The organism is Rhizobium sp. P1_B8, assembly GCF_056406515.1.
This window is the reverse complement of record NZ_JBFTZZ010000003.1, coordinates 111109-165811: the sequence shown is the minus strand read 5'-3', so window position 1 is coordinate 165811 and position 54703 is coordinate 111109. Positions and strand designations below refer to the sequence as shown.

57 protein-coding genes, 1 pseudogene and 1 other annotated feature (1 of these 59 cut by a window edge) are annotated in these 54703 nt (G+C 61.6%); of the genes and pseudogenes, 37 read left to right on the top strand and 21 right to left on the bottom strand.

Annotated features, from left to right (window positions below):
- The first annotated feature begins 211 nt into the window (after window positions 1–211).
- Entirely contained in the window at window positions 212–2428 is a 2217-nt protein-coding gene (locus tag AC1D2N_RS06455; RefSeq protein ID WP_130729118.1) for an adenylate/guanylate cyclase domain-containing protein, read from the top strand.
- 19 nt (window positions 2429–2447) lie between these two features.
- On the opposite strand, the gene AC1D2N_RS06450 is transcribed toward AC1D2N_RS06455, so the two are convergent.
- Window positions 2448–2954: a YHS domain-containing (seleno)protein gene (locus AC1D2N_RS06450; protein WP_130729117.1), complete on the bottom strand. Its 507-nt coding sequence runs from the start codon at window positions 2952–2954 to the stop codon at window positions 2448–2450.
- A gap of 95 nt (window positions 2955–3049) precedes the next feature.
- A complete protein-coding gene (locus AC1D2N_RS06445; RefSeq protein WP_197729031.1) occupies window positions 3050–3694 on the bottom strand; it encodes an ankyrin repeat domain-containing protein in 645 nt (214 codons plus the stop codon).
- Between the two features lie 206 nt (window positions 3695–3900).
- On the opposite strand from AC1D2N_RS06445, the gene AC1D2N_RS06440 reads away from it, so the two are divergent.
- The 5 genes from AC1D2N_RS06440 (at window position 3901) to AC1D2N_RS06420 (ending at window position 7757) form a co-directional block, all read left to right on the top strand.
- On the top strand, window positions 3901–4689 hold the full coding sequence (locus AC1D2N_RS06440) for a DUF899 domain-containing protein (RefSeq protein ID WP_130729116.1): 789 nt from the start codon (window positions 3901–3903) through the stop codon (window positions 4687–4689).
- Window positions 4690–4819: 130 nt separating this feature from the next.
- Window positions 4820–5185 (top strand): DUF4087 domain-containing protein, encoded by a 366-nt coding sequence (locus AC1D2N_RS06435; RefSeq protein WP_477980949.1) that lies wholly within the window; start codon window positions 4820–4822, stop codon window positions 5183–5185.
- A gap of 132 nt (window positions 5186–5317) precedes the next feature.
- A complete protein-coding gene (locus AC1D2N_RS06430; RefSeq protein WP_018074478.1) occupies window positions 5318–5695 on the top strand; it encodes a response regulator in 378 nt (125 codons plus the stop codon).
- Window positions 5696–5774: 79 nt separating this feature from the next.
- Window positions 5775–6026 (top strand): hypothetical protein, encoded by a 252-nt coding sequence (locus AC1D2N_RS06425; RefSeq protein WP_130729114.1) that lies wholly within the window; start codon window positions 5775–5777, stop codon window positions 6024–6026.
- A gap of 138 nt (window positions 6027–6164) precedes the next feature.
- Window positions 6165–6220: a sequence feature (sul1 is cis-regulatory element that is thought to sense ions involved in sulfur or methionine metabolism; They are found in Alphaproteobacteria), on the top strand.
- Between the two features lie 70 nt (window positions 6221–6290).
- On the top strand, window positions 6291–7757 hold the full coding sequence (locus AC1D2N_RS06420; RefSeq protein ID WP_130729113.1) for a SulP family inorganic anion transporter: 1467 nt from the start codon (window positions 6291–6293) through the stop codon (window positions 7755–7757).
- A 73-nt stretch (window positions 7758–7830) separates the two neighbouring features.
- Here AC1D2N_RS06420 and AC1D2N_RS06415 read toward each other — a convergent pair whose 3' ends face one another.
- Window positions 7831–8754, bottom strand: coding sequence for a LysR family transcriptional regulator (locus AC1D2N_RS06415; protein ID WP_130729112.1), 924 nt, complete (start codon window positions 8752–8754; stop codon window positions 7831–7833).
- A 100-nt stretch (window positions 8755–8854) separates the two neighbouring features.
- Here AC1D2N_RS06415 and AC1D2N_RS06410 point away from each other — a divergent pair, with 100 nt between their 5' ends.
- Window positions 8855–9736 carry an NmrA/HSCARG family protein gene (locus tag AC1D2N_RS06410; protein WP_065277814.1) on the top strand — a complete coding sequence of 294 codons (882 nt, stop codon included), beginning with the start codon at window positions 8855–8857 and terminating at the stop codon, window positions 9734–9736.
- A 292-nt stretch (window positions 9737–10028) separates the two neighbouring features.
- On the opposite strand, the gene AC1D2N_RS06405 is transcribed toward AC1D2N_RS06410, so the two are convergent.
- A complete protein-coding gene (locus tag AC1D2N_RS06405; protein ID WP_130729111.1) occupies window positions 10029–10766 on the bottom strand; it encodes an SDR family oxidoreductase in 738 nt (245 codons plus the stop codon).
- Between the two features lie 93 nt (window positions 10767–10859).
- Here AC1D2N_RS06405 and AC1D2N_RS06400 point away from each other — a divergent pair, with 93 nt between their 5' ends.
- From AC1D2N_RS06400 to AC1D2N_RS06390, 3 genes are all read left to right on the top strand, one after another.
- Window positions 10860–11771 (top strand): AraC family transcriptional regulator, encoded by a 912-nt coding sequence (locus tag AC1D2N_RS06400; protein WP_130729110.1) that lies wholly within the window; start codon window positions 10860–10862, stop codon window positions 11769–11771.
- A gap of 80 nt (window positions 11772–11851) precedes the next feature.
- On the top strand, window positions 11852–12661 hold the full coding sequence (locus AC1D2N_RS06395) for a class I SAM-dependent methyltransferase (RefSeq protein WP_130716863.1): 810 nt from the start codon (window positions 11852–11854) through the stop codon (window positions 12659–12661).
- A 508-nt stretch (window positions 12662–13169) separates the two neighbouring features.
- Complete coding sequence (locus AC1D2N_RS06390) at window positions 13170–14420, top strand: MFS transporter (RefSeq protein WP_130729109.1); 1251 nt, start codon at window positions 13170–13172, stop codon at window positions 14418–14420.
- Between the two features lie 79 nt (window positions 14421–14499).
- Here the strand turns inward: AC1D2N_RS06390 and AC1D2N_RS06385 are convergent, their stop codons facing one another.
- On the bottom strand, window positions 14500–15336 hold the full coding sequence (locus tag AC1D2N_RS06385) for an RDD family protein (RefSeq protein ID WP_003560332.1): 837 nt from the start codon (window positions 15334–15336) through the stop codon (window positions 14500–14502).
- 363 nt (window positions 15337–15699) lie between these two features.
- Between AC1D2N_RS06385 and AC1D2N_RS06380 the strand changes: the two genes are divergently transcribed.
- The 3 genes from AC1D2N_RS06380 to AC1D2N_RS06370 all read left to right on the top strand — a co-directional run bounded on the left by AC1D2N_RS06380 (window position 15700) and on the right by AC1D2N_RS06370 (window position 19069).
- Window positions 15700–16047, top strand: coding sequence for a DMT family protein (locus tag AC1D2N_RS06380; protein ID WP_003560330.1), 348 nt, complete (start codon window positions 15700–15702; stop codon window positions 16045–16047).
- 210 nt (window positions 16048–16257) lie between these two features.
- The gene (locus tag AC1D2N_RS06375) at window positions 16258–17769 is read left to right on the top strand and encodes a DUF1800 domain-containing protein (protein ID WP_130729108.1); all 1512 of its coding nucleotides are present in this window, start codon (window positions 16258–16260) and stop codon (window positions 17767–17769) included.
- A gap of 115 nt (window positions 17770–17884) precedes the next feature.
- Window positions 17885–19069: a DUF1501 domain-containing protein gene (locus AC1D2N_RS06370; RefSeq protein ID WP_130729107.1), complete on the top strand. Its 1185-nt coding sequence runs from the start codon at window positions 17885–17887 to the stop codon at window positions 19067–19069.
- Between the two features lie 101 nt (window positions 19070–19170).
- On the opposite strand, the gene AC1D2N_RS06365 is transcribed toward AC1D2N_RS06370, so the two are convergent.
- Entirely contained in the window at window positions 19171–20160 is a 990-nt protein-coding gene (locus tag AC1D2N_RS06365; protein ID WP_130729106.1) for an aldo/keto reductase, read from the bottom strand.
- A gap of 159 nt (window positions 20161–20319) precedes the next feature.
- On the opposite strand from AC1D2N_RS06365, the gene AC1D2N_RS06360 reads away from it, so the two are divergent.
- The 5 genes from AC1D2N_RS06360 (at window position 20320) to AC1D2N_RS06340 (ending at window position 24177) form a co-directional block, all read left to right on the top strand.
- On the top strand, window positions 20320–21219 hold the full coding sequence (locus AC1D2N_RS06360; RefSeq protein ID WP_018242487.1) for a LysR family transcriptional regulator: 900 nt from the start codon (window positions 20320–20322) through the stop codon (window positions 21217–21219).
- Between the two features lie 141 nt (window positions 21220–21360).
- A complete protein-coding gene (locus tag AC1D2N_RS06355) occupies window positions 21361–22449 on the top strand; it encodes an alpha/beta hydrolase (RefSeq protein WP_130729105.1) in 1089 nt (362 codons plus the stop codon).
- Between the two features lie 25 nt (window positions 22450–22474).
- Window positions 22475–22891, top strand: coding sequence for a carboxymuconolactone decarboxylase family protein (locus tag AC1D2N_RS06350; protein WP_197729030.1), 417 nt, complete (start codon window positions 22475–22477; stop codon window positions 22889–22891).
- A gap of 71 nt (window positions 22892–22962) precedes the next feature.
- Window positions 22963–23445, top strand: coding sequence for a cytochrome P460 family protein (locus AC1D2N_RS06345; RefSeq protein ID WP_130729103.1), 483 nt, complete (start codon window positions 22963–22965; stop codon window positions 23443–23445).
- Between the two features lie 33 nt (window positions 23446–23478).
- A complete protein-coding gene (locus AC1D2N_RS06340; protein WP_130729102.1) occupies window positions 23479–24177 on the top strand; it encodes a DUF4405 domain-containing protein in 699 nt (232 codons plus the stop codon).
- Window positions 24178–24299: 122 nt separating this feature from the next.
- On the opposite strand, the pseudogene AC1D2N_RS06335 reads toward AC1D2N_RS06340, so the two are convergent.
- Both AC1D2N_RS06335 and AC1D2N_RS06330 read right to left on the bottom strand, forming a co-directional pair.
- A pseudogene (locus tag AC1D2N_RS06335) lies at window positions 24300–24887 on the bottom strand (hypothetical protein).
- Between the two features lie 19 nt (window positions 24888–24906).
- Window positions 24907–25293 (bottom strand): acyl-CoA thioesterase, encoded by a 387-nt coding sequence (locus AC1D2N_RS06330; RefSeq protein WP_003560314.1) that lies wholly within the window; start codon window positions 25291–25293, stop codon window positions 24907–24909.
- Window positions 25294–25583: 290 nt separating this feature from the next.
- Between AC1D2N_RS06330 and AC1D2N_RS06325 the strand changes: the two genes are divergently transcribed.
- The 4 genes from AC1D2N_RS06325 (at window position 25584) to AC1D2N_RS06310 (ending at window position 30097) form a co-directional block, all read left to right on the top strand.
- On the top strand, window positions 25584–27401 hold the full coding sequence (locus AC1D2N_RS06325) for a methyl-accepting chemotaxis protein (protein ID WP_026230800.1): 1818 nt from the start codon (window positions 25584–25586) through the stop codon (window positions 27399–27401).
- A gap of 151 nt (window positions 27402–27552) precedes the next feature.
- The gene (locus tag AC1D2N_RS06320) at window positions 27553–28869 is read left to right on the top strand and encodes an extensin-like domain-containing protein (protein WP_026230801.1); all 1317 of its coding nucleotides are present in this window, start codon (window positions 27553–27555) and stop codon (window positions 28867–28869) included.
- 136 nt (window positions 28870–29005) lie between these two features.
- Window positions 29006–29353 (top strand): CAP-Gly domain-containing protein, encoded by a 348-nt coding sequence (locus tag AC1D2N_RS06315; RefSeq protein WP_003560309.1) that lies wholly within the window; start codon window positions 29006–29008, stop codon window positions 29351–29353.
- A gap of 123 nt (window positions 29354–29476) precedes the next feature.
- Entirely contained in the window at window positions 29477–30097 is a 621-nt protein-coding gene (locus AC1D2N_RS06310; protein ID WP_130716849.1) for a hypothetical protein, read from the top strand.
- Between the two features lie 25 nt (window positions 30098–30122).
- Here AC1D2N_RS06310 and AC1D2N_RS06305 read toward each other — a convergent pair whose 3' ends face one another.
- Window positions 30123–30920, bottom strand: a complete 798-nt coding sequence (locus AC1D2N_RS06305) for a class I SAM-dependent methyltransferase (protein WP_018447227.1) — start codon at window positions 30918–30920, stop codon at window positions 30123–30125.
- A 267-nt stretch (window positions 30921–31187) separates the two neighbouring features.
- Between AC1D2N_RS06305 and AC1D2N_RS06300 the strand changes: the two genes are divergently transcribed.
- Together AC1D2N_RS06300 and AC1D2N_RS06295 are read left to right on the top strand one after the other, a co-directional pair.
- Window positions 31188–31583, top strand: coding sequence for an Ohr family peroxiredoxin (locus AC1D2N_RS06300; protein WP_018447228.1), 396 nt, complete (start codon window positions 31188–31190; stop codon window positions 31581–31583).
- A 117-nt stretch (window positions 31584–31700) separates the two neighbouring features.
- Window positions 31701–32744 (top strand): DUF3095 family protein, encoded by a 1044-nt coding sequence (locus AC1D2N_RS06295; RefSeq protein WP_018447229.1) that lies wholly within the window; start codon window positions 31701–31703, stop codon window positions 32742–32744.
- Between the two features lie 41 nt (window positions 32745–32785).
- Here AC1D2N_RS06295 and AC1D2N_RS06290 read toward each other — a convergent pair whose 3' ends face one another.
- Window positions 32786–33202 (bottom strand): NUDIX hydrolase, encoded by a 417-nt coding sequence (locus AC1D2N_RS06290; RefSeq protein WP_130716847.1) that lies wholly within the window; start codon window positions 33200–33202, stop codon window positions 32786–32788.
- Between the two features lie 231 nt (window positions 33203–33433).
- Here AC1D2N_RS06290 and AC1D2N_RS06285 point away from each other — a divergent pair, with 231 nt between their 5' ends.
- Window positions 33434–34735 carry an epoxide hydrolase family protein gene (locus AC1D2N_RS06285; RefSeq protein WP_018447231.1) on the top strand — a complete coding sequence of 434 codons (1302 nt, stop codon included), beginning with the start codon at window positions 33434–33436 and terminating at the stop codon, window positions 34733–34735.
- 33 nt (window positions 34736–34768) lie between these two features.
- On the opposite strand, the gene AC1D2N_RS06280 is transcribed toward AC1D2N_RS06285, so the two are convergent.
- Together AC1D2N_RS06280 and AC1D2N_RS06275 are read right to left on the bottom strand one after the other, a co-directional pair.
- The gene (locus AC1D2N_RS06280) at window positions 34769–35242 is read right to left on the bottom strand and encodes a MarR family winged helix-turn-helix transcriptional regulator (RefSeq protein WP_018447232.1); all 474 of its coding nucleotides are present in this window, start codon (window positions 35240–35242) and stop codon (window positions 34769–34771) included.
- Window positions 35243–35387: 145 nt separating this feature from the next.
- Window positions 35388–36443 carry a GlxA family transcriptional regulator gene (locus tag AC1D2N_RS06275; protein WP_130729485.1) on the bottom strand — a complete coding sequence of 352 codons (1056 nt, stop codon included), beginning with the start codon at window positions 36441–36443 and terminating at the stop codon, window positions 35388–35390.
- 150 nt (window positions 36444–36593) lie between these two features.
- Here AC1D2N_RS06275 and AC1D2N_RS06270 point away from each other — a divergent pair, with 150 nt between their 5' ends.
- The 6 genes from AC1D2N_RS06270 to AC1D2N_RS06245 all read left to right on the top strand — a co-directional run bounded on the left by AC1D2N_RS06270 (window position 36594) and on the right by AC1D2N_RS06245 (window position 42198).
- The gene (locus AC1D2N_RS06270; protein ID WP_130729101.1) at window positions 36594–37472 is read left to right on the top strand and encodes an ABC transporter substrate-binding protein; all 879 of its coding nucleotides are present in this window, start codon (window positions 36594–36596) and stop codon (window positions 37470–37472) included.
- A 181-nt stretch (window positions 37473–37653) separates the two neighbouring features.
- On the top strand, window positions 37654–38406 hold the full coding sequence (locus AC1D2N_RS06265; RefSeq protein WP_018242470.1) for an amino acid ABC transporter ATP-binding protein: 753 nt from the start codon (window positions 37654–37656) through the stop codon (window positions 38404–38406).
- A 7-nt stretch (window positions 38407–38413) separates the two neighbouring features.
- On the top strand, window positions 38414–39073 hold the full coding sequence (locus AC1D2N_RS06260; protein ID WP_018447236.1) for an amino acid ABC transporter permease: 660 nt from the start codon (window positions 38414–38416) through the stop codon (window positions 39071–39073).
- Window positions 39070–39732, top strand: a complete 663-nt coding sequence (locus tag AC1D2N_RS06255; protein ID WP_018447237.1) for an amino acid ABC transporter permease — start codon at window positions 39070–39072, stop codon at window positions 39730–39732. The genes AC1D2N_RS06260 and AC1D2N_RS06255 overlap by 4 nt, the downstream gene beginning before the upstream one ends.
- Before the next feature lie 23 nt (window positions 39733–39755).
- Window positions 39756–40985 carry an Atu1372/SO_1960 family protein gene (locus tag AC1D2N_RS06250; RefSeq protein WP_113541980.1) on the top strand — a complete coding sequence of 410 codons (1230 nt, stop codon included), beginning with the start codon at window positions 39756–39758 and terminating at the stop codon, window positions 40983–40985.
- Window position 40986: 1 nt separating this feature from the next.
- The gene (locus tag AC1D2N_RS06245) at window positions 40987–42198 is read left to right on the top strand and encodes an FAD-dependent oxidoreductase (protein ID WP_130652599.1); all 1212 of its coding nucleotides are present in this window, start codon (window positions 40987–40989) and stop codon (window positions 42196–42198) included.
- 174 nt (window positions 42199–42372) lie between these two features.
- Here the strand turns inward: AC1D2N_RS06245 and AC1D2N_RS06240 are convergent, their stop codons facing one another.
- On the bottom strand, window positions 42373–43143 hold the full coding sequence (locus AC1D2N_RS06240) for a siderophore-interacting protein (RefSeq protein WP_028733143.1): 771 nt from the start codon (window positions 43141–43143) through the stop codon (window positions 42373–42375).
- Between the two features lie 283 nt (window positions 43144–43426).
- Here AC1D2N_RS06240 and AC1D2N_RS06235 point away from each other — a divergent pair, with 283 nt between their 5' ends.
- Together AC1D2N_RS06235 and AC1D2N_RS06230 are read left to right on the top strand one after the other, a co-directional pair.
- Window positions 43427–44038, top strand: a complete 612-nt coding sequence (locus AC1D2N_RS06235) for an O-methyltransferase (protein WP_130652598.1) — start codon at window positions 43427–43429, stop codon at window positions 44036–44038.
- Window positions 44039–44161: 123 nt separating this feature from the next.
- Window positions 44162–44557 (top strand): hypothetical protein, encoded by a 396-nt coding sequence (locus AC1D2N_RS06230; RefSeq protein ID WP_018242463.1) that lies wholly within the window; start codon window positions 44162–44164, stop codon window positions 44555–44557.
- A gap of 6 nt (window positions 44558–44563) precedes the next feature.
- Here the strand turns inward: AC1D2N_RS06230 and AC1D2N_RS06225 are convergent, their stop codons facing one another.
- Window positions 44564–45250: a GntR family transcriptional regulator gene (locus AC1D2N_RS06225; protein ID WP_115157390.1), complete on the bottom strand. Its 687-nt coding sequence runs from the start codon at window positions 45248–45250 to the stop codon at window positions 44564–44566.
- 367 nt (window positions 45251–45617) lie between these two features.
- Here AC1D2N_RS06225 and AC1D2N_RS06220 point away from each other — a divergent pair, with 367 nt between their 5' ends.
- Window positions 45618–46400, top strand: coding sequence for an alpha/beta fold hydrolase (locus AC1D2N_RS06220; RefSeq protein WP_113541985.1), 783 nt, complete (start codon window positions 45618–45620; stop codon window positions 46398–46400).
- Window positions 46401–46466: 66 nt separating this feature from the next.
- Here the strand turns inward: AC1D2N_RS06220 and AC1D2N_RS06215 are convergent, their stop codons facing one another.
- Both AC1D2N_RS06215 and AC1D2N_RS06210 read right to left on the bottom strand, forming a co-directional pair.
- Window positions 46467–47984, bottom strand: coding sequence for an epoxide hydrolase family protein (locus tag AC1D2N_RS06215; RefSeq protein WP_113541986.1), 1518 nt, complete (start codon window positions 47982–47984; stop codon window positions 46467–46469).
- A 42-nt stretch (window positions 47985–48026) separates the two neighbouring features.
- On the bottom strand, window positions 48027–48698 hold the full coding sequence (locus AC1D2N_RS06210; RefSeq protein WP_113541987.1) for a TetR/AcrR family transcriptional regulator: 672 nt from the start codon (window positions 48696–48698) through the stop codon (window positions 48027–48029).
- A 93-nt stretch (window positions 48699–48791) separates the two neighbouring features.
- On the opposite strand from AC1D2N_RS06210, the gene AC1D2N_RS06205 reads away from it, so the two are divergent.
- From AC1D2N_RS06205 to AC1D2N_RS06195, 3 genes are all read left to right on the top strand, one after another.
- Window positions 48792–49430 (top strand): NAD(P)H-dependent oxidoreductase, encoded by a 639-nt coding sequence (locus tag AC1D2N_RS06205; protein ID WP_113541988.1) that lies wholly within the window; start codon window positions 48792–48794, stop codon window positions 49428–49430.
- A 62-nt stretch (window positions 49431–49492) separates the two neighbouring features.
- Complete coding sequence (locus AC1D2N_RS06200) at window positions 49493–50452, top strand: acetylxylan esterase (protein ID WP_130729100.1); 960 nt, start codon at window positions 49493–49495, stop codon at window positions 50450–50452.
- Window positions 50453–50611: 159 nt separating this feature from the next.
- Complete coding sequence (locus tag AC1D2N_RS06195; RefSeq protein ID WP_130729099.1) at window positions 50612–51280, top strand: esterase family protein; 669 nt, start codon at window positions 50612–50614, stop codon at window positions 51278–51280.
- Window positions 51281–51296: 16 nt separating this feature from the next.
- Here AC1D2N_RS06195 and AC1D2N_RS06190 read toward each other — a convergent pair whose 3' ends face one another.
- The 5 genes in view from AC1D2N_RS06190 to dhaM are tightly spaced (at most 51 nt apart) and all read right to left on the bottom strand, a layout consistent with a single transcriptional unit that may run on beyond the window.
- The gene (locus AC1D2N_RS06190; protein WP_130729098.1) at window positions 51297–52289 is read right to left on the bottom strand and encodes a dihydroxyacetone kinase subunit DhaK; all 993 of its coding nucleotides are present in this window, start codon (window positions 52287–52289) and stop codon (window positions 51297–51299) included.
- Between the two features lie 51 nt (window positions 52290–52340).
- Window positions 52341–52748 (bottom strand): hypothetical protein, encoded by a 408-nt coding sequence (locus AC1D2N_RS06185; protein ID WP_028733135.1) that lies wholly within the window; start codon window positions 52746–52748, stop codon window positions 52341–52343.
- Window position 52749: 1 nt separating this feature from the next.
- Window positions 52750–54321 (bottom strand): putative PEP-binding protein, encoded by a 1572-nt coding sequence (locus AC1D2N_RS06180; RefSeq protein WP_028733134.1) that lies wholly within the window; start codon window positions 54319–54321, stop codon window positions 52750–52752.
- Window positions 54305–54649 (bottom strand): HPr family phosphocarrier protein, encoded by a 345-nt coding sequence (locus AC1D2N_RS06175; RefSeq protein WP_026230806.1) that lies wholly within the window; start codon window positions 54647–54649, stop codon window positions 54305–54307. The genes AC1D2N_RS06180 and AC1D2N_RS06175 overlap by 17 nt, the downstream gene beginning before the upstream one ends.
- Window positions 54649–54703 carry the final stretch of a dihydroxyacetone kinase phosphoryl donor subunit DhaM gene (gene dhaM, locus AC1D2N_RS06170; protein WP_028733133.1) on the bottom strand. Its footprint extends 344 nt past the window's final position, so the window shows 55 of its 399 coding nt (coding positions 345–399); its start codon lies beyond the right edge, outside the window — the gene reads right to left on this strand; the stop codon is at window positions 54649–54651. Before dhaM ends, AC1D2N_RS06175 begins: the two co-directional genes overlap by 1 nt.

Here is a 54703-nt window from a genome sequence, read left to right as displayed (position 1 = left end):
GAGCCAAAAAAAGAAGCTTCCAATACTCGGTTGCTTTTTGCAACTCTCCCAATCATCGGAGACAACGATCGCTTGAAGTATTTCGTCCGGCGCTTCCTCATCAGACACATCACCGCCAAATTGAATATCGTTCGGCCCGACGATAGCATCGCGATGGAACCTCCTGTAGGATATTGTTAACAATACATTCGCTCTCCAGGAAAGACCGGGGATGGAGCGCCGTCTTGCAGCAATCCTGATCGCTGATGTCGTCGGTTACAGTCGATTGAGCCAGATCGACGAAGAGGGCACCCGTGTGCGTTTTCAGGCGGACCAGAATGATGTCTTCGAGCCGGCGATCGAGCGTCATCACGGCCGGCTGGTGAAAACTATGGGCGATGGTCTGCTGGTCGAATTCCAGAGTGTCGTCGATGCCTTGCGCTGCGCAGTGGAGGTTCAGCAACTGAAAACCACGCAGAATGCCGCGGCGCTGCCTGAGCACAGGCTCGAGTTCCGGATCGGCATCAATCTCGGTGATATCATTGTCGAGGGCGAAGATATCCAGGGTGACGGCGTCAATATCGCCGATCGAATACAGGCGCTGGCGGAACCGGGCGGCATCGCGATATCAGGCACGACATACGACCAGGTGAAATCGAAAATCCCGGTCGGTTTCGCTTCGCTCGGCGAGCAGCGGTTGAAGAGCATCACCGAACCGATCCGGGTCTACCGCGTCCTGCTTGACCCGACCGCCGCCGGCAAAACCCTCACAAACCGGAGGCGCCTGCCGAGACGCCGGCTCTTTGCAGGCATCGCAGCGGCCGTCGTCCTTGCTGTTGCCGGCGCAGCACTCTGGTGGCAGCCATGGATGCCGGAAAAACCGCCGGGGCCTGGCGAACGTTTCGCCTATCCGCTGCCGGATAGGCCCTCGGTCGCGGTTCTGCCTTTCATCAATGTCAGCGGCGACACCGAGCACGACCATCTCGCAGAGGGTCTGACGGACGACCTGATCACCGAGCTGTCCAAAGTGTCGGGTCTCTTCGTCATCGCTCGCCACTCGGTCTTCGCGATCCAGGACTCCGTCGGCAAGATCCAGGATGTGGCTGCCGAACTCGGCGTTCAGTACGTGCTCGAAGGGACCTTACAGCGCGCCGGGCCACGACTGCGGATCAATGTCAAACTGATCGACGCGGTCACCGGCCTGTCGCTCTGGGCCGAGCGCTACGACCGCCAGTATGCCGACCTCTTCGCCGTTCAGGACGATGTGATCGGCAAGATCATCTCGGCCCTGTCGGTCAAGCTCAGCGCCCGCGAGCGCGATCAACTGGCCCGGATCCCGACCGAAAATCTCGAAGCCTATGATTATTATATGCGGGCCGAGCAGGAGGGCTTCATCTTCAGGGATGTCGATACCTATCGCCGGACCCTCTCCTTCTACCAGAAGGCGATCGACCTTGATCCGGGCTTTGCCAATGCCCATGCGGGAATCGCCCGCGTGGCCGTCGATGTCTGGCGCAACGACTATAATTACCTCTGGTCGGCCGCCGTCGCCCGCAAGATTGCCTATGACGCCGCCGGACAGGCTCTCAAGCTGGATCCCAACAATGCCAGGGCGCACACCGTGCTTGCCCTGCTGCAATGGGTGGACGGGCGCGAGACGGAGGCAGCGAATTCCGCCAAAATGGCTGTCGCGATGCAGCCGAACGATGCGGAGGCTGCCGCCAACCTCGCTCTCATCCTGGTCCACACCGGAAGCAGCGGGCAGGCGGTTGCTGAGATGGAAAAGGCTTTGCGGCTCGACCCTTCGCCGGCGTCGAGCTTTCAACTGCTGGCAGGGATCGTCTTTTATACCGCGGGCGACGATCGGCGGGCAATCTCGCTGATAGAGCCGACACTCGCCGGCCTGCCGAAGGTTGAGCCGGCGCGCGAATATTTGGCGGCGGCCTATGCGGATCAAGGCAATGAAACCAAGGCAGCGGCGGAGACGGCAAAGCTGCTGGAACTCTTCCCGGAAAGCAATCTCACCTATTACGGTTATCTCTATGATTACTGGCGGGACGGCGATCTGAAGCGCCATCTGGCCGCATTGCGCAAGGCCGGCATTCCCGAATGGCCCTTCGGTTTTACAGGCAATCAAGCCGACAGGCTCGGCGAGGCAGAGCTGCGCAATCTCGTCGACGGCAAGAGCTGGGCCGGCAAACACAAGAACGGCACAGATTTCATCCAGTATTTCGACAAGGCCGGAAATACAGCCTATCGCAGCGCGAATACCAACATCACCGGCATTGTCGAGGTGCGGGGCGACAGAATCTGCGAAAAATTCGACGGCTATTTCCTCGACCGGATGGTGTGCGGATATGTTTACTGCAACACGTCGGGCGAGCAGGGCGACAGGCAGTACATACATGTGACGCCGCGCGCCCTGACGTTCTTTTCACCCGCACCCTGAGGGGCCAGGCATGGCGGCTTCATTTCGTAGCCGGTTGCTGCCAGACGGTATGCATCTTCTCCGAAATCAGTGTCTGCTGAACCTCGAACCAATGTTTCTTCGAGTCGGTCACCTTGGTCGGGTTCTTCTCCATGCCTTCCGCAGCCCCGGGATCATAGCTCAGATACAGTTTGCCATCGATGATCCGCCAGGCCTTGGGATCGATATTGGTGGTCACTGTCCCGAAAGACACACCGTCGGCGCAATAGCCGCCATATTGCGGCGCATATCTGGACGGATCGCCCTTGAAGAGATCGCGATTTCTAGCGCTGGCGAAATACCAGGTCGCGCCAAGCCAGTGGTAGGAATATGTCTCGGATCCTTCGATGGCCTGGTTTTCAGTGAAATAGGCGACCGGGTCATAGCCCTTGATCGCGACATCGCCGAAATAGCCGGTATTGACGAGATCTTCCGCCGCCATAACCTGAGTGAAGGGGGGCTGAAGGAAGGAAAGCAGCATCACCGCAGCGCCAACAGCCACGCCCATCCGCTTTCCGTATTTTTGCACATGGCCGCATTTTTGCACATGATAGGACATAACAAGCTCCGTTCCCGGACGCGGTCTGTTACTCAAGCGAAATGCTATTGCCGTTTGGTGCATTCCTTGTAGAGCGGTTCGCCCACTAGCTCGGCTTTCTGGCAAACAGCACCGGCTGCCATGAGTAATTTGGCCGTATCCCAATGCGCCCGCCACCCGGCTTGAGTGAGAGGCGTGTACCCGTTTCTTTCCGTCACTTCGACATCCGCATTATTGGTCAAGAGAAAAGCCACTATCTCGGTACGTCCTTCCTCGGCGGCACCGTGCAGCGGCGACATCTGATAGAAATTCTTCCTGTCGTTGACATCAGCTCCCTCTGCGACAAGCAGTTTCACCACCTCCAGATTTCCTCCATAGGCTGCCGCATGCAGTGCCGTCAGCCCACCCTTGTTGCGAACTTCGATGTCGGCGCCGCGATCCAGCAAAAGAGCGACGACATCGGCATGGCCCGCCAATGACGCGATAATCAGCGCCGGCTCGCCCGCTTCATCGAGCTCCGAAAGATCGGAGCCTTTGTCCAGCAACTGTGTGACGCGGGCGATATCGCCGTCCTTGGCCGCGTCGTGCAAAGGACCTGCCCATGAGGGCATAACGCCAATGATAAGCGCAGCAACAGTCGCGATAAAAACATTCACGGGCACGATCTCGGTTTGATCAGGGTTCGTATGCGCCGTGTCGCGTTCTAGCACGCGGCCCATTCGTAAACAAGATTGCGCTAATGGACGCGCTCTCGGCCAACACCACGCACGCGCCACGGCTGCGACCGGGGCTCCAGGGAATACGGTCACACTTGTTACTCTCCCTGTTCGATTTCCGATGCGAAACTATCTCATACCAATGCGCGATGAACCGGCTTCCAAGCCGGGAAATCGCCCTAATGAGGAGATTGAAAGCCATGACTGTTTCAGCCGAGAATGGAAAAGGCGGACAAGCCATGCATAAACCACCGGTCGTGTCGCGGCAGGCTTGGGAGGCGGCGCGCGAGCAGCTGCTCGTGAAGGAAAAGGCTGAGACCCGCGCCCGCGACGCGCTGGCCGCCGAGCGCCGACGCATGCCGTGGATGGCTGTCGAGAAGGCCTATGCGTTTGAGGGACCTCAGGGCAAGGTCAGCCTGCTCGACCTGTTCGACAACAGACACCAGCTCATCCTCTATCGCGCCTTCTACGAGCCCGGCGTGTTCGGCTGGCCCGAACATGCCTGCCGCGGCTGCTCGATGGTAGCCGATCAGGTCGCCCATGTCGCCCATCTCAACGCCCGCGACACGACGCTGGTCTTCGCCTCGCGCGCGCCGCAGGCCGATATTGCACGGCTGAAGGCGCGGATGGGCTGGACGATGCCGTGGGTCACGATCACCGACAGCTTCGACAAGGACTTCGGCGTCGACGAGTGGCACGGCACCAACGTGTTCTACCGCGACGGCGAGCGCATCTTCCGCACCTATTTCATCAACAACCGCGGCGACGAGCAGATGGGTGGCACCTGGAACTACCTCGACATCACGCCGCTCGGCCGCCAGGAAGTATGGGAGGATTCGCCCGAGGGCTATCCGCAGACCCCGACCTACAAGTGGTGGAACTGGCACGACAGCTATATGCCGGACGCCGAGCCCGATAAGAAATGGGTCGAAGTGTCAGATGCAGGAGAGGCGGCGTTTCGGGCCGAGAGCGCAAACGAGAAACCGTGAGCGCGGCGGATTGCGGCCGGGGAGCTCCGATCCGTCGTGCCGCGCCGTCGAATCTTCGCGTCGCCCGCCATACAGCCGTTGCCTTGCCGCTCACGGCCCATGCATAGTGGCCGGCGACGCGGAGGCGCCGATGAGAAGATTGCATGTGCTTGTTCTGATGATCAGTCTGACGCCCGCCGCAGCGCAAGCCGAGCAGCGCTGCGGCTGGCTGGACAATCCCGCCACGCGGACCTGGGCGCTGAACGATGCCGATGGCGGCTGGAGCATCATGGACAATACAGGCGGTCCCACGGCTGAGGGAATGGATGAGATTCCCGACCTGACGAACGGCGAATATGTCTACACGAATGCCGGTCACGGCTATGACTGCGCCTGCATGAATGTCGATACGGATGACGAAGGAGCGATCACCCGGATTCATTCCGTGCGGCAATTGCCGCTTTCCCGATGCCGGAGCGACCGCGCTATCGGCTGGTTCCTCCACAAGGACCAATAGCAGAACCGGTAACGCGGCGCTGACCGCCGATCGCCAAATTTTTCTTCTCAAAGTGGAAACATTCCGGGGACGGTTGCGTTGTACCCGCTACCGGTAGTGCGCCTAACAGCCCGTCTATGAGGAGGCTTATTCATGAAAGTCATGATTGTTGAAGACGAGAATTTTATCGCTCTGGAACTCGAACGCATTGCGCAAGAGGCTGGACACCAGACCATCGGCCCGGTTTCGACGGTGGAGCAGGCTCTCGCCCACGCTCAAAGAAGTGACGTCGCGCTCGTCGATCTCAGTCTCTCCGACGGGCTGAGCGGCGCTCAGCTCGCGCGCCGGTTGATCGACCGACATCGGGTTGACGTCATCTTCGTGACCGGTAGTCCCGAGAATGTCGGTCACGGTATCGAAGGCGCGCTTGATGTGATCTCCAAGCCCTTCACCGATGAGAGGATCGCCAGCGCACTCTCGCGGGCGGAGGAGCGACGCAAAAACTTCGACAGCAGCAAGGCTGCTTTGTGAACAGCAGCAAGCTGCGTTGTGATAAGAAGGAGATCGACGTCGTTCAGGCCGCTACTGCCTGCCCGAGGAGATAGTCCGGATGAAATACGCGCTCATTGGCGTTCTTTTCGCCCTCTCGGCCTGCGCCAGCGCAGGGGATCCGCAGCCGCTTCCGGGCAGCCTCACCTATGGCGGAAAGGTCCTCCATTTGCCCTATCGTCCAGGAACGGTTGTCAAGAATACCTTTCTTGGCGATTTCGGTTACCGTGTGTTCGAGACCTATGTCGTTCAGCCGGACGGGACACTCAAGCTGACGTCGCAGAGCACCGGGCCGGACTTCCTCTGGCAGTGAGGGTTCCGCAATCCAGAGAGGCGCAGGCAGCGCGCGCTTCGGGTGTCTGAGGCTGCCCGTCGACTTCTGCGTTTCACATTTCAGCGCAATTGAATGTTGCGCTGCGATAAATATCTCGTCTATACAACACGCATTCACCACGGACCCGGTGAGACCCCGGGTGGCTCTTCTGGCCGCCGATCCGCCAGACAACGCAAAACCTGCATGCCATCACGCGACCGCTCGACAGAGTGGGGCCGGCCATGCTTTGCGAGAATCCGTCCAATGCTGCTTTCCTCCATCCGTCGTGATTGGTCCGCCAATCCCATGCGCGAAATGCTTGCCGGAGCGGTGGCGACCTTCGCCCTGATCCCCGAGGTGATCGCCTTCTCCTTCGTGGCAGGAGTGGACCCGGAGGTCGGGCTGTTCGCCTCTTTCGTGATCGGTATCGTCATCGCCTTTACCGGCGGACGCCCGGCGATGATCTCGGCCGCCGCCGGATCGGTGGCGCTGGTCGCGGCACCGCTGGTGCATGCCCACGGCTTACCCTATCTCTTTGCGGCCGGGCTGCTGGCGGGGCTGCTGCAGATCACTTTCGGCCTGCTGCGGCTTGGCGTGCTGATGCGTTTCGTGTCGAAATCCGTCCGCACCGGCTTCGTCAATGCGCTGGCTATTCTGATCTTTGCCGCGCAGATGCCGCATATTGTCGGTGCCGGCTGGATGGAATATGCCGTGCTGATTGCCGGGCTTGTCATCATTTACCTGACGCCGCGGATCACCACCGCGATCCCGTCGCCGCTGATCTGCATCCTGATCCTGACCGTCGCTTCGATGGCGCTCGGACTTCCCGTTCTCACCGTCGCCGACCTCGGCAAGCTGCCGGATTCGCTGCCTGTTTTCGGCTGGCCGGCGGTGCCGCTGACGGTTGAAACGCTTCGGATCATCGCCGGACCTGCATTTGCCATCGCCATGGTCGGGTTGCTGGAATCGATGATGACGGCGAGCGTCGTCGACGATCTTACGGATACGCCGAGCTCGAAGAACCGTGAATGCACTGGTCTCGGCCTTGCCAACGCGGCCGCGAGCCTGTTCGGCGGCATCGCCGGCTGCGGCATGATCGGCCAGACGGTGAGCAACGTGAAATATGGCGGCCGCGGCCGGCTCTCGACGCTGTTTGCCGGCGCGTTCCTGCTGATCCTGATGGTGCTCCTGAAGCCGTGGGTCTCCGAGGTTCCCGTCGCCGCGCTGGTGGCGATCATGGTCATGGTGTCGATCGATACGTTCGACTGGTCGTCGCTTAGATCCGTTGTGGTTCATCCCAGGATGTCGAGCGCCGTCATGGTGGCAACCGTTGTCGTCACCGTCTTCACCGCCAATCTGGCGCTCGGGGTGACGGTCGGCGTGCTGCTCAGCGGCGTGTTCTTCACCTTCAAGGTTGCCGGCCTGCTGCGCGTTGACGTGGCGCCCGACCAAGCTGCCGGGCGGTTGACCTATCGCGTGTCCGGCCAAGTGTTCTTTGCCTCCGCCGACGTCTTCGTCGAAGCCTTCGACGTTCAGGACGCGATCGGCAAGTCTGTGCTGATCGACGTGTCCGAGGCACATTTCTGGGACATCACCGCCGTTGCCGCACTCGACAAGGGCGTTCAACGGTTCAGGGTGCACGGCATCGCCGTGGAGGTCGTGGGCCTCAACCAGGCGAGCGCGACCTTGATCGGAAGCCTCGACAGCAAGGTGGTGCTGAAAGAGGTGTGACGGCGCGAGAGCGGGCGGATTTCCTAGAGCATGATGCCGAAAAGTGTGAGCGGTTTTCGGACGACATCCTGTTCTAGCGCGAGACGATCGCGAAATCATCGCCGCCGCCGATTCCCGTGGCGTTCAGCCGTCTGACGGCCAGTTCGATGAATGCCTTGACCAAAGGCGGCAGGTGTCGGCTGCTGGGATAGACGACATGCAAGCCGCCGGCCGGGGTCGTATAGCCGTCGAGAACGCGGCGCAGCCGCCCGTCCTTGATGCAGGCTTCGGCGAATCGGTGCGGCAATTGGGCGATGCCATGGCCGGCGATCGCGGCGGCCATCACCGCCTGCATCTCGTTGGCGGCGAAGCGGCCCGAAACCGCGACCGTTTCCTGACCGTGCGGCCCTTCCAGCAACCATTGCGCATGTGTGGCCTGGCCGGCGATGACGCAGTCGTGGCGGGCGAGATCTTCAGGCACACCAGGTGGGCCGCAGCGGGCGAGATAATCCGGGTTTGCGCAGAGAAGGCGGTGCATCGAACCGAGTTTGCGGGCCACCAAGGTAGAATCTTCGAGGACGCCGGTGCGGAAGGCGAGGTCTATACCGCTTTCGACGAGGTTCAGCCTGTCGTCGGTCAGGCGCAGCTCGACGCTCGTCTTCGGGTAGGTCGAAAGAAATTCGAAGATCGCATCCTGGAGGAAGTGGCCACCGAAGCCGACCGGCGCCGATATACGGATCGTGCCAGCAGGCTCCGAACGCGCTTCGGCAAGCCGCTGGTTGGCGCCCTCGATCGTGCGCAGCGCCTGGCTGCTTTCTTCGTAGTAGAGACGCCCTGAAGCCGTCAGGTTGAGGCTGCGGGTCGTGCGCTGCAGAAGCCGGATGCCGAGTTCGCGCTCGAGTGCGGCGATACGGCGGCTGACCGTCGTCTTCGGCATGCCGAGCAAGCGAGCGGCGGCGGTGAAGCTGCCCGATTCGACGACGCGGGCGAAAATCATGATATCGTTGAGATCGAGCATTGTATCCTGGGATGGTACGATGTTTTCCAATTATAGGCCATTATGGTTCAATACGACAGGCCTTACCTCTGCTGCATCAGTCACAACAAGGAGAAGACAGATGAGCAATACACGAAGCGTACTGGTCACAGGCGCCACCGGCCAGCAAGGCGGCGCGGTCGTGCGTGCACTGATCGCGCGAGGCCACCGCGTCAAGGCAATCAGCCGCCGGCCGGAGAGCGATGGCGCAAAGCGGCTGGCTGCTGCAGGGGTCGAGGTCGTCGCCGGCAATCTCGATGACGGGGCATCCGTGGTGAAGGCCGCAGAGGGCGTCGACACCATATTCCTGATGGGCAACAGCTACGAGGCCGGAACGGACGCGGAAACCCGTCAGGGCATTGCCGCCGCCGATGCGGCAAAGGCCGCCGGCATCAGCCACCTGATCTATTCCTCCGTCGCCGATGCGCACAAGAAGACCGGCATTCCGCATTTCGACAGCAAGTATCTCGTCGAGAAGCACATTGCAGGCCTCGGCATCCCTTACACGATCAGCGCGCCCGTCGCCTTCATGGAGAACACCGTGGCGCCGTGGGCGATCGACGGGCTGCGCCAAGGCGTCTATGCCGCAGCGCTGCCGCCCGCCCGCGTGCTGCAACAGGTCACCATCGATGACATCGGCGCTTTCGTCGCGACCTTGGCCGAGAGGCGCGAGCAGGTGTTCGGCAAGCGTTTCGATATTGCCGGCGACGAATTGTCCGGCGCGCAGCAGGCGAAGATCCTGTCCGAGGTGCTCGGCCGCCCAATCACTTACCGGGAATTGCCGATCGCGGCGATACGGCAGCAGAGCGAGGATACGGCGCTGATGTTCGAATGGTTCGACCGTACCGGCTACGACGCCGATATCGCCGCCCTGCGCCGCGACTTCCCCGATGTCGGCTGGCACAGCTACGCCGACTGGGCACGCGGTTTTGACTGGAGTGTGCTCGATAAGGCTGCTGGGTGAGTTCGCTGTGACACCGGTGATCTGACCGGTGTCACCGACAGGTGATGATGGCCTTGGCCACACTCTCCGTCATCCTTGAGCTATACACTTAAGCCGCGGATCAACGCCATGGCCGCTCACGGGTGCCGCGTGGATGCTCGGGTCAAGCCCGGGCATGACGGAGAGCAAAGGCATGTCCGAACTCTACATCGCAGAATTGAAGCGCGCTGGACTGGCAGATCGACCGTTCCACGCCGCATGGCGATTGTCCTGCTGTTCAAGATCGACGGGAGCCGTCGCTGCCAACGATACCTCACGCCTGAGCGGTCGGCCTAACAACGATGTCGCTGATATCGACATCGGCGGGTTGCTCGATGGCGAAGGCTATGGCGCGGGCGATGGCATCGGGTGAAATTGCCATCTCGTCCATGCGCTTTGCCATCTCGGCCTTGATCTCTGGGCTGGTCATGGAGCCGGTGAAATCGGTTCTTATAAATCCCGGCGAGATGTTGGTGACGCGCAGATGCGGGCCGGCCTCCAGCCGCAGGCCTTCGGCGATGGTGCGCATGGCGTTCTTCGTGCCGGCATAGACGGCCATGGTCGGCTTGACGATGAGGCCGGCGGTCGAGAGCGTGTTGACGAAGTGGCCGGAACCCTGCCGGCGGAACACCGGCAAGGCTGCGGCGATGCCATAGAGCGGCCCCTTGATGTTGACGTCGATCATCTCCTCCCAATCCTCGACCCGCAGTTCATCAAGAAGGGAGATCGGCCCGATGCCGGCATTGTTGATCATCACGTCGATCCTACCATAGCTGTTGCAGGCAAGCGCCACGAGAGCTGTGAGGTCCTCGCGCTTTTTTACGTCCATGGCGAGGCAGACGGCCTCGCCGCCTCTTTCGGCGATGCGTCGCGCCAGGGCCTGCAGCCGGTCGGCGCGGCGGGCTCCAAGCACGAGCTTTGCGCCGCGCTCGGCCAGCAGCAGCGCCGTGGCTTCGCCGATGCCGCTGCTGGCGCCCGTGATTGCAATAACCTTGTCCTTGATATCAGGCATCTTCGTTCTCCTTTGTGCTTTTGAGGATTGCAGATGCTGCTTGGAGAATCTATGCTAGTTGCTCCATGATTTCGTCGAGATCGTCCAGAACCCATGATCGATCCCTTGTCCGATGTCTTTTCGCTGCTCGATATAGAGAGTGCGCGCTGCACACGTTTCGAGGTCGGCGGGCAATGGGCGTTTCGTTTTCCGGCCAAGCCCGCGCTCAAGTTCGTTGCGGTCCTGCGCGGCGCGTGCTCGATCGTTCTGCCGGGTGAGCCGCCATTTTCGCTTGTCGCGGGCGACACCTTCCTGCTTGCCAATGCGCCCGCCTATGTGATCGCCAACGATCTCGATAGGGAGCCGGAGGACGGGATCGCCTTCTTCGACTGGGAGCATTCCAACATCGCCCGGCACGGCGGTGGCGAGACCGCGCTGATCGGCGGCAGCTTCGTCATCGGCGGCGGCAACGCCCGGCTGCTGCTCGACGCGCTGCCGCCGTTCATTCATATCCCGGCCAGCGACCGCGCCGCCGCGCTCCTCAGCACTACGCTCGCAACCCTCGACGACGAACTCGAGGCCGGGCAGATGGGCTCGACGCTGATGACGCGGCGCATGGGCGACATCCTGCTCGTGCAGGCGCTGCGGGCCTATGTGGGCCGGGAGGGTGCTGCCGAAACAGGATGGATCGGCGCGCTGACAAATCCGCAGATCGGCGCGGCGATCAGCCTGATCCACAACAGCCCCGGCCATCGCTGGACGGTCGAGGCGCTGGCGACCCGGATCGGCATGTCGCGCTCCGCCTTTGCACAACGTTTCAAGGAACTGGTCGGCGTTGCACCCCTCGACTATGTCACGCGCTGGCGCATGCATCGCGCCCGCGAAGCCCTGCGCCGGGAGGATGTCTCGGTCGCCGGCCTTGCCGCGGCACTCGGATATTCCTCCGAAAGCGCCTTCGGAAACGCGTTCAAGCGTGTGTTCGGGCGCGCACCGAAGCGCTACTGGTCGGACGCGAAGGTCGGGTGAGAAGGCTGTTCCGCTTGCGAGGGTTGCTGGGGAATCCTATTGTCCGTCGGCAGACCATCGTCCTTGAAGGGGAGACTTCAATGCCGTCGAGTTTCAATGTCGAAAGTGCCGATGGTTATGAACGGCTGATGGGGCGCTGGAGCAGGAAGCTGGCGCCGATGCTGGTCGATTTCGCCGGTCTCGCGGATGGCGATCGCGTGCTCGATGTCGGCTGCGGCACCGGCAGCCTGGCGTTCACGCTGGCGGAAACGCCGGGTCTGCAGGAGATCGTCGCCATCGACTATTCGCCGGTTTTCGTCGAGGCCGCAACGCGGCGGAACACCGATCCGCGGATCACGATCCGGCAGGCCGATGCCTGTGCACTGCCGTTCGAAGATAATCGCTTCGACAGAGCGATGTCGCTGCTCGTGCTGCATTTCGTGCCAGAGGCGGGAAAGGCGATATCCGAGATGCGCCGTGTGGTGCGCCCGGGCGGCGTGGTCGCCGCCGCCGTCTGGGACCATTATGGTGGCATGTCCGGCATGCGGATGATGTGGGATACGGTGGCGATGCTCGACGAAAACGCTCTGCCCCTGCGCCGCAAATATTGTTTCCAGCCGATGATGCGGCCGGGGGAAATGCAGGAGAGCTTCATCGCGCAGGGCCTGGCCGATGTCGAGGAGACCTCGCTGCTGATCCGGATGGAATATCTTTCCTTCGAGGATTACTGGGATCCGATCGCCGCCGGCGAAGGACCGCTCGGCAAATATGTCGCGGGGCTGGACCCGGCGAAGCGAAAGGCGGTCGATGCCGCGGTCAGGGCCGCTTACGAGGCTGGGGAGCCGAATGGGCCGCGGTCGTTCGCATCGGTGGCGTGGGCGTGTCGGGGCAGGGTGCCGGGCGGCGGTTAGCGCCGGTGAACCGGCTGCGGTTGATGGGTAGCGCCGCCCCTTTTAGAGCGGGAGGCGTGCTGCTTGCTCCCTCTTCTCCCCAGCGGGGGGAAGGTGGCCCGAAGGGTCGGATGAGGGGGCGGAACGGCACTACGCTATTGATTTTTCGTCGCTTTCTCTCGGTTAATTGATTGCCCTTCGCTTGCGCTCAGTGCATTCGCGGTTACCGCTCACCCCCTCATCCGCCTGCCGGCACCTTCTCCCCACTGGGGAGAAGAGATTCGTGGCAGCCCGTTGCGCCAACGCCAGAGGGCGCTGGACGGTCGTATGCCTGCGACAAGGAGCCGCGTGGGACGCCACCCGATCACGGCATTCGTGATGGAACAGGGGCAGCATTGCTGACGTTATTGCCCGCTGTCTCGGACTGCAAACGCAGCCGTAACAGCATCACCCGCCCGTTTCGGGCACCCCTTCCGACGGCATCCGGAATTGCCCGCCTCGCCGCCGCTTTCGGACGGAGGAATATCAGATGTCCGCTTTGGAAAGCCTGCGCCGGCTGACGCCGCAGCAGCGCAACACCGTCATCGCCAGCTATCTCGGCTGGACGCTCGACGCTTTCGATTTCTTCATTCTCGTCTTCGTTCTCAAATATATCGCCGAGGAATTCCACACCGACGTTCCCGCCGTCTCGGTGGCGATCTTCCTGACACTTGCCATGCGGGCGCTCGGCGCGCTGATCTTCGGGCTGGCGGCCGACCGTTACGGGCGGCGCATCACGCTGATGGCCGACGTGCTGCTTTATTCGCTGTTCGAATTCCTCACCGGCTTCTCCACAGGGCTCACCATGTTCCTTGTGCTCAGGGCACTCTACGGCATCGCCATGGGCGGTGAATGGGGCGTCGGCGCCTCGCTTGTTATGGAGACGGTGCCGGAGCAGAGCCGCGGCATCGTCTCGGGCATCCTGCAGGCCGGGTATCCCTCGGGCTATCTGATCGCCTCGATCGTGTTCTTCCTGCTCTTCCCGGTCATCGGCTGGCGTGGCATGTTTTTTGTCGGCGCGGTGCCGGCGCTGTTGGTGCTCTACATCAGGCGCAATGTCGAGGAGAGCCCGGCCTTCCTGAAGCGGCAGGCCGAGGGGCGCCGGCCGTTCCTGACGGTTTTGCGCGAAAACATTCCGCTGTTCATCTGGGCGGTGCTCCTGATGACGGCGTTCAACTTCTTCAGCCACGGCACTCAGGACATCTACCCGACCTTCCTCGAAACCCAGCGCAACTATTCAAGCTATACGGTTGGCGCCATCGCCATCGTCTACAATATCGGGGCGATCTGCGGTGGGCTGTTCTTTGGCGCGCTGTCGCAGCGGATCGGCCGGAAGAAGGCCATCGTCATCGCCGCACTGATTGCGGTACCCGTCGCACCGCTCTGGGCCTATGCACCGGGGCCGGTACTGCTCGCCATCGGCGCTTTCCTGATGCAGTTCTTCGTCCAGGGAGCCTGGGGTATCGTGCCGGTGCATCTGAACGAACTGTCCCCAGACGAGGTGCGCGGCACCTTTCCCGGCTTCGCCTACCAGCTCGGCAATCTGCTGGCGTCAGGCAATGCGACGCTGCAGGCGGGGCTGGCCGCCCGCTGGGACGGCGACTATGCCTATGCGCTCTTGATCGTCGCGGCCGTGGTGGCGCTCATCGTCGCGGCCCTTGCCGGCTTCGGCTACGAGAAGAAGGATGTCCGCTTCGGCACGGAGGAGGCCGAGGAACCGCATGGCGCGATGCGAATCTAGCGCTGCCTGCGGTTACGAAGGCCGGCGGCCCTTGTCGCCGGCCTTTCCTTGCGGGCTGATATCTGATCGCAGCCGCCCGTTAGGCGCTCACCACGTCGCAGGCGCAGACTCGATCATAAAATGCCTGTCCCCGCCAGACGATGAACGGGAAGAGCCACCAGACCATGGCCGCTATTGTCCAGATGACGTACAACCCAGTCGTACCCTTGTCGGAAGGTATGTATCCGTCGTGGAACATGGCAAGCAATGCGTCGAAGTCTTGCGTCGGATAGATCGGAAACAGCGAGCTTGCGAAAATGGTAGCACTGAAAAGCAAATTCGGGCCGAATTTCAGAATTTCGCGTTTAAGGGCGGAGCCGAGGTTGAGATCTTTCCTATCGATCGATTGCACTCTCAGGAAGAAAACCGCCTTTCCGAATGTGCGACGGCCATTTGCAGAAAAGCAGGCGAAAGCCAGCACGATCAGCCCAATGTTGCCTATGCCGGATATCAAACCGGCATAGGCTGGTAAGGTTTTGGTTACCGGATTGTTGTCTGCGTCTACAGGCATGGTCAGCACTTGAGCTGGCGTCACGTAGTCCCACGGTTCGATCTGAACCGCTACCTGGAGATATCTCTGCTTTCCGAAACCAAGTTGGCGCACTTCGCAGATCTGGTTGGTGCGAAATTCGTTCGGCTTCAACGGCCAACCTGTGTCAACTCTTTTTGCAAGCTGATCGGGCACCTTCTCTGTGCACTCCATGGAGGTCCAACGGGGGAAACGGAAGTCCAGCGAGAACACCGTTGAGATGTAGTGGACTGTTATGAGGATAGCAGCTTGAAAGATGATAACGTCGACGGCAAAGGCCGCGAAGCGCCGCCAGAAGTGGCTCGACGCTAACGTGATGGGTTCCTGCGCCGCAGCTGTATTATCCATGTGCCCCTGTAGATCCGACGCTTTGAATCGTTCCGACGATAAGTACGAATATCCCGGTGTTTAATACAGTGTTTTGCACTCCATCAGGCTCGTATGCTCTGTTCCCACGCGATTTTACGCTCGGCCGCCGTCTGCTTTTCCGACTCGCGCTTTAGCCGGCCAAGCTGGCCGGTCGCAGCACGGTCATGCTGGAAGGCGAGCCGCCGCGATTCTCGGGCCATCCGGGTCGTCTCGGTGGCGTGACGATATGGCAACCGTCCTCGGGCGTTCCGGGACTTGCCGCCGCGCGGCGGCATGCTAGGTAAGGGCTGCCGGCATCTCCCTGCCGGATCGGTTTTTCCTCCACAGCCCCCGAGTTTCTCCATGTCCTTTTCTCCCGCCGCCGTCTGGCCCGTCGTCATGCTGTTTGCCTCCAACATCTTCATGACCTTTGCCTGGTACGGGCATCTGAAGCACAAGAGCAGCGCGATCTTCCTCGCCATCATCGTCAGCTGGGGCATTGCCTTCTTTGAATATTGCCTGGCGGTGCCGGCGAACCGCATCGGATCGGCGGTCTATACGACGGCTCAGTTGAAGACGATGCAGGAGGTGATCACGCTGATCGTCTTTTCCGGCTTCTCGATTTTCTGGCTCGGCGAGAACCTGACCTGGAACCATGCGATCGGCTTCGCCCTAATCGCAATTGGCGCATCCTTCATCTTCCGTGCATAAACTTTAGCCTTTTCAACAGATTACAAATCGTCCATGTCTAGATATCGCCACATTTCCTACAGATTGGCGTCGCAATCGGCTGGCAGCCTGTCACCTCAAGCATTTCCGGGCACGGAAGTGCTCTGACTTTTGTTCGACGCAATTCCGGACACAAAACCGCGACGCACTTTTGTTGGAATTGCTTTAGCGGTGATCATGAGGTGAACGGCCATGAGCCTGTCTTTCCCAACCATGGCGGCGATCCGGTTCGGCTATGGCTTCCGGCCGGGCGAGGCGCCGCCCAGCAGCAAGGACGAGCTCATCGGCCAGCTGCGCAAGGGGGAGGCGGCGATGCCGGACTTTCCCCTTGGCGGTCCCGACATGCGCCACCGGGCGATCCTCAGCCTGCAGGAGCAGCTCAAGCAGATCCGGCAAGACGCCAAGACGGTGACCGACGATACGACGCAGCGCGAGATGCGCAAAGGGGTGCAGCGCCAGGCGCAGCAGCAGTTTCAACATGATGTGAACCTGCGGCTGATGCAGGCGGTGTTGTCGCCGTACGGCTTCTACGAGCGGCTGGCGACCTTCTGGACCAATCATTTCTCCACCAGCGCCAACAAGAGCCTGCCGATGCGCCTCATCGTGCCGCTCTACGAGGCCGAGGCGATCCGGCCGTTCATATCAGGCAGGTTCGGCGATCTGCTGCGCAATGCCACCGCCCATCCGGCCATGCTGATCTATCTCGACCAGGCGGATTCGCTCGGGCCGGATTCGGCCGGCGGCATGAAACGCAACAAGGGGCTGAACGAAAATCTCGGCCGCGAGCTGCTGGAGCTGCATACGCTCGGCGCCGGCAGCGGCTATAGCCAGGCGGATGTGACCGCGGCGGCCATGGTGCTGACGGGGCTCACTATCGACCGCAAGGAGATGGACATCGCGTTCCGGCCGAATATTTCGGAGCCCGGGACACATGAGGTCCTCGGCGTCAGTTATGGCGGGCGCAGGCGCTCGCGCGACGATTATCTCGACATGCTCGACGATCTCGCGCTCCATCCGAAGACGGCGGCGCATATCAGCCGCAAGCTCGCGGTGCATTTCGTCTCCGACCAGCCTGACGAGGGGATGGTGTCCGATATGGCCGAAACCTGGCAGAAAACGGATGGCGATCTGACTGCCGTCTACACCGCCATGCTCGACCATCCCGCCGCCTGGCGCGACGAGGGCGCCAAGGCGCGCCAGCCCTTCGACTATATCGTCACCGGCCTGAGGGCGCTGAATGCGGGGCCGGTCAACGGCGTCGTCGGCAGCTTCCTGGCGGCGAACCAGCAGGGCACGGACGAGGGCGACATGGCGGCGAACACGCCTGGCATGGCAGGATCGCCAGTGCCGACGGATCCTGCCGGCGAGGCGAGGGAGAAGCGCCTCAAAGCCTTCCAGACGGCGCGGGCGCTGGGGCAGGGGGCACTCAAGCGCATGGGGCAGCCGACCTGGCTGCCGCCGAGCCCGGCCGGTTTCGAGGAAGGCTTCTCCGCCTGTATCACCGGCAGCCAGCTCGCCGAGCGGCTGGCCTGGGCAAGGCGGGCCGCGGCCCAGTTCGGTCGCGACCAGGATCCGCGTGAATTCCTGAAGTCGACGCTTGCCGATGCCGCCCGCGATGAGACGATCCGCGTGGTATCGCAGGCGCCGAACAAGATCAGCGGGCTGACGCTGGTGCTGGCATCGCCCGAATTCAATCGCCGCTAAGCAGACTTTCGTTGGCAAGCCAACGCTTCGTCTGCTTAGCTTTTTGGTTTTGTCGCAGGTTCTGGCCGGAAAACCGTTGGACACTTTTCCGGAACCTGCTTAGGAGGCCCCGCCCATGACGCTGCCCATGAACCGGATCTCGCTGTCCCGCCGCGGCTTTCTGACCTCTGCCTGCTGTCTTGCAGCCGCCCCCATCTTCACGCCGGTCACTTTCGCGGCGATGCCGGGTGATAACCGTTTCGTCACCATCGTGCTGCGCGGCGCGATGGACGGGCTGGATCTTGTGCAGCCCTATGGCGATGCCGGCTTTGCGGCGCTCAGGCCGACACTGGCGCTGACGCCCGATACCGGGCTTCTCGATCTCGATGGCCATTTTGGCCTCAATCCAGCGGCGGCCGAGCTGATGCCTCTGTGGAAGAGCCGGGAGCTCGCCTTCGTGCATGCGGTGTCGACGCCCTACCGCGACCAGCGCAGCCATTTCGACGGGCAGGACATGCTGGAATCCGGTGGCGAGCATGTCGCCGAGGAAAAGACCGGCTGGCTGAACCGGGCGCTCGCCGTCATTCCGCGCTCGGATGCGCGCAAGGCGATCGACATCAACACTTCGACGGAGCTGATCCTCTCCGGACCCAACAATGTCGATGTCTGGGCGTCGGATTCCAATCTGGCGCCGGCGCGCGACGAGATGCAGTTCCTGGCGCGGCTCTATGCCGGCGATCCGCCGTTCGCCGAAGCGCTTGCCGAGGCGACGCGGGCCGACAGCGCCTCGATGATGGTCGAGCCGGAGGGGCAGCGCGGCGCCAAGATCGCCGATGTGGCGGCGCTCGCCGGCAACATGCTGAAGGGCGATTACCGCATCGCCAGCTTCTCGATCAGCGGCTGGGACACGCATATCGGCCAGGCCGGCCAGTTCAAGCGGCCGGTGCAGGACCTTTCGCAGGCGATCAATACGTTGAAGACCACGCTCGGGCCTGAGATCTGGGCAAAGACGGTGGTGCTTGCCATGACGGAGTTCGGCCGCACCGTGCGCCAGAACGGCTCAGCCGGCACCGACCACGGCACCGGCGGCTGCGCGCTGCTTGCCGGCGGCGCCATCAACGGCGGCCGCATCCTCGGCCGTTGGCCGGGCATCGGCGACGGCCAGCTGCTCGACGACCGCGACCTGATGCCGACCGCCGACGTGCGCGAGCTCGCCGCGGCGATGCTGTACCGGCAGTTCGATGTGTCTGCCGATGATTTGACGGGGAAGATCTTTCCGGGACTGGGGTTCGACAAGGGATCGCAGTTTCTGCGGGGGTAGGCCCGATCTCGCAAAGCGTGAGCGATCGATCCAGTGAATCGATCGCAGAGGCCGAACGCCCTGAGCCCAAGCGAAAGGGCGGGCGGCGTCGGCGACAAGCCTTATCGGCCGGTCATCTTCAGTGCTGCCTCGGGAAGCCGCTCGCCTTGGACTTCGATGCCGGAGAGGGCTGTGTCGATCTCGGCGAGGTCGTCGGCGAGCAGGTCGACGTCTACCGCCCCGAGATTCTCTTCCAGCCGATGCTGCTTCGTTGTTCCCGGGATCGGAACGATCCATGGCTTTTGGGCCAGCAGCCAGGAGAGGGCGATCTGTGCGGGTGTTGCGCCCTTGCGATCGCCGATCCGCCTGATCAGGTCGACGAGCGCAAAATTGGCCTTGCGCGCCTCAGGTGAAAAGCGTGGCACGATGTTGCGGAAATCGCTCGCATCGAACTTGGTGTTCTCGTCGATCTTGCCGGTCAAAAAGCCTGCGCCGAGCGGGCTGAAGGGCACGAAACCGATGCCGAGTTCCTGAAGGACGGGCAGCAGTTCCGCTTCGGGGCCGCGCCAGAAGAGCGAATATTCGCTCTGGACGCCAGTCACTTTCTGAACGGCATGGGCGCGGCGGATCGTTTGAACGCCGGCTTCGGAAAGGCCGAAATGTTTGACCTTGCCGGCCGCGATCAGGTCCTTGACGGCGCCCGCCACGTCTTCGATCGGCACGTCGGGATCGACGCGGTGCTGGTAGAACAGGTCGATGCGATCCGTCTTCAGTCGGCGCAGCGAGGCATCGGCAACCGCCTTGACATGATCGGGGCGGCTGTTCGTGCCGCCGCGGCGTTCACCGGTTTGCTGATCGATATCGAAGCCAAATTTGGTGGCGATGACCACCTGGTCGCGGATCGGTGCGAGCGCCTTGCCGACAAGCTCTTCATTGGCAAAAGGGCCATAGGCTTCGGCCGTGTCGAAGAAGGTCACGCCCTGCTCATGGGCGGTGCGCATCAATCTGATCATGTCGCCTTCGTCGGCGGGCGGGCCGTAGGCGACGCTCATGCTCATGCAGCCGAGACCGAGTGCCGAGACTTGGAGATCGCCGATATTGCGTATTTTCATGGTCGTATCCGCGCTTGTTTTGCGAGGTGAAGGCGAAGAAGCGTCATCGGACGCAGCGGCTGCCCCAGGTCTCGCAGTTGAGTTGACGTGAACTTAGTCCTCGTGTCAGCTTTCGATTAGATGCTGTAATGCGCATGGACCTATAAGGCGGACTAATGAATGCCCCAGGACAACAATTTCAACGAACTCGTCGCCTTTCTCACCGTCGCCAGGGAACGGAGCTTCACCAGGGCCGCCGCCAAGCTCGGCGTGTCGCAATCGGCGTTGAGTCAGACGGTGCGCGGTCTCGAAGAGAAGCTGGGGCTTCGCCTCTTGACCCGCACGACCAGAAGCGTGTCGCCGACGCAGGCAGGGGAACGTCTGCTGGAACGGGTTGGACCGAGATTTGAGGAAATCCAATTCGAGATCGCCGCCTTGAGCGAAATGCGCGAGCGGCCGGCTGGCACCATTCGCATCACGGCAGGCGAGCATCCTGCGATTTCCGTTCTCGCCCCGGCATTGGCGCGATTTCTTCCTGATAATCCCGATATCAATGTCGAGGTGATCGTCGACTACGGCCTGACCGACATCGTCGCGGAGCGTTACGACGCCGGCATCCGGCTCGGCGAGCATTTGGCGAAGGACATGATCGCGGTTCGGATCGGCCCCGAGGTATGCATGGCAGTCGTTGGCGCGCCCTCCTATTTCGACCACCATCCGCGCCCTGATGTCCCGCAAGATCTGACGGCTCACAACTGCATCAATATGCGGCTGCCGACGCACGGGACGATATATCCCTGGGAGTTCGAGAAGGACGGACGTGAACTGCGCGTCCGTGTCGAGGGCCAAACGGTGTTCAATAACATCGCCATGCGGATCGGCGCCGTGCTGGACGGGTTGGGACTGGCCTACATGCCCGAGGACCAGGTTCAGTCCTACATTGAAGACGGGCGGCTGATTCGGGTTCTGGAGGACTGGTGCCAACCCTTCCCTGGATACCATCTCTACTATCCGAACAGGCGGCATGCATCTCCCGCCTTCACCCTGTTCGTCGATGCGCTCCGCTATAGAGGAAAGTAATGCCGATTTTATTCCATCACGGCTTATCAACAGCTCGTGATTAATTAGTCCGCCTAATAGACCCTAGCTGTCCGAGGCGTCTAATCCTTTCGGTCCGATGCCGTTACCTTCTCGCCATCTGAAACGAAGCGAGAAGCCTACATGCGAAATGGATTGTCCAACACCCTGGCCGCATTGCTGCTTGCCTCAGCGCAGCTTGCCGCGCCATTGGCGACAGCTGCCGATGCGGCAAAGCCGGAGCCATTGGTCATCCAGGAGCAGGGCAGCTTTGCCGTCGGGGGAACCAGCACGACGGCGCCCGGAACTTTCGACCCGCTGAAACCTCTCGATCCCTCGGGGCAGACCTATCACGGCGATCATGCCTTTGTCTTCTATCAGGTGCCGGCAAACCCGCGTCAGTATCCGATCGTGATGTGGCACGGTGCCGGACAATTCTCCAAGACCTGGGAGACGACGCCCGACGGCCGCGAAGGCTTCCAGAACATCTTCCCGCGTCGAGGTTTCTCCACCTATCTCGTCGACCAGCCGCGCCGGGGCGAGGCGGGACGGAGCATGGCCGAGACAACAGTGAAGCCGACGCCAGACGAGCAGCTCTGGTTCAACCAGTTCCGTGTCGGCATCTGGCCGAACTATTTCGACGGCGTGCAATTCTCCCGTGATCCGGAAGCGCTGAACCAGTATTTTCGCGCGATGACGCCGAACACCGGGCCGTTCGACATGGACGTTGTGTCGAATGCGGTGGCAAAGCTGTTCGAGAAAATCGGTCCCGGCATTCTTTTCACTCACTCGCAGGGCGGCGGACCGGGCTGGCTAACGGCCATCAAGAGCGACAGGGTTAAAGCCATCGTTGCCTTCGAACCCGGCAGCAGCTTCGTATTCCCGGCAGGCGAGGTCCCAGCCGATATGCCGAGTGCCTTCGACACGCTGAAGGGCGTGCCGGTGCCGATGGACGACTTCATCAAGCTGACGAAGATCCCGATTATCATCTACTACGGCGACAACATTCCCGACCAGCCGACGACGATGCCGGCACAGGACAGCTGGCGCGTGCGCCTGGCAATGGCGCGTCTGTGGCGCGACACGGTGAACAGGCATGGCGGCGATGTCACCGTCGTGCACCTTCCCGAAATTGGCATCCGCGGCAACACCCACTTCGCGTTCTCCGACTTGAACAACGTAGAGATCGCCGATCTGGTCTCGACGTTCCTCCGCGAGAAGAAGCTCGACTGATCCCGGAAATCATGAGGTGAAGACCATGAAACAACTGTTGGGAAACCTGATGCTGTCGGCAGGCATGATGCTGGCCGTTCTGCCGGGCGTCGTCAGTGCTCAGACACCGGCAGAAGGGGACGACGAGTCCCGGCGCTCACGCGCCCAGCAGCTGATGGGCGCGACCGCGCCGAAGCTGGCTGAACTGACCGACGACGTCCTCTATGGCGACATATGGGAGTGCCCGCAGCTGTCGAAGCGGGATCGCAGCCTGGTCACTGTTGCCGCGCTGATCGCTATGAACCGGCCCGACCAGCTCAGATCCCATCTTGCCATGGCCCGCCAGAACGGTGTGACCGAGGACGAGCTGATCGAGACGATCACCCACCTTGCCTTCTACGCCGGCTGGCCGAATGCGGTCTCGGCCGTTGCCGTCGCGAAAGACGTGTTCGGACGTGAATGAGACGAGGGGCCTTCCGCTTTTGCCGAAGCCGGTCGCCCGAATCTTCCGCACAAAACCAGGAAAAGACATCCATGCGTCATCTCATCAAGCGCATTTCCATCCTCTTTGCCATGGCCGGCGTCGCGGTTCTGGTCGGGTGGAAGGTCGACGCCGAGCCGAACCGGACGACGCTGCCAGAATTGGCTGGCCTCGTTCACTACACGACCGTCAGGCGCGGCAACGTGACCGAGCATATCATGACGACGAATGAAGCCATCCAGGCGGTGAAGAACGGGCAACCTGTTCCCGACGGTACGCACTTCGTGCTGGTCGATTACCGCGATGGGGAAGTCTATCGCACCTTCGTCATGGAAAAGGGCCGCGGCTGGGGCGGCGATTATGCCGAAGACCGTCGCACTGGCGACTGGCAGTTCCAATGGTTCAAGCCGGACGGCACAGTCAACATGGCCGAGAACACGGCGCGGTGCCAGTCCTGTCATTCGTCCAGGGCCGACGAAGACTTCCTCTACACCCTCGACGCTCTCAAGGAATTTAACGGAGCCGTCATTGACTAGGCCGGATCGAATCCCCGGCGAGGGCGTCACATCGTGAGTCCTTTTTTCGTGATGCGCCTCGTGCTTGACTTCACCGCCGCCGGGCTGCTTCTGGCCGCGCTCGCCTACTGGTGGCTCGATAACACCTCGCATGAGCTGATCGGCACTGGCATGTTCGTCCTTCTCGTCTCGCACAACGTCTTCAACAGGCGATGGTGGGCGCGCCTTCCAAAGGCGGTGCGCGGCAGGCCGAGTTTTCTGACAATCGCTTCGAATATCTCAATCGCCTTGGCGATATCAGCATTGCTGGTGACCAGCGTGCTGATTTCCCGCACGGTATTTGCTTTCCTTCCCTTGAGCGGTGGGCCGACGGCGCGCGAAATTCACATCCTCGCGGCCTATTGGGCGTTCATCCTCGCAGCCGTCCATCTTGGCCTTCACTGGTCGATGATCATGGTGGTCACTGGGAAGCTCTTACGGGTTGGGCCGCCAAACGCGATCCGGACCGGATGCCTTCGTGCCGTTGCGGGCGCAATTGCGGCATACGGCATTCACAGCATATTCGTCATGGGAATCGGAGACCGGCTCATGGCCCGGCCGTCGATCGATTTCTGGGACTTCCAGGATTCCACGATCGCGTTCTTTTTGCATCACATCGCGATACTGGGGGCGTGTGCATGTGCTGCTTACTATGCGGCTGTCTGGCTTCGATGGGCAAGTGCGATGCGTCGGGTGACGGATGCCGGCCAGTGATGTTTGTGACGGCTGTGGGGATATGGAGTTTGCGGCTGCCCGGCCCTTCGCTTGGGCTCTGGGCGTTCGACCTTGCAATCGATTCACTGGATCGATTGCCCCGCGCTTCGCGGGACCACGTCTCACCCTAGAACATCATAGAGGCGGAAGATGAAGCTTATCTGGTAGATCAGGTTGGCGATGACGAAGGTGGCGTGGAAGCGGCGGTTGGGAGTCCAGGCGGCGATGGTGCAGAGGATGATGTAGACAATGTTGCGCGCGGGATATTCTCAGCCGAGCGAGAGGATGCGTTCATGACCTTTGATCGCCGTATCGAGAATATCGACGGCGTAGGTCAGGCCGAGGATGCCGAAGAACCATTTGCGCCGGGAAATGAAATATTCTTCGTAGCCGCCATATTCGTCGAGCGAGGCAGGAAAGAGCAGGGCGCAGAGCAGGAAGAACAGGCTGCAGAAGCAGATCAGGAAGAGATAGATGCCGAAGCCGATGGCCGGCACGGCCTGCAAGCGATATTCCCACCACCAGATATGGATGATGAACAGGAACATCGACAGCGCCCAGCCGAGATGGATGGGGTAGACCTTGGCCTTGGCTGGATGCTGGACGATGCCGGCAACGCCGGTCAGCACCCTGGCGAGCGAAAGGCTGATGACCATGCCCATCACCACCTTGATGTGAAGGAAGACCTCCGGCGAGCTGACCGTTTCCATGTTGTCGATCCCCGGCCTGTCACTCCTCGGGGACTTGCTTGGGCTTGCCCTCTTCGTCGAGCGCCACCATGATGAAGGTGCCGGCCGTCACTTTTTCCATTTTGGCATAACGGGCGCGGTTCGCCCAGGCTTCGACGCAGAGCGTGATCGAGGTGCGGCCGACGCGCTCGATATCGGTATAGACCGACAGCGTATCGCCGATCTTGACCGGCAGCTCGAAAGCCATCTCCTTGACGGCGGCAGTGACGACACGGCCCCTGGCGCGCTCAGTGGCGCGGATGCCGGAGGCAAGGTCCATCTGCGCCATGACCCAGCCGCCGAAGATATCGCCAGCCGGATTGGCATCACCGGGCATCGCAAGTGTGCGCAGCGTCAGTTCGCCTCTCGGCTTGGCGGCATCGGTCATCAAGTTTTCTCCATCTGGGTGCGGCGTCGGGCCGGCGATTCACTGGAGAGCACCCTAGTGCAAAGGCCGTGGGCTGTAAAAGACAGCAATGCCGGGTGCTAGAGGCAGCCGGCGGGAAAAATGTTGCCGCCTTTGCCGATTGAAATTTCATTCGATTTCAAATGGTTGAATTTTACGGCTGTCACCTGACCTTACGTTATTTAATGGCCTTCTAATTAAGCTTTACGCTCCAGTAATTCCGGCAATTCAGAATGCGATCGATCTCAAATACAAGAATCGCCGGGAACCTCATGCGCAACGTCAAGATTTCCACCCGTCTCTACTGCCTCGTCGGATTCACGCTTGCCGTGCTTGCGGCGACGATGGTCTTCTTTCTGAACTATTCCTATTCCGAGCTGGAAGCGGAGCGGAAGGCGGGGCTGGCGCAAATGGATGCGACGGCGCTCGGCATCTTCGACAAATATTACAAGATGGAACAGGCGGGCACGATGACCCGCGAACAGGCGCAGGCGGCCGCCAAGGACGTGATCGGCGCGATGCGCTACGGCGCCGACGGTTATTTCTGGATCAACGACATGCGTCCCACCATGGTGATGCATCCGATCAAGCCGCAGCTGAACGGCACCGATATCTCCCAGATGAAGGATCCGACGGGCAAGTTCCTGTTCGTTGAGTTCGTCAACAAGGTGAAGAAGGACGGCAAGGGCTTCGTCGATTATCTTTGGCCGAAGCCGGGCGCCGACCAGCCAGTGCTGAAGTATTCCTATGTCGCCGGTTTCGAGCCCTGGGGCTGGATCGTCGGCACCGGTGTCTATGCGGATGATCTTGCCGCGCTCTATCGCCAGAACGCGATGTGGGCCGCAGTGCTCTGCCTGCTTGGCGCCGCCGCCACGATCGCGATCGCCTATGCCATCGTGCGCAGCGTCACGGCGCCGATCGCCCGGCTGAAGGCAGCGATGAACGCGATTGCCGCCGAAGAAGCATCGGTGGAGATCGCCGGCAGTGACCGTCGCGATGAGATCGGCCAGATGGCCAAGGTGCTGCTGGTGCTGCGCGACTCCGTCGATGAGCGTAGCGCGCTGCGCGGGCGGGAAGACGATAGGCAGCGGCAGATCGAGGAAGAGCGTCGCGGCAACGAGGCAAGTCTGCGTTCGGCGTCCGAGCGGCAAACTCTAGCGATGCAGGCGCTCGGCGTCGGCCTGGAGAAGCTTGCGGGCGGTGACCTGACGGTTGCGATCGGCGATATCGGCGAGGATTACGCCAAGCTGAGGGGCGATTTCAACGCCGCTGTCGATGCACTGAACGGCGTGATCCATGCGATCGCCGAATCGAGCCATGTCGTCAACGAAAGCGCTTCCGACATCAGCGAGGCGACCGGCAACCTGTCGAAGCGCACGGAGCAGCAGGCGGCCGCACTCGAAGAGACGGCGGCAGCGCTCGACGAGATCACCGCGACGGTCAAGACGGCATCCGAACGGGCGAACGAGGCGCGCGAGATGGTGGCCGAGACCAAGGCAAGTGCCGGAAAATCCGGCGAGATCGTCCGCAATGCGGTGACGGCGATGGGCCGGATCGAGGATTCCTCCAACCGCATTGGTCAGATCATCTCGGTCATCGACGAGATCGCCTTCCAGACGAATCTTCTGGCGCTGAATGCGGGCGTCGAGGCCGCACGCGCCGGCGAAGCGGGCCGCGGCTTTGCGGTCGTTGCGCAAGAGGTACGCGAACTCGCCCAGCGTTCGGCCAATGCGGCCAAGGAGATCAAGGAACTGATCAGCCGATCGGCGACGGAAGTCGAGGGCGGTGTGGCGCTGGTGCGCTCGACGGGCGAAGCGCTGCTGGAAATCGAGGCGCTGGTCAATCAGGTCAACGACCACGTCGCCTCGATCGCCACTGCGGCACGCGAGCAGTCGACCGGGCTGAACGAGATCAACGGTTCCGTCAACCATATGGACCAGATGACCCAGCAGAATGCCGCGATGGTCGAGGAGACGACGGCGGCGAGCCGCACGCTCGCAGACGAGAGCACCCAGCTGAAGACGCTGCTTGCGAATTTCCGCCTGCGCGGGGAGCAGTCAGCAGTCACCCGATACACACGGGCTGCGTGAGGAAACGGAGAGATCAAGGGCCGGGAAACCGGCCTTTTTCATTTCCGTCGCGTTCAGATTGTGCCGGTAAGTTTTCATTCACCGTTTTTAATTAAAATTAGAGTGAGTTTTTTCGGTCACTGCCCAGCCAGCCTGCGGAAGCGATAAGAGTATGGCGTTTGTTTCCTTTCCTCGGCGAACCCTTTTGCCCGTTATCCTCTCGGCGGCGCTGACCACCTGTTCGATCAGCGACGGACTGGTGCCGCCGGCCAATGTCGACAACGGCACCAGGGTCAGCTCGATCTCGCCCGCGCGGGCGCCAGCGGCGCGCATGGCGCCCTCGGTCCGAATGGCACCTGTGGAAAGTCAGGCCTCCTATCCGATTTCCAGCGCGCCCGTTGGCAATAGCCAGGGCTCCGTCGATTACCTTGACACGCCGAACCTTGCCGGTACCGGCCACGCTGCACGAGCCGCTCCGCCGCAAACCGCACCGGGGCGCAAGCTGCCGATGATCGACAGCGACGAGGCGCTGGCGCAGCAGAACCAGAACTGGGGCGGCACGCAGGATCTTGCGATCCCATCCGGCGGCGTCAACATGGATGATGAGCTCGGAGCCGAGCCGGTCGTCGGGCTGGCGCAGGAACAACAGCAGCAGATCGCCGAGGGCAATGCCACCGAGCCTGTTGTCGACGGCATTGGCACCGACAATCCGACGCAGCTCAACCAACCCATGCGCCAGCCCGCGCAGCAACCAATGCCGCAGCCGGCTGCGCAGACGCAGATGAGCCGGGCGCCCGCCTGGAACGACGGCAGCCCGGTGGTGGCGCCGACCCGTGTTCCCGAAGAGGACGAGAGCGAAGAGGTCGCGATGCTGCGGCCGAACAATCCGATGATGAGCGAGCCGGCGACACCCGTCGATCCCAGCGTCATGCCATCCTCCGAGCTTGCCTGCCGGCGCGAGCTGAAGCGCATGGGCGTGCTCTTCGACGACAAGCCGCCGATTTCGAACGGCCCGTCCTGCCAGGTGCCTTATCCGGTGTCGCTGAAGGGGCTTTCCGGCAATATCGGCGTCCGCCCGGCTGTAACGCTGAACTGCCAAGTGACGCTCGCCTTCGCCAAATGGGTCAAGAACGAACTGGCACCGTCCGCCCGCTACCGTTACTGGTCCGGCATCAAGACGATCCAGCCGCTCGGCGGCTACTCCTGCCGGCGCATGAACAACAGCCGGCAGAAATACAATCCGATGTCGGAACACGCCCGCGGCAACGCCATCGACGTCGGCAAGTTCGTGCTGAAGAACGGCCACGAGATCGACGTGCGCAAGAAGGGCCTGTTCTCGCTGCGCGAGGGGCGGCTGCTGAAGGCGGTGCGCAGCGACAGCTGCCGCTATTTCAACACTGTGCTGGGGCCCGGCAGCAACCCGGAGCACTGGAACCACTTCCACTTCGATCTTCGCTCCCGCAAAAGCGGCAAGGCCTATTGCGACTGATGCATGTCCTCCTGAACCATGCGGCGGATGCTGATGTTGCGGCCGCAATTGGGCCGGCTGGCAGAAAATGGTTCATCCCCGCCGCAGGGCACGCTATAGATCGGCCAGGCGGATTGCCGTTTCGAGAGTTTGATCCATGAGCTATGATTTCCACGTCGGCCAGAAGGTCGTCTGCATCAACGATACCTTCAAGCATGTCAGCATCGACCAGCTCATCCGCAAAGGCGAGATCTATACGATCCGCTGGGTGGGCGAATATACCCATTATATCGACGGCACCTTCATCGGGGTGAAGCTTGCGGAAATCAATCGCGGCAATGACGACGGGCCGGAGGGTTATGGTGCTGCCGACATGCCCTATCGCGCGACGCGCTTCCGGCCGCTGGTGAAGGACAAGATCGGATCGCTGCGCAAACTTCTGGCCCCGACGCCCGATGCGCCGGTGGAACCGAAGGAAAAAATCAGGAAGAAAGAGAAGGTCTGAGCGCCGCTCGGCGACATCGGCATTTTCCCGACTTTATGCGCGCGACATCAACGCCGTGATGACGCGATTGTGCCTTCAGGGTGCCTGTGCAACAGTCCGCGTCGGACATGTTGAGGAGGGGCCGTGAGACCGATTTCGAGAATTCTGGCGCTTTGCGCCGCCATCGCCATCATGATCTCGGCAGCGGGGGCGGCGTCAGCCGATCCGCTGGTTTTCAACTATCATGGATGGCAGGTCGATCTCACCAACGCCAAGGGCGCGGAGCCCGACCGGGAGATGGTCGCGGCCGTCAAGCGGCAGCTCGACATTGTCGAGCATATCGATCTTAAACCCGATGTTCTCACCTTCATGCGCACGATCAGGATCTGGGCCAACCCAGCCGCCGCAAAAGCCGGGCCCGGCCATTACAGCAGCAAGACCGGCATCGACCTGCGCGTCAAAAGTCTTGCGCCCGACAAGCCGATCATCCTGCATGAACTTCTGCATGCCTATCACGACCGGATGCTTCCGGGCGGATTCGACAATCCCGATGTCAAGCAATTCTTCGATATCGGCCGGCGGGTCTGGCCGGGCGATTCCTACATGATGAGCAATGGTCACGAGTTCTTCGCGGTCACGGCCAGCGTCTACCTGTTCGGTGACATCGATCGGCCGCCTTATTCGCGCAGCCAGCTGCGAGAGCAGCAGCCGCGATACTACCAGTGGCTCGCCACGCTGTTCGACGACGGCCGGCCGCGCTCGTAACGTCGCAGCAGATGCAGTGATCGGATCAGGCCGTCTTCCTGCTCAAGAACAGCGCAGTTTCCTTGCGGACCTCAAGCACGCCGTTGCACTGCCTGAACGCATCGGCAATGGCTTGACGGAACTTGGTGAGCTGCAGTTCGCCGGCGCCATCGCCGGGTGGATAGGAGGTGAGCGCCAGGAATACATCCTCGGGCTCAGTGATCCGCAGGCTTGCCGGATGCTGCGACATGCTCACGTTTCCAAATTGCGACCGCATCAATCGTTCGGCAGCGTCATATCCGAAGGCGTCGGCAGCCGGATCGGATGGGGCACTGCCGAATATGGTCGTTAGCTCGTAGATCTCGCGCATATTGCCGGCGCCGTTGGTTGTGACCGCGAGTAAGCCGCCTGGTTTCAGCACTCTTGACATGTCCGCGATGCCGGCGGCCGGGTTGGGCAGGTGATAGAGCATATGCATCGCGACCACGGCATCGAACACGCCATCTTCGAAGGGGAGTGCGGCTGCGTCGGCTTGGCAACCCCGGACGGAGCCGAATGGCAGGGCGCTGCAACGCGCCACCGCCTCGTCGACCATGCCTTGTGAAAGGTCGGCGAGCGTCAGGTCAAGATTCTCCGGCAGCAGACCTGCCGTTGCTGCCCAGAACCAGGCCGGCCCGCAGCCGACGTCGAGGACACGAGCGCCTGGCTTCAGGGACAACCGCGCCGCAACCCATGGAAACCAGGCCGTCTCGGCGATGGTGTATTGGCTGTGCAGCCGAGCCCGCGCGGCGAGCTTCCGGCTGTCCCCATACTGTCCCGCATTGTCTGCTGTTATGGAGGACATGTCATCTCTGCGGGCTTTTCACGGGCGCCACCTCGCGCTTGCCGGCAGAACCTATAGGGGGCTCTCTTCCCGGGCAAGACGTGACTTTGCTCAGCGGGTAGGTCTGCTCGCGCAGCTGCCGTCGAGGATTGCCTTGATGTGATGAGTTTGGCGGAGAAACAAATCGTATCCGATTAAATCGGAATGTTGTTGACATCGGTTTTGGTGCGGCGTATTAGAGCGCATCCGATTTAATCGGATGCGTAATAAAACCGAAGGGATATCACCATGACCGAGAAGCTTCTCTTTACCGGCAAAACCCACATCTCCGGCGGCCGCAACGGCTCTGCACGCAGCAGCGACGGCACGATCGACATCAAGCTGCCGCAACCGCATCCAGTTGCCGAAAACCTGTTCGGCATCGCTTGGTCGGCCTGCTATATCGGCGCCATCGAGTTCGCCGCCTCGCAGCGGAAGATCACGCTGCCGGCCGGTCCCGAGGTCGATGCGGAGATCGATCTTAACGTCGATAACGGTTCCTTCTTCCTCAGGGCGCGCCTCAATGTCAGCCTGCCCGGCATCGATCGCGACGTCGCGCAGGAGCTGATCGAGGCAGCCCATGGCATCTGCCCTTATTCCAAGGCGACACACGGCAATATCGACGTCGAGACCAAGCTTGTCTGACCGCGGAAGGGTAGACCTCACCGCCAGAGGATTTGATGCGGAGGGCCTGCCGATCGCCGGCAGACCCCTTCCTGAGGTAGCAGGCACCGGAAATCTTGCCGATCTGGAGAATACGCCATGATCAATAGCCACGCCCAACCGCACCAGGCCTATGACGAGTTTTCGCTCGTGCTCGATCCTGATGTCTATGAGCCGTTACCCGATGACTGGCTGATCGGCATCACCGACGTCGTCAGCTCGACCGCGGCGATCCGGTCGGGGCGCTATGAAGACGTCAACTATGCCGGCGCATCTGTTATCGCGGCGCTCGGCAATGCCTGGGGTTCGTTCGATTTCCCCTTCGTGTTTCGTGGGGATGGGGCGGCATTCGCCTTGCCGCCGCACGGCATCATGGCCGCGACCTCGGCGTTGCGGCAGGTCGCGAGCTTTGCAAGAAGCGATCTCGATCTTACCCTTCGGATCGGGCTGCTCACCGTGCGTGAAATCCGCAATAGTGGGCGCGACGTCAGAATTGCCCGCTATGCGGCTTCGGAAAACGCGACCTATGCGATGTTTGCAGGGGGAGGGCTCAAATGGGCGGAGCAGCAGATCAAGAGCGGCCGGTATCTGGTCAAGCCGGGCCGCTACGCGACGAAGCCTGATCTGACTGGCCTCAGCTGTGACTGGACCCCGTTCCCAAGCCAACGTGGCGAGATCCTGTCGCTGCTGGTCGAGCCAAGTGACCATATCGGTCCCGAGGTCTTTGCGGGGCTGGCGAAACGTGTGCTTGCGGTTTTCGATGCCGCGCCGCGCCAGTCTCATCCGCTTCCCGGCGGTGTTCCTTTGTCAGGAGAAAGTGGGAAGCAGGTCGATGCGAAAGGCTGGTCGGAGGTCGCTGCCAATTCGGATTTCCGCAAGTTCGACGACGGTTTGCGCCTGACGCTGGACTGCACGCCGCAACAGATCGACAGGGTCGAAGCGATCCTCGTTCCGGCAAGGGCGCGCGGCGAGATCAACTTCGGACTGCACCGCCAGTCGCATGCGCTGATGACTTGTCTCGTGCCATCGGACAGGCCGGATTCGCACCTGCATTTCCTCGACGGGATGGGCGGCGGTTATGCGAGGGCGGCCGAGATGATGGAGGCTGGTGCGCTTGGCGACGTCCAGCATCATGCGCGCTGAAGACCCGTTCAGCCGGCGAGACGTCGTGACCGCCAAGAGACCTAAGCGGGTGTGCCTGGTTCTCGCATGGCCAGGTTTGCCAGCATCTCAGTGAGCTGAGGCAAGGCCAATTCGGCTTCTTTTTCTATCGCGGCGGCGGTGAACCATCTGAGCTCGGTGTGTTCATCACCGATAAGTCGCGGCCGGCCGCGCCATTTATCTACGTGATAGACATGGAACGTGACGGATGCTTCGGGCGGGCCTCCCGATCCGAACCGTCCTGCAAACTGCCAGAGCTCCGGCGTCACGCCTATTTCTTCCATCAATTCCCGGCACATTGCCGTCTCGGCGTCTTCACCCTCTTCGATATGGCCGCCCGGGAGGCTCCAGCGATCCGGGTGCTCCTTGCGCTCCGAACTGCGCCTGGCCAGAAGAACGGTTCCGTTCCGGCTCAAGACGCCCATCGCGATGTCGGGCATGCATTCTCCTCTCCTCATCAATCTCGCGCCGATGCTGCCCGCAGCCACGGCTCTTTGCAATGACCAGTCGTCCATCGAGACAGTCGAGGTACAGCCTGACAGGGTAAGTTGACCCCTGTATTGCCCGGGCGCATAGTCCCCGGACAGACGCGAATGACCTGCTGCTGCGAACGAGGTCGGTCAGTCGATCTTCGTCCGTTTCCGAACAGATCAAACGGAGAGGAGAGCGTCATGCCACCCACATCCCTATCAACGCCCACGCGGCGCGAGCTGCTTGCGGCCACGGCCGCCGCCGGAGCCATGACCATGCTTGCAGGGACGCGCATCGCGCAGGCGAATGGTGATGGGCTTATCCCCTTCAGCGTCAATTTTCCCGAGGATCAGCTTGACGATCTGCGCCGGCGCGTCGTGGCCACCCGTTGGCCTGACAGGGAGACCGTCGCGGACGATACCCAGGGCGTGCAGCTCGCAACGATCCAGAAACTCGCGAAGCATTGGGCGACGGATTACGACTGGCGCAAGATGGAGGCGCGGCTCAATGCCTTGCCGCAATTCATCACCGAGATCGACGGGCTGGATATCCACTTCATTCACGTGCGCTCCCAGCATAAAAATGCGCTGCCGTTGATCGTCACACATGGATGGCCTGGCTCGATCATCGAGCAGCTGAAGATCATCGAACCGCTCGCGGATCCCACGGCGCATGGCGGGAGCGAAGAGGACGCATTTGACGTGGTGATCCCGTCTTTGCCGGGCTACGGCTTTTCCGGGAAACCGACGGGGTCGGGGAACTGGAACCCGCCGCGCATCGCGCACGCTTGGGTGACGCTGATGCAACGTCTCGGCTACACGAAGTTCGTGGCGCAGGGTGGCGACTGGGGCAACGCGGTCACCGAATTGATGGCGGTGCAGGAGCCGCCGGGATTGCTCGGCATCCACACGAACATGGCGGCCACGGTTCCGGCTGACATCGCCAAGGCTCTTGCCGCCGGCGGCATGCCGCCAGCCGACCTGTCGCCGGACGAAAGGCGCGCCTTCGATCAGCTCGACGATTTCTACAAGAATGGGCTGGGCTATGCCATTGAGATGAACAACCGGCCGCAGACGCTCTACGGCATCGTCGACTCGCCGGTCGGGCTTGCGTCGTGGATGCTCGATCACGACATCCGCAGTTACCGGATGATCGCCCGCGTTTTCGACGGAGAGCCCGAGGGGCTGACCAAGGACGATATCCTCGACAACGTCACGCTCTACTGGCTGACGAACACCGCAATCTCCTCGGCACGCCTCTATTGGGACAACGCGCACCATCCGTCGGGCGGGTTCTTCGACCCCAGGGGCATCAAGATCCCGGTGGCGGTCAGTGCTTTTCCCGATGAGATCTACCAGGCGCCGCAGAGCTGGGCGGAGAAGGCCTATCCGAAGCTCATCCACTACAACCGGCTGCCGAAGGGCGGTCACTTCGCCGCCTGGGAACAGCCGATGGCTTTCACTGCCGAGCTTAGGGCTGCGTTCCGGCCGCTGCGGCAGTAGACCCCAGGCGAGATCAGGCGACTGATGCCGCGATCACGATTTCCCCGGTTCGCCCTGCATTGACCGCAGAAGGTTGTCGCGCAGCGTCGTCACCGATTGCTGCACGACCGGAAAGTCGTCGCCGAGGCCGATGGCGCCAAGCAGCGCGTTGCCGGGATCGGTTTCAACCAGTTGGCGTCCTGCCGGCGTCAGGCTGACCCGCACCTGCCGTTCATCGGCGGGATCGCGGTGACGGGTGATAAAACCATTCGACTCCAGTTTCTTGAGGATGGGCGTCAACGTGTTGGATTCGAGGAACATCTTTTCCCCCAACACGCCGACGGTCTGGTCGTCCTCTTCGGAGAGGGCCACCATAGCGATATATTGGGTATAGGTCAGGCCAAGCTCGTCCAGGATTGGCTTATAGGCGCGGCCGAAGGCGAGATTTGCCGAATAGACCGCGAAGCACAGGAAATTCGAAAGTTTCCTGCCGTCCTTGCCCGCCGGCGGGGAGGCGGGCGCGGGCATATCCGGCCCCTTAGCTGCTTTAGATGTCGGCATCGGTCCATCCTGTCCGGGCTTTCTAACGATGAGACCTATATAAATCGTATCCGATTAAATCGCAATAGTGTCGAAGTCGGTTTTCGATCCTGCCGTGGTGACCCGACAAAGATCAGCGGAAACTCCTGGGAGGCTTGCCATACTTCTTGCGAAAAGCGGTCGCGAAATGGGCGGAGTCGGAGAATCCGATTTCAAAGGCGATCGCCGTCATGGGCAGTGTGCTATTGTCGATCAGAAAACGGCCATAGCGCAATCTCGTCTCGACGATAAAGCGCTTCGGGGTCATGCCGATATTGTCCTGGAAGAGACGCGCGAACTGGCGTGGCGACAGGCCGACCAGAGAGGCCACCTGTTCCGGTGAGACGTCGCGGCCTTTCCGACTCTCGATGAGAACGACGGCTCGCTGTATGCGCGAATCTTCTGTGCGGCGAAATGTTGTGGCGCGGCCGTGATCGAAGACGCTCATGTGCTTCTGCTCCGTGAGCGAAAGCTGGTGCACGGCCTTGGCCGCCCGATCCGGTCCGCAATGCGTGCGGATGAGTTCAGTCATCAGCGACAGGATCGATACGCCGCCAGGCACGGTAATGCGACCGTTTTCGATCAGGAAATCATCGCGCGTGGAGAAGGCTAGACGCGGAAAGGCAATACGGAAATCCTCCGCATGAAACGGATGAACGCACGCCTTGCGTCCGGCAAGCAGTCCTTCCTGCGCCAAGACGAAGGCGCCCGTGCAAACACCAATTACCGGGACACCTGCCGATGCCGCCACCCTGAGATAGTCGCGATGCTTGCTAGGTGCAGCGCGCAGATGTGGCAGGAGGCCACCGATAACCACGACGTAGTCGAAGTCGGTCGGGTTGATGTAGGGCGCATCGGCGTGAACCCGGATGCCGCAGCTGGCGACCGCTGCATGGCCCGGAGCCCCCATGATCGACCAGCGACAATGTAATGGACGGGAATTGTCGGCGAAGTCCGCCGCATGCCTGAGAGGCTCGACGATACCCGTCAGCGACATCATCGGGAAGGTCGGCCAGAGGAGAATGCCGACGGAGAGATCGGCCTTTCGGTCGCGTGCGACCAGAAGCCGCTCGGCCCAAAGATCGTCGAGCCAGCGCACATAGTCTGGCTCGCCGGCGGATGCTTCAGGAGGTTGCTCGGATGTGATCATGGGCGCAGCCATGTCCTTTTTTCAAAGAAAATGTCTGATTTATAAAATTCAGGCGCGGTCTTCGGTGTCAAGTTTCTTCTCGTCGAACGCGACATCCGGGGAGCAGAAACCACCGGACCGGGGAACCAACAAATCAAGGATCACAGAACAATGGCACTTTCTCTTTCGAGAAGGATGGTGACGTGCGCTCTGCTGGCAGGCAGCTTCATGTCCCTTTTATCTATCGCCAATGCTTTCGAACTTGCCGAGCAGGGCAAGCTGACGGTTGCCTTCACCGGCGACATGCCCGGCTCCGGCTGGCAGGACGGGAAGCTGATAGGCTACGACGGTGAAATCATGCAGCGCATTGCCGACAAGCTCGGCCTCAAGATTGAGCCGGCGCTCATGGAATGGTCGGGTACGATCGCCTCCGTTCAGTCAGGCCGCGTCGACGCCATGCTCGGCACCATGGGCTGGACCGAAAAGCGTACGAAGATCATGAGTTTGTCCGAGCCGATCCACTACTTCAAAAATGGCATCATGCAATCGACGAAGACGAGTTGGGACAAGCTTTCCGATCTGGAAGGCAAGAAGATCGGCACGATCACCGGCTTTTCGTTCATTCCGGAATTGAAGAGCATCAAAGATCTTCAGCTCTCGCTCTACGACACGTCCGACGCGGCCGTGCGCGATCTTATTGCCGGGCGCATCGACGCTGTCATCGGCGATCCGCCGGTGGTCTCCTATGCCATCAAGCAGAACCCTGATTGGAATATGCACTTCCTTGCCTTCACCGATAACAGTCCGGATTTCCCGCTGCTGACCGGTCTCGGCCAGGTGGTCTTTGGCCTCAATCAGAAGAACGACGATCTGCGCCAGAAGATGGACGTCATCATCGCTGACATGTGGAAGACTTGCGAGATGAAGGAAATCGGCGCCCGCTACGGATTGTCGTCGGATGTCTGGTTCAAGCCGGTGGGCCAAAACTTCCGAGCCGGCGTCGATCGCCCGGCAGATTACAAGCTGCCGTCTTGCGCAGCTGGCGGCTGAACGGCCGTGCAGACGGAAGCTGCACGGCAGCTTTCGTCCACCCTCTTCGCCTACTGCATAATTCCTTAAATCAGAATCGATTTCAGGAGAAAATTATGCAGCAATTCAAGGTGCTACAGCGTCCTTGGGGCGTCTGAAAAGACGCGCGGCGCTGTAGATATAGTCGCATAAGGAAACGGCGATGAATGCGCTTCTCAGCGTTGCAGGCCTGCGCAAGAGCTATGGTCCTATCGAAGTTCTCAAAGGCATCGATTTCGATGTCGCGCCAGGTGAGAAGATTGCCCTGATCGGTCCGTCCGGCTCCGGGAAATCCACCTGTCTGCGCTGCATGAATTTTCTGGAAAAGCCCAGTGCCGGCGAGATCCGCCTCGATGGCGAGCGCATCGGTGCGCGCAACGGCCATGTCATGAGCGACCGGCAACTTGCACCGCAACGCGCCGAGATGGGCATGGTCTTCCAGCTCTTCAATCTCTGGCCGCATCTGTCGGTGACGGAAAACGTGGCGATCGCTGCGCGCAAGGTGCGCGGCCTGCCTGCTGCCGAGGCCCGCGAACTGGCGTTGGAGATGTTGGCCAAAGTCCATATGACGCACCGCGCCGACGCCTCACCGCTCGAACTGTCCGGTGGCCAGCAGCAACGTGTCGCGATCGCGCGGGCGCTTGCCCAGAAGCCAAAGCTCATGCTGTTCGACGAGCCGACATCCGCACTCGATCCCGAACTGGTCCAGGAAGTTCTGAAAGTGATGGAGGAGCTGGCGGCCGAAGGGCGCACGATGCTGATCGTCACGCACGAGATCGCGTTCGCGCGCGACATTGCCGATCGCGTCCTGTTTCTTGACGGCGGCACCATCGTCGAAGCCGGGCCGGCACGCCAGGTCATAACCGCTCCCCGCGAAGCGCGAACGCAAGCGTTTCTCAACAAGATCCGGCACTAGGCGCGTCATGACCGGATTTTCCATATTTTTCTCGGTCGTCCAGGGGCTCGTCGCCGGCCTCGGCATAACCGTTTTCGTCACGATCGCCTCGCTGGCGCTCGCAGCCGCCTTCGGGTTCCTTCTCGCCCTGCTCAGGCAATTTGCCGGGATCAAATTCATCGATCTGGTGATCGATGTCTGCTGCGAGATTCTCTGCAATGTGCCGGCCTTGACGCATCTGTTCATCCTCTACTTCGGGCTTGCCAGCATCGGCGTGAAATTGACGTCGATCACGGCGGCCGTCCTGGGCCTCGGGCTCATCGGAGCGGCGATCACCTGTGCAATCTTTCGCGCCGGTTTCGCCGCGCTGCCTGGCGGGCAGGCGGAGGCGGCGCTTGCCGCAGGGCTGACCCCGCTCCAGACCATCTTTGAGATCCTGACGCCGCAGGCCATGCGGATAGCGCTTCCAGGGCTCGGGAACTACGCGGTGCAGCTTCTCAAGGATACATCCGTCGTCTCGGCCATCGCGGCGCCGGAAATCATGTTCTTTGCCCGCTCAATGGTGACGTCGTCCTTCCAGACAACAATGATCTACGCGACGGCGGCGGCACTCTACCTGTTGCTGAGCTTGCCATTGATGCAGGTCACGCGGTTCCTCGAAAGACGTTATGGGAGATTGAAAGGATGAGCGCTTTCCTAGCGCCCTATGGCGATTATGGTGCCGAATGGCTGCCTCTCCTCCTGCGGGCGATGGTGAATACGGCCCTGCTTTCCGTTTGTGCCTTTGCCCTGGCATTCGTTTTTGGCTTGCTGCTTTCGCTCTGCCAGAAATCCAGTTTCGCGGCGCTAAGGTATTTTGCGGCCCTTTATGTGACGATCGTGCGTGGCGTGCCGCTGCTGGCGGTTTTGTTTCTGCTTTATTTCGGCTTGCCGGGTATCGGGATCGTCTTTGATGCTTTCGGCGCGGCGATTGCGGGCCTGGCGTTGTGTTTCGCGGCCCAGGTCGCAGAGCTTTTCCGCGCCGGCCTGAAGGCTATACCTGCCGGGCAGAGCGAGGCAGCGTTAGCCGCGGGCTTCACCCCGGCCCAGAGCTTCGTCCTGATCATCCTGCCGCAGGTCGCGCGTGTCATTCTGGCGCCCATGATCATCACCTTCGTCTCGCTGCTCAAGGATTCTTCGCTCGCTTCGCTGATTACCGTCAACGAACTGGTCCTCACCGGGCGGTCAATGGCGACCGAGTATTTCCTGCCCTTGCAAATCTACATTGCCGTCGGCCTCTGCTATTTCGCGATAGCCTGGCCTTTCTCGGTCCTCTCGCGCCGGCTAGCCCTTCCGGCCACCCGCTAACTCGTCATCACAAGGCCAAGACCATGACCATTGAAACGACCGTTGCCACCGGCGACGCACGTCGGCATGCAACGCAATCGGATGAACCTCGTTGGCCGGTGATCCTCATGACGCCCGACCTCAGCGAAGCGCCTGATGCTCCGACCGAGAAGGAGTATGTGGTACGCGCCAACTATGCGGACGCCATAGCCGAGGCAGGGGGAATTCCGTTGATCCTGCCTTACAATACCCGGAACCTGGCACCGGCCTTGGCACTCGCCGATGGAATCCTCCTTACCGGTGCGCGGCCGGGGACGGAGGTGACAGGGGCGCGCAGGCAGTTCGAAATTCAGCTGGTCGAGCAAGCCTTGAAAACCGGCAAGCCGCTTCTCGGCATCTGCCATGGCATGCAACTGATCGGTGAATGCCTTGGAGGCAAATTTCAAACCGAGCTGCCGGCCGCCGCCGTATCCCACATCCCGCAAGATGTCCCCGACGTGCTGGCGCACGAGATCATCGTCGAGCAGGGCAGCGTGCTCGCCAACTGGGTCGGGAAGAGGTCGGCGCGCGTCAACAGCCTGCATCGGCATGCTTTGGCCGGCCACGGACGATTCCGTGTCGCTGCAAGGGCGCCGGACGGCATCATCGAGGCATTCGAAGGAGAAACAGACGGCTTTTGCCTGGGTATCCAATGGCACCCGGAATACCGGCTGACTGAACTCGATAGGAATGTCATGAGGGCCTTCGTCGACCGCAGCGCCGAAGCGGCAGCCCGCAAGGCACGCAATGCTTCGTCGGCTGGAAGCAATCGCGTGCGCGAACGGCTGGTACAGCTCGAGCTTGCTCTGCCGGAAGCATCCTCGCCGCCGGGTGCATTTTCCGGAGCTGTGCGGACCGGCAATATCATCACCATTTCCGGTCAAGTGCCGTTGAAGGATGGCGTGGTGCTGCAGACGGGACACCTCGGAGCATCAGTCTCCATCGAAGAGGGGCGAGAATGTGCGCGTTGGGCGCTCCTCAATGCGCTTGCCCAGTTGGAGGGAGCTGCGGGGGGCTTCCACAAGATCCAGGGCTTCGTACGGCTGGCGGGCTATGTCGCGGCAGATGCTGCTTTCGAGCGCCACGGCGCGGTCGTCGATGGCGCTTCGGAACTGCTCCGAGAGCTTTTCCCGGATCGATGGACGCATGCCCGCATCGCGGTCGGCGTTGCATCCCTGCCACGTGGGGTTCCTGTTGAAGTCGAGCTGACGGCCATCGTCGGCGACGAGGCCTGAGATGGGGCGCGTTGCGGTGATCGGCGCCGGCGTGGTCGGCGTGTCGTCGGCCTATCTTCTCGCCCGGGCGGGGCATGATGTGACACTTGTCGATGCGGCGGGCGAGCCGGGCACGGGGGCGAGTGCCGGCAACGCCGCGCAGCTGTCCTGGGCCTATGGTGACGCTATGGCATCGCCAGCCCTGCTGAAGCATCTGCCAGCCATTGCGATGGGGCGCGATCCGGCCTTCCGCATCCACTGGCAACTCGACCGGGACTTTCTGCGTTGGGGGCTGAAATTTATTGCCAATACCCCGTTCAGGCGTTGGTGGAACAATACGCAGGACATCCTGCGCCTCGCCGAGCAATCCCGTTACGAACTCGCGATCCTGCTTAAGGAAACCGATGTCGAATTCGATTACCGTGTCGCCGGAAAGCTGCATCTCTACGCCGACCCGCAGAGTTTTGCTGCCGCCCATTCCAGTGTCGTGCGCAAGAATGCCCTTGGCTTCGAACAACGCCTGCTGAAGCGGGTGGAGGCGGAAAACATCGAACCGGCGCTTGCCGCGTATCAGGGAGAGATTGCCGGCGCCGTTTATACTCCGGATGATGCCCTCGGCGATGCGGCCGGATTTTGCCGCCAGCTGACCGCCTGGATGGTCGGGCGCGGGCAGGTGTCGACGCTTTTCGGCAGGAGGGTTTCGAGCTTTGTCCAAACGGGAGGCGTGCTGACAGGGTTGAGGTTCGAGGATCGCGACGAGCTTCACGTCGACGCCGCTATTGTCGCCGCAGGGCCGCAGATCCTTTCCCTCGTGTCCGATCTGCCCGAGGCCCGGGACATACGCTCCGTCAGAGGCTACTCGCTCACCATTCCAAGATCCAGCCTTGCACCAAGTATCAGCCTGACAGACGTCAAGCGAAAGCTTGCCTTTGTGGCAATCGGCGACCGTTTTCGTGTTGCCGGACTGGCAGACATCGAGCGTCCCGGAGCCGGTTTTGATGTCGGGCGTTTCGACACGCTCAAGCTGGCCGCGTCCGCAGTGCTGCCCGATCTTTTCGACCGATCGGACGAACTGACGAGATGGTCGGGCGAGAGGCCCATGACTCCGACCTCCAAGCCCATGATCGCCGCCTCCAGACGCATCAAAGGTCTCTACATCAATGCCGGCCACGGCATGTTGGGATGGACGCTCGCATTGGGTTCTGCCCGCCGCGTGGTCGATCTCCTTCGATAAGTCGGTGGTTGGCGCCCGGTGCTCACAGTTGCGGACGACCACCTGCCGCAGCGTTCCGGCAGATGCGGGGACTTGCTCAATTCATACCTCTTCATCCATCTGATCGCTCCGGATCATAAAATCCGGAGCGAAGTGAGTGAGAGCACGTCACCAATGGAATCTGTGGAATGACCCCTAGCCGAATTTCTCAGTCGTGTCGGCCTTGCCGAACACCCAATAGCCGGATGCCTTGATCCAGCCGAGCGGGCAACCTCGTTCCAGCAGATAGGCGCGGATATCGCGTGTTACCGAGGCTTCCGCCGCGACCCAGATGAAGGTTTCCGGTTGGATATCGACCGTGCTCAACAATTTCAGCAGCGCTGCGGCATCGGTTGCCTGCGAGAGAGGCCGATGCGCCCAGTGGATGTGCAGTTCGGCTGATGTCGCGAAGACCTGCTCTTCCAACGGGCCGGTGACGGCTGCGATTGTGGTGATGACGGTTCCGGCACTGCTCTCCTCGATCCGGCGGCCGATTGCCGGCAGGGCCGTTTCGTCGCCGATCAGCAGCCATCGTTTGACTGTCTTCGAAACCACGGCGGAGCCCCTTGGTCCGCCGATCTCGAGCCTGTCGCCGGGGCGCGCGTCGATCGCCCATTGGGTCACGGGGCCTGCCTCGTGCAAGGCGAAGTCGATGGTCAGTCTGCGTTCGGCATTGTCGTAGCGGCGCGGCGTGTAGTCACGGCGTTCTTCCCCGCCATCGGTGGCCGGTACGAAAATCTTGATGTGGTCATCGGGTGCAAGACTGGTGAAGTCGGCGAGATCGCCGCCGGTCAATTCGATGCGGCGCATGCCGGGGGTGATGTCGATGACGCTTTCGACCATCAGGGTGCGCCGTCGCGTGTCGTGGCGGATCCGCTCGATGACAGGGGCGGGTGAAGTCTGTTCTTTGAGTTGATTGTTATCCATGTGTCCTTCCGGGGCTTTGAAGCTCGATCCGCAGGACATAGTCGCGCAGATCGAAGCCGCAAAAGCCGTTCGATCATACGCGTTGAGTGACGTTAACGCTTACGTGGCCGGGTGACCCGACCATTGAGCGCATGATGTAACCGACGCCGGCGGCATGTGCAACGGCAAGGTGGCCAACAAGGGCGATGATTGCCAAAGTTTAACTTTCCGGAGGTGTTTCGGTCGGGCAATGATCATCTGCTCAACACGTAGGAATTTCGTGCAGGCGGTCATGGAGAAGACAATGGACACCGAAATCCAGGACGTGCTCGACATCTATCACGCGATGATCGAGACGGAGCACAACAGCCCGCGCGAACTGCCTCCGGGCGGCCGCGACGGAGGACAGGATCAGCGGCTACGCGCGGTGGGACCAGAGACTGGGCAGTTCATCAATATCCTCGCCAGGAGCCTCAAGGCGCCGACGATCCTCGAACTCGGCACCTCCTTCGGTTATTCCGGGATATGGCTGGCGGAAGCCGCGCGCGCTTCCGGCGGTCGGCTGATCACCATGGAAATGCACGACTACAAGTCTGCCTACGCACGCGACATGGCCGTCAGGGCAGGGCTTGCCGAGTATGTGGAATTCAAGGTCGGGGATGCCGTCCAGATGATCGGCGCGCTTTCCTCCGGCATCGATTTCGTGCTGGTGGATCTCTGGAAGGATCTCTACGTTCCCTGCCTCGAAGCCTTCTATCCCAAGCTCAATCCGGGCGCGATCATCGTCGCCGACAACATGCTGCGCCCGGGAGGCGATGATCTCAAACGCTATGGTGAGGCTGTCCGTGCCAAGCCAGGGATATCAAGCGTGCTGCTGCCGGTCGGCAGCGGGCTTGAGGTCAGTCGGTTCGATTGAGGCTGAGGTGAGATTAGCTGTCATTTTGTTTTTTGGTTGCAGCAAAAAAGAAGACACGTTTTAAGCTAATTTCCGACACGTTCCCGATCAAAGCTCTGCGTTATTGCGAGCTTTGGAGATGTGATGTCGGGCATTCTTGTCGCCACCCTTTTGGCAACGGTTTCTGCAAAGATTCCAGCCGGGTTTTCCAGCGGTGACGTTCTCTATTCTGATTGCAGCGAGTCCCGGCAGTTTGTCGTCGGGTATGTTGCCGGTTGGTTGGACAAATGGAATAGTGATGAGCAACTCGCTCGTCGCATTTTTACCGAAGCCGCTCCCAGACCCAGCAGGATGGTGAACTCGGCGCATTTTGCAATCGCCGTTGGTGTCAACGTATGTATCCCAGTCGGAACTACGGCGGAAGCGATCGGCAATACGCTATGCACGTTCCTGGAGGAGAATCCCGGCATACGCGGGGCCACCGGCGACGAGTTGATGACCACCATGGCTCATTATAAATACCACTGCCCGATTCCTTAGGGAGATTCACGCCGGCTTGTTGGCCTCGATGAAACGGCTGAGCGAGGTGGCGGCGTTGAGCATATGGGCGCGCATGCGCCGTGACGCCATCTCGCCGTCGCCTTCGGCGATCGCCTGCATGATGGCCTCGTGTTCGTCGCGGGAGCGGCTCAGCCTTTCGCCCTGGCGCAGTTGCGTGCGTCGGAAGGCGTTCAGGCGGTTGCGGATGGCGATCGCCTGTTCGGCGAGGAAGCCGTTATGGGTGGCGCAGTAGATGGTCTCGTGGAACTGACGGTTGAAGCTATCATAGGCGTTGACGTCGCCGCTTTCGACGATTGGCCGTGAGAGCTCGTGCAGTTCGATCAGGCGGCTGCGCTCCAGCGGCGTCATGCGGTAGGTCGCGAGCCTGACGCAGACGGCCTCGATCTCGGCCACCGTCTCGAACATCTCCATGATGCGCTCCGGCGTCATACGGGCGACGACGCCGCCGCGCCGGGCGCGAAGCTCGACGAGGCCGCCCGCCGCCAGCTGACGCAGCGCTTCGCGAACCGGCGTGCGGGAGGCGCCGAAACGATCGGCAAGCTGCTGTTCGTCCAACGCTGCACCCGCCGCCAGCGTGCCGGCGGCGATCTCGTCGGTCAGGGCGTTGCGAATGCGATCGGAGAGCAAGCCGCGATCATCGCCGTCATCCTCGGTTTCGAAACCATTCGCCATTCCGTCATCTCCGATCTGTTTCAGGCATCGGCCCCAAGCGCCCGTGTATGCAAATGCGATTGCGTGCCTCTTCTGTGTATGCACGTGCGGCATCACGAAGGTGTTACGTATTCAATAATTGACTTTCTGTCGAATGGGAATACATAAATCTCCAGCAAGCAGGCTTCTGCATACACGAAGCCGCTTCAAATACCGAGTTTGACGACGGGATCGCGCAACCCGACGAAGGCCAGTGCCTCGCGCCCGGCTAACGAACCGTTCCGACATGGCATTACAGACCAACCAATTTTGACTTGGCTTCCGTTCTTCGGTCCCGAGCCGACATGCTTTCGATCCTTCAATTCCTGGACGCACAAGGAACCAGATCATGATGATGAACAGACGGGCTTTCTCGGCCGCCCTTGTTGCCGGCGCTGCCGCTTCTCTGCTTGCCACACGCGGCATGGCCGCGACATCCGCTCCCATAAAGGCGCGCAACGTCGTGCTGGCGCACGGGCTGTTTGCCGACGGCTCGTGCTGGACCGAGGTGATCGCGCGCCTGCAGGCGGCTGGACTCAATGCCACGGCGGTGCAGAACCCGCTGACGACGCTGCCCGAGGCCGTCGCTGCCGTGAAGCGGGTGCTCGACCGACAAGACGGCCCGACGGTTCTCGTCGGGCATTCGTTTTCTGGCATGATGGTGACTGAGGCCGGCGTGCACCCCAATGTTTCGGCGCTCGTCTATGTCGCGGCGCGGGCGCCGGATGCAGGTGAGGATTATACCGCTCTCGCCAAAACCTTCCCGACGCCGCCGGCTTCGGCCGGCATCGTCTTCGACGGCGACGAGGGACGCCTCAGCGAGGAAGCCTTCCTGCGTGATTTCGCCGGTGACCTGCCGGAGGCGAAGGCGAAAGTGCTCTATGCCGTGCAGCAACCGTTCCAGAAGGCGCTGCTGACCGGCAAGACGACACAGGCCGCTTGGCGTTCGAAGCCGAGTTGGTATGCCGTCTCGACCGAGGACCGGACGATCAATCCCGATCTCGAACGCTTTATGGCCAAACGCATGGGAGCAAAGACGATTGAAATCCAGGCCAGCCATCTGTCGTTGATCTCCCACCCGGACGAGATCACAAAGCTGATCCTCACGGCGGCGGGGGAGAATAGGGACTGATGCCGAGGCCGGGAAGTGGCAGGGCCGCGGCAGCATCCCTGGAGCGGCGAGGGGCCGCCGCTCCTCTCATATCGGTCGGCGCAGCGGCCTGAACGCTGCTCGAAGCTCGGCGGAGAAGAGCTCCGGCTGCTCCCAGGCGGCGAAGTGGCCGCCCTTGTCGACCTTGTGGAAATAGATAAGGTTGCGATAGGCGCGACGGGCCCATGTCTCCGGGGCCTGATAGCTCTCCCCAGGAAAGACGGTGATGGCGACCGGAAGCGCGATCTTGGAGGTCTTCTCCCCGGCCGCAAGGACGGGACTGCGCCCGCCGCCATATTCCCAGTAGATCCGGGCCGAGGAAGCGGCGCTGTTGGTCAACCAGTAAAGCGTGATGTCGTCGAGCACCTCGTCGGGAGACTTTTCGGGATCGCTGCTGTCGTAGGTCCAGTGCGTGAAGCCTGGATGACCGAGCGTCCATGCCGCAAGGCCGGCCGGGGAGTCCGATATGGCGTAGCCGATCGTCTGCGGCCCCGTGCCCATCATCGTGGCATAGGACCTGTTCCCCATCTTGGCTGCGGCGCTGAGGGCATCGAACGCCGCGCGTTCCTCGGTGGAGAGTCGCTGCGGCGCCGGCCCGCCCGCGGCGAGCACCGCGGCAACTTCGGGCGGCACGACAGCCGGCAGGTTGATGTGGATGCCGAGCAGACCTTGTGGCGCGAGCCGTGCCATCGCGCCGGAGACCGGCGAGCCCCAGTCGCCGCCCTGGGCGACGTAGCTGTTGTAAGCGAGGCGCTTCATCAGTTCCGCCCAGGCCCGTGCGATGCGGTCCGGCCCCCAGCCGGTGCCGGTCGGCTTGCCGGAGAAGCCGTAGCCCGGCATCGACGGAATGACCACGTCGAATGCATCTTCGGCGCGTCCGCCATGAGCGGTCGGATCGGTGAGCGGGCCGATGATCTTGAGGTTCTCGAATACCGATCCCGGCCAGCCATGGGTGATGATGACGGGCAGGGCATTCGGATGTTTCGAGTGGACGTGAATGAAGTGGATGTCTAGGCCGTCGATCTCGGTGATGAATTGCGGCAGCGCGTTCAGCTTCGCTTCCGCCTTTCGCCAGTCGTAGCCGGTGCCCCAATAATCGACGAGCGGCTTGATCTTTTCGAGCTGTATGCCCTGCGACTGGTCGTCGACCGTCTCGCGTTCGGGCCAGCGTGTTGCCAGTACGCGCCGGCGAAGGTCGAGGAGGTCCGCCTCGGGAGTGTCGACGCGAAACGGGCGGATCGCATCTCCCGCGGCAGCCGATGCCTGATAGGACGGAAACAGGCTGGTCGCGCCCGCGGCGGCAATCCCGATCGCCGCGGTGGTCAGGAACCTGCGCCGGTCGCGGTTCAGGGATTCCGAGCTGGCACTTGTGAGCAGTTTGAAGAGCATGGTCATGGCATTGTCCTTTGAAGCAGACGCCTTGGGCAAGACTTCGATAAGTTCGGCCATCGTCAGAATAGCATGGGCGTAGGTCGGGCCGTTCAGCTTGTGCGCCGCACGCATCATTAGGTGCGAGAAGGCGGCCGTCGCGTCGCTCACCAGGGTCGCGAAATAACCGAGTTCCATGGCGAAGCGGGCGGTGGATTCGATACAGCTATTCCCGCCGGATCATCTCGATGCGAGGCCAGCCGTATTGCGCAGGTGATCGGGATGCGTGCCGCCGCCCATACTTCTCGCCACCATCGCGACGATGGTTTCGAACAGTTCGTTCTTTGCCTCGACGGCGGTGATGTCGCCCGACGCGGCGGCATAGGAGAGGGCTTCGGCGGCGCCGAGCATGGCCCAGAGGCCGGCTGCGGCGATCGTGCCGGCACCGGTAAAGGGCGAAAGCGCGATGCGGCATTTCTCGATGAAGGCCGCTTCGTATTCGCGCTTGATCCTTTCGAGTTCCGGCGAGCCGGCAAGTGCTGCGATCACACCGGGGATTTCGCGGCCCTGAAGCAGCACGCAGTCGACATAGGAGGTGGCGATGACTGTGGCCCGGTCGGCAAGCGACGGCTGGCTTGCCGCAAGGGCTGCGTCCATCACATCCGTCTGGCGGGCGTCGAATTCGCGGTAGAGCGCTGCGAGCAGGCCTGGGCGGGTTTCGAAATGATCATAGACCACGGGTTTCGTTACGCCCGCCCGCTCGGAAAGCCGGCCGAGGGTCAGCGCTTCCGTTCCCTCGTCACGGGCGATCTGCCAAGCGACGTCGAGCAACTGGCGATGCCGATCCTGACGCGGCAGGCGGCGGCGCGGTTGCGGATCGGTCGGCTGACCTGTTGTTTCGGCGCTTGACATCGCTGTATACCAAAAGTAACTTACTGAAAGTAGCTTACCAAAGGTATACAGGCTGCGTCTTCCATCCGCAATCATTCAGCAGGAGTTTTCGCCATGCACGCGCTCATCGTCGTCGCGCATCCCGATCCCCAGTCGCTCACCCACCGCGTCGCCGCCCATCTTGCCGAAGGTGTCACACTTTCCGATGCCGGCCATTCCGTCGAGTTGGCCGATCTCGCGGCCGAGGGCTTCGATCCCCGGTTCACCGCGGCAGATATTGCTCTGCATCTGAGGAAAGGGGTGCTGCCCGCCGACGTTGCCGCCGAGCAGGCAAGGGTCGACCGCGCCGATGCGCTGGTGCTCGTCTATCCCGTCTACTGGTGGTCGATGCCGGGGCTTATCAAGGGATGGATCGACCGGGTGTTCACCAATGGCTGGGCTTACGACGATCGCCCGGATACCGGGCTGGTGAAGTTGCTTGGCCGCCTGCCGGTGCATCTGGTCGGCCTCGGCGGCGCCGATGCCGGGACCTATGTGCGGCACGGCTATTTCGGCGCCATGAAGACGCAGATCGATCACGGGATCTTCGACTATTGCGGCGCCCGCGTCGTGACATCGGAGCTGTTGCTCGAAGCCGGACCGAACCATGCGGCCGCCCATCTGGAGACTGCGCGCGCCGTTGGCCGCAGGCTCTTCGACACATCCAGGCGATACGAGGCGACTGACCGCGTAAAGGTGCCCGAGTTCCGGTAAGGTTTATCGGCTGGCTAAGGCAGAGTCTTGCGCCGCTGGCCTTTTCACGAGACAAGCCTTGGATGAGTATTCCGACGACACATCCCTTCGACTTTGATCCGACCTACGGCATGCAGCTCGCAGACCTCCTTGCCGTCAAGCAGCCCGAGGCGCCTGAGGGTTTCGACGATTTCTGGGAGGCGCGTTATCTCAGGGCGCTGACGGTTGATCCGCAGCCGGTGCTGCGCCGGAGCAAGATCACCCATGCCGACTGGCACGTGCTCGATCTCGTCTATATCTCGACCGGTTCATTCAGGATCGGCGGTTGGCTCATCCTGCCGCGTCGGGGGGAGGTGCGGCGCGGGCTCGTCGTCGGGCATGGTTATGGCGGGCGGGATCGGCCTGAATTCGATCTGCCGGTCAAGGAAACGGCAGTGCTTTTTCCCTGCTGCCGCGGGCTGTCGCTTAGCGCTCGTCCGCCGATCTCGCAAAATCCCTCCTGGCATGTGCTCCACGATATCGACAAGCCGAAATCCTATATCATCGGCGGCTGCGTCGAAGATCTGTGGCTTGCCGTCTCGACACTTGTTGCGCTCTATCCCTGGCTTTCGGGGCATATCGGCTACAGCGGCATCAGCTTCGGCGGCGGTGTCGGGGCGATGGCGATCGCTTACGACCAGCGCATCGATCGCGGTCATCTGGCGCTGCCAAGCTTCGGGGATCAGCCGCTGCGGCTGACCTTGCCGACAGTCGGCAGCGCGCAATCGGTGCAGGAGTATCATAAGGAACACGCAGATGTGCTCGAGACGCTTCGGCTCTACGATGCGGCAACGGCCGCTTCGCGAATCAAGGTGCCGATGCTGGTTGCCGTTGCGCTGTTCGATCCTTCGGTGGCGCCGCCCTGCCAGTTTGCTGTCGCGAATGCGATACCAAAATTTAATGAAATCTTCATCCTGGATGCAGGGCATTTCGACTATCCTGGCAGCGCTGAGCAAGAGGCGGTTCTCCGCGACAAGGTGGGACAGTTTTTCAGGGTGCCATGAACCGCGAATATCTGCGCTGGTACAGTCAGCGGCTGCATCGAGACATGGAGATGCTGCTGCATAATTCCTTCAATCGGACTCGATTTAAGGACAAAATTATGCAGCCATTCAAAGTGCTACAGCGTCCTTTGCGCGTCTGAAAAGACGCGCGGCGCTGTAGTGTTCGGCCATGCGGGCGCCAAGGTGCTGGTCTTTTCGACGCGGGACGGGCGCTTCTTCGAGTATGAACAGCTCGGGCTGGTCGCGAGCCTCGCAGACAAGCTCGGGGCCGGCCATCTCCAGCTCTATTGCATCGAGGGCCTGGCGGCAGAAACCTTCTATGGCTTTCACCGTCACCCGGCCGAGCGCATCCGCCGGCATGGTGCGCTCGAGGATTACATCCTGAATGAGGTGCTGCCGCTGATGGCGGCGAAGAATTCGCATGACTGCACCATCGTGCATGGCCGCAGCCTCGGCGCCTTCCAGGCGGCAAGCCTGTTCTTTCGCCATCCGCATCTCTTCCGCAAGCTCGTCGCCTTTTCCGGCCGCTACGACCTGACGATGAGGGTGGAATCCTTCGGCGACCTGTTCGACGGCTATTACGACGACAGCGTCTATTTCCACACGCCGACGCATTTCCTGCCCGGACTTGGCGACGACTGGCGGTTCGACAGGCTGCGTCAGCTCGACATCGTTCTCACCATCGGCGATGCCGATCCTTTCCTCGACAACAACCGCTATCTCAGCCGGCTGCTGGGCGAGAAGAATGTCGGCCATCAGTTGCATGTCTGGGACGGACGCGCCCACCGCGCCGGCGCCTGGAGGAAGATGGCAGCGCTTTACATCTGACACCCTTGGGATGCCGTCACGGCCAGTGCAAAGCCGCCGTCGCCACCGGCGCGTCCCAGAGGGCGATTTCCTCGTCGGTCAGTAAGGCAAGGGTGACGGACAGTCCCTGCATGTCGAGCGAGGTGACGTAGGTTCCGACCAGTGAGCGCTCGATCGGGATGCCTCTTTCCTCGATGAAACGGCGGGCGCCGCTATAGGCGAGGTAGAGTTCGGCGGGCGGCGTGCCGCCGAGGCCGTTGACGAAGAGCAACGCCTTGGCGCCTGGCGCTGCCGCGATGTCGCCGGCGATGGTCTGGCAGAGATGGCCGATGATGGCGTTGGAGGCGGCGAAGGGCTGCCTGGCATGGCCGGGTTCGCCATGGATGCCGACGCCAATCTCCATTTCGTCGGGTCCGAGCGAAAATGTGGTGCGCTCGGTCTGCGGCACCGTCACGCCATTCAGCGCCACACCCATTGAGCGGATGCGCGTATTCAAACCTTCCCCAAGCTGCTTCAATGCGGAAAGTGTCATGCCGCGTTCGGCCGCAGCGCCGAGGATCTTTTCGACGACCAGCGTTCCGGCGACGCCGCGTCGGCCTCTGCCTTCGCCGATCTTCGATGTTTCGATATCGTCACTGACGACCACCATGTCGAGGCTGTGGCGATCTCCGGCCATTTCAATCGCCATTTCGAAATTCATCAGGTCGCCGTCGTAATTCTTGACCACGAGCAGGCAGCCGGCGCCGGTATCGGTCTCTTCGATCGCGGCGATGATCTGACTCGGCGTCGGCGAGGTGAAGATATGGCCGACGCAGGCGGCGTCCAGCATGCCGTGTCCGACGAAGCCGATATGCATCGGCTCATGGCCGGCGCCGCCGCCTGATATAAGCGCCACCTTGCCAGGGGTGAGATGGCGGCGGCGGATGCATCTGCGCTCAGGCCCGAACACCACGAAGGCCTCATGGGCGCGCACGAAGCCTTCGACGCTTTCGGCGACCATGGTTTCCGCAGTGTTCATGAACTTCTTCATCAAGCCTCTCCCAAGGCCAAAAGCGTTACGTTACGTCAACCAGCTTACTCGTCATTCCGCACCCGATATCGCGACGATTTTCTGCACCAGATCTGAGATCGCCTCTTCCAGCAGGCGGTTTTTCCTGTCGTCGCCGAAATCAGGCACCATCAGCGACAGGTGTCGCAATTTCTCGGAATGGCCGAGATCCGGCAACTTGCCGGGATGGGCGGCCTGATAGGCTTCGAGAAAGCGCTCCTGTTCGGCAGCGCTGAAATGGCAGACGCGGACGATCGTCGCGAGATGGCGCGCCGGCAGCGGCGTTGCATAGGTCGGGCTGGTGATCTGGGTGACGAAGCTGCGATGTTTTCCAAGCGCCGTCGCCAGTCGCTGGCGCGTGCCCGATGGCCTGTTGTCGATGATCTGCGCCAGAATGGACTTGTAGGTGATAATGGCGTCTTCGATGTCTTCGCGCGCCATCCTACTCTCCGGCTGCCCTTGTGCCATCGGCATTGAGGCCGATGATCGCCGATCTTATCGCGGGACGCCGGGCCGGCGCCACGGAAAAATGCCGGAGGCCGGCGGCGAGCAGCCTGGGCAGATAGCTGGGATCGCCGGCCATGTCGCCACAGATACTGACTGGCTTGCCGGCGGAAAGCTTCACCGCCTGGGCGAGCAGCCGGAGCACGGCGGGTGCAGCCTTGCCGGCATCGGCGTCCATATCGTCGCGGGCGGAGGCGGCAAGATATTGGGTGAGGTCGTTGGTTCCGAACGAGAAGAAGGCCGCCGACCCGAAGGCGTCGAGCATCAAGGCGGCTGATGGTACCTCCACCATCATGCCGATCGGCGGCATTCGGTGGGGTATGGCGCGGCGGCCCAGCTTTTCGGCTTCCTCGCGGAATAGCTCTCGCATCCTGTCGATCTCGTCGGGAAACGTCACCATCGGCAGCATCACCGACAGCCTGCCGAAGACAGCGGCGCGCAACAGGGCGCGGGCCTGCACGCGGGCGATTTCCGGCCGGGCAAGCAGCAGCCGGATGCCGCGCAGGCCCGAGGCGAGAGCCGGCAGGTCTTCCAGGCCAGCGAGCGGCTTGTCGCCGCCGATATCGAGCATTCTTATGATCACCGGCCTGTCGCCCGCCTGCTCCAGCACGCGGCGATAGATCGCCAGCTGTCGTTCCTCGTTGGCAGCATCGGCGACCGAGGCAACTGAAAACTCCGAGCGCATCAGGCCGACGCCTGCCGTTGCCGGATCGAGCGCATCGATCTCGGCGGGATCGTTGATATTGATGGAGAGCAGGATCGGCACGCCGTCCGCCGTCCGCAGCTCACTGCTGCCGGTTTGCGTGTCGCTGGCAGGTGCTTGTGCCGGTGCCGGGATCAGCATGCCGCCGGCCTTCAGGACGACCGCACCGGCGTCGCCATCCACGCGAAGGGGATCTCCATCTGCTGCCGAAAAGCGACCCGTGCCGACCACCATCGGCACCGATTTCGCCCGGGCAAGCAGGGCGACATGGCCGGCGATGCTGCCCGCGAACAGCGCGATGCCACCGCCTTTCGACCAGTCATGGGCGAGAAAGCGGCTCGGCTCCATATCCTTGCCAACGAAGACCGAGCCAGGCGGGAAATCGGCGATCGGGGTGCCGGCGAGCGCCCCGAGCACGCGGTTCTTGATGTCGAGAATATCGACGGCGCGTGCCCGCATCTGCTCCTCGTCGGCCGCTTCGAGTTCACCGATATAGGCGTCGAGGGTGGCGACCCAGGCGAAGACGACATTCTCGTCGGCCTCCATGCGCGCGCCCGTCGCTTCCGCGATCGTCGGATCGCGCAGCACCTCGATCTGGAAATCGATGATATCCCGGCTTTCGGCATCGGCTCCATCGGCAAGGTGCTCGAGTTCGCCGATCGAGATGTCGATCGCCTTCTCCAGCGCGCTGTATCCACCGACGGCTCGGGATGCAGGGGCGGCGTCCGGCCGCTCGGCAAGAAAGGCCGGGCCGGATGCGATGCCCGGGGATGCGCTCTTAGCTTTCAGTCTAAGCGGTTCGGCCATGTTTCTTTTCCTCATCGAAGTTGCGCTCGATGAGTTCCTTCAGCGCGCGGATCGCCTCTTCGGCGAGAATGCCGTCGGCGCGGATCCTGAGGATCGACCCTTTTCGGATTCTCGCACCCATGATCTTGATGATGCTCTTGCCGTTCAGCCAGACGTCGCTGCCGTTGACAGCGATCTCGATCGAACAGGGGAAGGACTTGGCAAGCCGCGTGAAGGTGACGGAGGGGCGGGCATGCAGCCCGACACCGTGCTTGACTTCCACCTCCGTCTGGCAATTCACGTGCAATGGGTCGGGCTCCTGTTTTTCACTACGCAATCCGCTCGTCATCAGGGGGACAGTTCCTCGGCTGTGGCGACGACCTTGGCCAGCGACGCGCCCCCC

Coding starts and splice junctions, on each gene's coding strand:
- AC1D2N_RS06415 (WP_130729112.1), bottom strand. CDS start 8,754: ATGCTCGATCTCAACGATATCATGATTTTCGCCCGCGTCGTCGAATCG.
- AC1D2N_RS06360 (WP_018242487.1), top strand. CDS start 20,320: ATGCCCCAGGACAACAATTTCAACGAACTCGTCGCCTTTCTCACCGTC.
- AC1D2N_RS06305 (WP_018447227.1), bottom strand. CDS start 30,920: ATGTCCTCCATAACAGCAGACAATGCGGGACAGTATGGGGACAGCCGG.
- AC1D2N_RS06455 (WP_130729118.1), top strand. CDS start 212: ATGGAGCGCCGTCTTGCAGCAATCCTGATCGCTGATGTCGTCGGTTAC.
- AC1D2N_RS06285 (WP_018447231.1), top strand. CDS start 33,434: ATGCCACCCACATCCCTATCAACGCCCACGCGGCGCGAGCTGCTTGCG.
- AC1D2N_RS06290 (WP_130716847.1), bottom strand. CDS start 33,202: ATGCCCGACATCGCGATGGGCGTCTTGAGCCGGAACGGAACCGTTCTT.
- AC1D2N_RS06200 (WP_130729100.1), top strand. CDS start 49,493: ATGAGTATTCCGACGACACATCCCTTCGACTTTGATCCGACCTACGGC.
- AC1D2N_RS06355 (WP_130729105.1), top strand. CDS start 21,361: ATGCGAAATGGATTGTCCAACACCCTGGCCGCATTGCTGCTTGCCTCA.
- AC1D2N_RS06220 (WP_113541985.1), top strand. CDS start 45,618: ATGATGATGAACAGACGGGCTTTCTCGGCCGCCCTTGTTGCCGGCGCT.
- AC1D2N_RS06190 (WP_130729098.1), bottom strand. CDS start 52,289: ATGAAGAAGTTCATGAACACTGCGGAAACCATGGTCGCCGAAAGCGTC.
- AC1D2N_RS06375 (WP_130729108.1), top strand. CDS start 16,258: ATGAGCCTGTCTTTCCCAACCATGGCGGCGATCCGGTTCGGCTATGGC.
- AC1D2N_RS06230 (WP_018242463.1), top strand. CDS start 44,162: ATGTCGGGCATTCTTGTCGCCACCCTTTTGGCAACGGTTTCTGCAAAG.
- AC1D2N_RS06320 (WP_026230801.1), top strand. CDS start 27,553: ATGGCGTTTGTTTCCTTTCCTCGGCGAACCCTTTTGCCCGTTATCCTC.
- AC1D2N_RS06345 (WP_130729103.1), top strand. CDS start 22,963: ATGCGTCATCTCATCAAGCGCATTTCCATCCTCTTTGCCATGGCCGGC.
- AC1D2N_RS06260 (WP_018447236.1), top strand. CDS start 38,414: ATGACCGGATTTTCCATATTTTTCTCGGTCGTCCAGGGGCTCGTCGCC.
- AC1D2N_RS06370 (WP_130729107.1), top strand. CDS start 17,885: ATGACGCTGCCCATGAACCGGATCTCGCTGTCCCGCCGCGGCTTTCTG.
- AC1D2N_RS06400 (WP_130729110.1), top strand. CDS start 10,860: ATGATCGATCCCTTGTCCGATGTCTTTTCGCTGCTCGATATAGAGAGT.
- AC1D2N_RS06365 (WP_130729106.1), bottom strand. CDS start 20,160: ATGAAAATACGCAATATCGGCGATCTCCAAGTCTCGGCACTCGGTCTC.
- AC1D2N_RS06410 (WP_065277814.1), top strand. CDS start 8,855: ATGAGCAATACACGAAGCGTACTGGTCACAGGCGCCACCGGCCAGCAA.
- AC1D2N_RS06210 (WP_113541987.1), bottom strand. CDS start 48,698: ATGTCAAGCGCCGAAACAACAGGTCAGCCGACCGATCCGCAACCGCGC.
- AC1D2N_RS06425 (WP_130729114.1), top strand. CDS start 5,775: ATGAAATACGCGCTCATTGGCGTTCTTTTCGCCCTCTCGGCCTGCGCC.
- AC1D2N_RS06350 (WP_197729030.1), top strand. CDS start 22,475: ATGAAACAACTGTTGGGAAACCTGATGCTGTCGGCAGGCATGATGCTG.
- AC1D2N_RS06315 (WP_003560309.1), top strand. CDS start 29,006: ATGAGCTATGATTTCCACGTCGGCCAGAAGGTCGTCTGCATCAACGAT.
- AC1D2N_RS06245 (WP_130652599.1), top strand. CDS start 40,987: ATGGGGCGCGTTGCGGTGATCGGCGCCGGCGTGGTCGGCGTGTCGTCG.
- AC1D2N_RS06385 (WP_003560332.1), bottom strand. CDS start 15,336: ATGGATAATACAGCTGCGGCGCAGGAACCCATCACGTTAGCGTCGAGC.
- AC1D2N_RS06295 (WP_018447229.1), top strand. CDS start 31,701: ATGATCAATAGCCACGCCCAACCGCACCAGGCCTATGACGAGTTTTCG.
- AC1D2N_RS06450 (WP_130729117.1), bottom strand. CDS start 2,954: ATGGGCGTGGCTGTTGGCGCTGCGGTGATGCTGCTTTCCTTCCTTCAG.
- AC1D2N_RS06380 (WP_003560330.1), top strand. CDS start 15,700: ATGTCCTTTTCTCCCGCCGCCGTCTGGCCCGTCGTCATGCTGTTTGCC.
- AC1D2N_RS06175 (WP_026230806.1), bottom strand. CDS start 54,649: ATGACGAGCGGATTGCGTAGTGAAAAACAGGAGCCCGACCCATTGCAC.
- AC1D2N_RS06270 (WP_130729101.1), top strand. CDS start 36,594: ATGGCACTTTCTCTTTCGAGAAGGATGGTGACGTGCGCTCTGCTGGCA.
- AC1D2N_RS06215 (WP_113541986.1), bottom strand. CDS start 47,984: ATGGAACTCGGTTATTTCGCGACCCTGGTGAGCGACGCGACGGCCGCC.
- AC1D2N_RS06235 (WP_130652598.1), top strand. CDS start 43,427: ATGGACACCGAAATCCAGGACGTGCTCGACATCTATCACGCGATGATC.
- AC1D2N_RS06390 (WP_130729109.1), top strand. CDS start 13,170: ATGTCCGCTTTGGAAAGCCTGCGCCGGCTGACGCCGCAGCAGCGCAAC.
- AC1D2N_RS06440 (WP_130729116.1), top strand. CDS start 3,901: ATGACTGTTTCAGCCGAGAATGGAAAAGGCGGACAAGCCATGCATAAA.
- AC1D2N_RS06435 (WP_477980949.1), top strand. CDS start 4,820: ATGAGAAGATTGCATGTGCTTGTTCTGATGATCAGTCTGACGCCCGCC.
- AC1D2N_RS06265 (WP_018242470.1), top strand. CDS start 37,654: ATGAATGCGCTTCTCAGCGTTGCAGGCCTGCGCAAGAGCTATGGTCCT.
- AC1D2N_RS06180 (WP_028733134.1), bottom strand. CDS start 54,321: ATGGCCGAACCGCTTAGACTGAAAGCTAAGAGCGCATCCCCGGGCATC.
- AC1D2N_RS06420 (WP_130729113.1), top strand. CDS start 6,291: ATGCTGCTTTCCTCCATCCGTCGTGATTGGTCCGCCAATCCCATGCGC.
- AC1D2N_RS06250 (WP_113541980.1), top strand. CDS start 39,756: ATGACCATTGAAACGACCGTTGCCACCGGCGACGCACGTCGGCATGCA.
- AC1D2N_RS06395 (WP_130716863.1), top strand. CDS start 11,852: ATGCCGTCGAGTTTCAATGTCGAAAGTGCCGATGGTTATGAACGGCTG.
- AC1D2N_RS06275 (WP_130729485.1), bottom strand. CDS start 36,443: ATGATCACATCCGAGCAACCTCCTGAAGCATCCGCCGGCGAGCCAGAC.
- AC1D2N_RS06405 (WP_130729111.1), bottom strand. CDS start 10,766: ATGCCTGATATCAAGGACAAGGTTATTGCAATCACGGGCGCCAGCAGC.
- AC1D2N_RS06430 (WP_018074478.1), top strand. CDS start 5,318: ATGAAAGTCATGATTGTTGAAGACGAGAATTTTATCGCTCTGGAACTC.
- AC1D2N_RS06280 (WP_018447232.1), bottom strand. CDS start 35,242: ATGCCCGCGCCCGCCTCCCCGCCGGCGGGCAAGGACGGCAGGAAACTT.
- AC1D2N_RS06330 (WP_003560314.1), bottom strand. CDS start 25,293: ATGACCGATGCCGCCAAGCCGAGAGGCGAACTGACGCTGCGCACACTT.
- AC1D2N_RS06255 (WP_018447237.1), top strand. CDS start 39,070: ATGAGCGCTTTCCTAGCGCCCTATGGCGATTATGGTGCCGAATGGCTG.
- AC1D2N_RS06240 (WP_028733143.1), bottom strand. CDS start 43,143: ATGGATAACAATCAACTCAAAGAACAGACTTCACCCGCCCCTGTCATC.
- AC1D2N_RS06300 (WP_018447228.1), top strand. CDS start 31,188: ATGACCGAGAAGCTTCTCTTTACCGGCAAAACCCACATCTCCGGCGGC.
- AC1D2N_RS06185 (WP_028733135.1), bottom strand. CDS start 52,748: ATGGCGCGCGAAGACATCGAAGACGCCATTATCACCTACAAGTCCATT.
- AC1D2N_RS06325 (WP_026230800.1), top strand. CDS start 25,584: ATGCGCAACGTCAAGATTTCCACCCGTCTCTACTGCCTCGTCGGATTC.
- AC1D2N_RS06225 (WP_115157390.1), bottom strand. CDS start 45,250: ATGGCGAATGGTTTCGAAACCGAGGATGACGGCGATGATCGCGGCTTG.
- AC1D2N_RS06205 (WP_113541988.1), top strand. CDS start 48,792: ATGCACGCGCTCATCGTCGTCGCGCATCCCGATCCCCAGTCGCTCACC.